The sequence below is a fragment of the Streptomyces sp. NRRL S-1022 genome (assembly GCF_000720135.1).
Taxonomy (GTDB): Bacteria; Actinomycetota; Actinomycetes; order Streptomycetales; family Streptomycetaceae; genus Streptomyces.
Map to the genome: position 1 here is coordinate 1 of NZ_JOIU01000017.1, position 56,857 is coordinate 56,857.

The 56,857-nt window shown below is 73.4% G+C and carries 50 protein-coding genes and 2 pseudogenes; 28 read left to right on the plus strand and 24 right to left on the minus strand.

The features are described 5' to 3' along the window. The 3 genes from IG05_RS0124415 to IG05_RS0124425 form a co-directional block, all read left to right on the plus strand. Positions 1–1,442, plus strand: a 1,442-nt coding sequence (locus tag IG05_RS0124415; RefSeq protein ID WP_030345795.1) for an FAD-binding oxidoreductase, incomplete at its 5' end; no start/stop codon positions are given. A 37-nt stretch (positions 1,443–1,479) separates the two neighbouring features. Continuing rightward, positions 1,480–2,361: a diacylglycerol kinase family protein gene (locus IG05_RS0124420; RefSeq protein WP_030345796.1), complete on the plus strand. Its 882-nt coding sequence runs from the start codon at positions 1,480–1,482 to the stop codon at positions 2,359–2,361. Positions 2,362–2,423: 62 nt separating this feature from the next. Further along, on the plus strand, positions 2,424–2,792 hold the full coding sequence (locus tag IG05_RS0124425; protein WP_030345797.1) for an NUDIX hydrolase: 369 nt from the start codon (positions 2,424–2,426) through the stop codon (positions 2,790–2,792). Positions 2,793–2,832: 40 nt separating this feature from the next. On the opposite strand, the gene IG05_RS0124430 is transcribed toward IG05_RS0124425, so the two are convergent. After that, complete coding sequence (locus IG05_RS0124430; protein WP_030345798.1) at positions 2,833–3,204, minus strand: thioesterase family protein; 372 nt, start codon at positions 3,202–3,204, stop codon at positions 2,833–2,835. Positions 3,205–3,347: 143 nt separating this feature from the next. On the opposite strand from IG05_RS0124430, the gene IG05_RS0124435 reads away from it, so the two are divergent. Beyond that, positions 3,348–5,849, plus strand: coding sequence for an ATP-dependent Clp protease ATP-binding subunit (locus IG05_RS0124435; RefSeq protein ID WP_030345799.1), 2,502 nt, complete (start codon positions 3,348–3,350; stop codon positions 5,847–5,849). A gap of 27 nt (positions 5,850–5,876) precedes the next feature. Here the strand turns inward: IG05_RS0124435 and IG05_RS0124440 are convergent, their stop codons facing one another. Further along, the gene (locus IG05_RS0124440; RefSeq protein ID WP_030345800.1) at positions 5,877–6,338 is read right to left on the minus strand and encodes a GreA/GreB family elongation factor; all 462 of its coding nucleotides are present in this window, start codon (positions 6,336–6,338) and stop codon (positions 5,877–5,879) included. Between the two features lie 310 nt (positions 6,339–6,648). Continuing rightward, a complete protein-coding gene (locus IG05_RS0124445; RefSeq protein ID WP_234335997.1) occupies positions 6,649–7,026 on the minus strand; it encodes an STAS domain-containing protein in 378 nt (125 codons plus the stop codon). A gap of 258 nt (positions 7,027–7,284) precedes the next feature. On the opposite strand from IG05_RS0124445, the gene IG05_RS47960 reads away from it, so the two are divergent. From IG05_RS47960 to IG05_RS0124460, 4 genes and pseudogenes are all read left to right on the plus strand, one after another. Beyond that, entirely contained in the window at positions 7,285–8,574 is a 1,290-nt protein-coding gene (locus tag IG05_RS47960) for an LPXTG cell wall anchor domain-containing protein (protein WP_037814605.1), read from the plus strand. A 162-nt stretch (positions 8,575–8,736) separates the two neighbouring features. After that, positions 8,737–9,075 (plus strand): annotated as a pseudogene (locus tag IG05_RS50025) (urea transporter); the annotation flags it as partial. 139 nt (positions 9,076–9,214) lie between these two features. Next, positions 9,215–9,631, plus strand: a pseudogene (locus tag IG05_RS50030) (urea transporter). 154 nt (positions 9,632–9,785) lie between these two features. Beyond that, positions 9,786–11,501: an LCP family protein gene (locus tag IG05_RS0124460; protein WP_030345804.1), complete on the plus strand. Its 1,716-nt coding sequence runs from the start codon at positions 9,786–9,788 to the stop codon at positions 11,499–11,501. Between the two features lie 23 nt (positions 11,502–11,524). Here the strand turns inward: IG05_RS0124460 and IG05_RS0124465 are convergent, their stop codons facing one another. Beyond that, entirely contained in the window at positions 11,525–12,304 is a 780-nt protein-coding gene (locus tag IG05_RS0124465; protein WP_030345806.1) for a DUF1206 domain-containing protein, read from the minus strand. Positions 12,305–12,544: 240 nt separating this feature from the next. Between IG05_RS0124465 and IG05_RS0124470 the strand changes: the two genes are divergently transcribed. The 3 genes from IG05_RS0124470 (at position 12,545) to IG05_RS0124480 (ending at position 16,229) form a co-directional block, all read left to right on the plus strand. Further along, entirely contained in the window at positions 12,545–13,207 is a 663-nt protein-coding gene (locus IG05_RS0124470) for a ScbR family autoregulator-binding transcription factor (protein ID WP_030345807.1), read from the plus strand. A gap of 96 nt (positions 13,208–13,303) precedes the next feature. Next, positions 13,304–13,828, plus strand: a complete 525-nt coding sequence (locus tag IG05_RS42500; protein ID WP_234335999.1) for a hypothetical protein — start codon at positions 13,304–13,306, stop codon at positions 13,826–13,828. 217 nt (positions 13,829–14,045) lie between these two features. Beyond that, on the plus strand, positions 14,046–16,229 hold the full coding sequence (locus tag IG05_RS0124480; protein ID WP_030345809.1) for an MMPL family transporter: 2,184 nt from the start codon (positions 14,046–14,048) through the stop codon (positions 16,227–16,229). A gap of 85 nt (positions 16,230–16,314) precedes the next feature. On the opposite strand, the gene IG05_RS0124485 is transcribed toward IG05_RS0124480, so the two are convergent. Next, positions 16,315–16,713, minus strand: a complete 399-nt coding sequence (locus tag IG05_RS0124485) for an ACT domain-containing protein (RefSeq protein WP_030345811.1) — start codon at positions 16,711–16,713, stop codon at positions 16,315–16,317. A gap of 169 nt (positions 16,714–16,882) precedes the next feature. On the opposite strand from IG05_RS0124485, the gene IG05_RS0124490 reads away from it, so the two are divergent. Both IG05_RS0124490 and IG05_RS0124495 read left to right on the plus strand, forming a co-directional pair. After that, entirely contained in the window at positions 16,883–17,605 is a 723-nt protein-coding gene (locus tag IG05_RS0124490; protein WP_030345812.1) for an FAD binding domain-containing protein, read from the plus strand. A 377-nt stretch (positions 17,606–17,982) separates the two neighbouring features. Continuing rightward, entirely contained in the window at positions 17,983–18,852 is an 870-nt protein-coding gene (locus tag IG05_RS0124495; RefSeq protein WP_030345813.1) for a 4Fe-4S domain-containing protein, read from the plus strand. 119 nt (positions 18,853–18,971) lie between these two features. Here the strand turns inward: IG05_RS0124495 and IG05_RS0124500 are convergent, their stop codons facing one another. From IG05_RS0124500 to IG05_RS0124525, 6 genes are all read right to left on the minus strand, one after another. Next, positions 18,972–19,781: a carbohydrate ABC transporter permease gene (locus IG05_RS0124500; RefSeq protein WP_030345814.1), complete on the minus strand. Its 810-nt coding sequence runs from the start codon at positions 19,779–19,781 to the stop codon at positions 18,972–18,974. A gap of 11 nt (positions 19,782–19,792) precedes the next feature. Next, a complete protein-coding gene (locus IG05_RS0124505; protein ID WP_030345815.1) occupies positions 19,793–20,710 on the minus strand; it encodes a carbohydrate ABC transporter permease in 918 nt (305 codons plus the stop codon). Next, the gene (locus IG05_RS0124510) at positions 20,682–21,929 is read right to left on the minus strand and encodes a sugar ABC transporter substrate-binding protein (RefSeq protein WP_030345816.1); all 1,248 of its coding nucleotides are present in this window, start codon (positions 21,927–21,929) and stop codon (positions 20,682–20,684) included. The genes IG05_RS0124505 and IG05_RS0124510 overlap by 29 nt, the downstream gene beginning before the upstream one ends. Before the next feature lie 112 nt (positions 21,930–22,041). Next, the gene (locus IG05_RS0124515; protein WP_234336001.1) at positions 22,042–22,767 is read right to left on the minus strand and encodes an alpha/beta fold hydrolase; all 726 of its coding nucleotides are present in this window, start codon (positions 22,765–22,767) and stop codon (positions 22,042–22,044) included. 83 nt (positions 22,768–22,850) lie between these two features. Then, positions 22,851–25,598, minus strand: coding sequence for an ATP-binding protein (locus IG05_RS0124520; protein ID WP_037814609.1), 2,748 nt, complete (start codon positions 25,596–25,598; stop codon positions 22,851–22,853). A gap of 108 nt (positions 25,599–25,706) precedes the next feature. Beyond that, positions 25,707–26,705, minus strand: coding sequence for a helix-turn-helix domain-containing protein (locus IG05_RS0124525; protein ID WP_051790210.1), 999 nt, complete (start codon positions 26,703–26,705; stop codon positions 25,707–25,709). 184 nt (positions 26,706–26,889) lie between these two features. Between IG05_RS0124525 and IG05_RS0124530 the strand changes: the two genes are divergently transcribed. The 3 genes from IG05_RS0124530 to IG05_RS0124540 all read left to right on the plus strand — a co-directional run bounded on the left by IG05_RS0124530 (position 26,890) and on the right by IG05_RS0124540 (position 28,032). Next, positions 26,890–27,147, plus strand: coding sequence for a DUF6400 family protein (locus IG05_RS0124530; protein WP_030345824.1), 258 nt, complete (start codon positions 26,890–26,892; stop codon positions 27,145–27,147). Then, positions 27,134–27,391, plus strand: coding sequence for a hypothetical protein (locus IG05_RS0124535; protein WP_030345826.1), 258 nt, complete (start codon positions 27,134–27,136; stop codon positions 27,389–27,391). Before IG05_RS0124530 ends, IG05_RS0124535 begins: the two co-directional genes overlap by 14 nt. Before the next feature lie 101 nt (positions 27,392–27,492). Continuing rightward, positions 27,493–28,032: a hypothetical protein gene (locus IG05_RS0124540; protein ID WP_158839011.1), complete on the plus strand. Its 540-nt coding sequence runs from the start codon at positions 27,493–27,495 to the stop codon at positions 28,030–28,032. Positions 28,033–28,310: 278 nt separating this feature from the next. Here the strand turns inward: IG05_RS0124540 and IG05_RS0124545 are convergent, their stop codons facing one another. Next, positions 28,311–28,886, minus strand: a complete 576-nt coding sequence (locus IG05_RS0124545; protein ID WP_030345829.1) for a Dps family protein — start codon at positions 28,884–28,886, stop codon at positions 28,311–28,313. 112 nt (positions 28,887–28,998) lie between these two features. Next, complete coding sequence (locus IG05_RS0124550) at positions 28,999–29,442, minus strand: SsgA family sporulation/cell division regulator (protein WP_051790215.1); 444 nt, start codon at positions 29,440–29,442, stop codon at positions 28,999–29,001. Positions 29,443–29,652: 210 nt separating this feature from the next. Between IG05_RS0124550 and IG05_RS0124555 the strand changes: the two genes are divergently transcribed. Both IG05_RS0124555 and IG05_RS0124560 read left to right on the plus strand, forming a co-directional pair. After that, complete coding sequence (locus tag IG05_RS0124555) at positions 29,653–30,666, plus strand: pirin family protein (protein ID WP_030345833.1); 1,014 nt, start codon at positions 29,653–29,655, stop codon at positions 30,664–30,666. Next, positions 30,663–31,001 carry a GNAT family N-acetyltransferase gene (locus IG05_RS0124560; protein ID WP_030345834.1) on the plus strand — a complete coding sequence of 113 codons (339 nt, stop codon included), beginning with the start codon at positions 30,663–30,665 and terminating at the stop codon, positions 30,999–31,001. Before IG05_RS0124555 ends, IG05_RS0124560 begins: the two co-directional genes overlap by 4 nt. Before the next feature lie 108 nt (positions 31,002–31,109). Here the strand turns inward: IG05_RS0124560 and IG05_RS0124565 are convergent, their stop codons facing one another. The 4 genes from IG05_RS0124565 to IG05_RS0124580 all read right to left on the minus strand — a co-directional run bounded on the left by IG05_RS0124565 (position 31,110) and on the right by IG05_RS0124580 (position 35,045). Next, on the minus strand, positions 31,110–31,847 hold the full coding sequence (locus IG05_RS0124565; RefSeq protein WP_030345836.1) for a YoaK family protein: 738 nt from the start codon (positions 31,845–31,847) through the stop codon (positions 31,110–31,112). Next, a complete protein-coding gene (locus tag IG05_RS0124570) occupies positions 31,828–32,370 on the minus strand; it encodes a DoxX family protein (RefSeq protein WP_030345838.1) in 543 nt (180 codons plus the stop codon). Before IG05_RS0124570 ends, IG05_RS0124565 begins: the two co-directional genes overlap by 20 nt. Positions 32,371–32,422: 52 nt before the next feature. After that, on the minus strand, positions 32,423–33,085 hold the full coding sequence (locus IG05_RS0124575; RefSeq protein ID WP_030345839.1) for a hydrolase: 663 nt from the start codon (positions 33,083–33,085) through the stop codon (positions 32,423–32,425). A gap of 91 nt (positions 33,086–33,176) precedes the next feature. Next, a complete protein-coding gene (locus IG05_RS0124580) occupies positions 33,177–35,045 on the minus strand; it encodes an amidohydrolase (RefSeq protein WP_234336019.1) in 1,869 nt (622 codons plus the stop codon). A 424-nt stretch (positions 35,046–35,469) separates the two neighbouring features. Between IG05_RS0124580 and IG05_RS0124585 the strand changes: the two genes are divergently transcribed. The 8 genes from IG05_RS0124585 to IG05_RS0124625 all read left to right on the plus strand — a co-directional run bounded on the left by IG05_RS0124585 (position 35,470) and on the right by IG05_RS0124625 (position 43,393). Further along, the gene (locus IG05_RS0124585) at positions 35,470–36,441 is read left to right on the plus strand and encodes an alpha/beta hydrolase (RefSeq protein WP_030345843.1); all 972 of its coding nucleotides are present in this window, start codon (positions 35,470–35,472) and stop codon (positions 36,439–36,441) included. A gap of 20 nt (positions 36,442–36,461) precedes the next feature. Next, entirely contained in the window at positions 36,462–37,181 is a 720-nt protein-coding gene (locus IG05_RS0124590) for an alpha/beta fold hydrolase (RefSeq protein ID WP_030345844.1), read from the plus strand. Positions 37,182–37,374: 193 nt separating this feature from the next. Beyond that, positions 37,375–37,938 (plus strand): hypothetical protein, encoded by a 564-nt coding sequence (locus IG05_RS42505; protein WP_037814612.1) that lies wholly within the window; start codon positions 37,375–37,377, stop codon positions 37,936–37,938. Positions 37,939–38,047: 109 nt separating this feature from the next. Beyond that, positions 38,048–39,175 (plus strand): PLP-dependent cysteine synthase family protein, encoded by a 1,128-nt coding sequence (locus tag IG05_RS0124605; protein ID WP_030345846.1) that lies wholly within the window; start codon positions 38,048–38,050, stop codon positions 39,173–39,175. After that, positions 39,172–40,413, plus strand: a complete 1,242-nt coding sequence (locus tag IG05_RS0124610) for an MFS transporter (protein ID WP_030345847.1) — start codon at positions 39,172–39,174, stop codon at positions 40,411–40,413. Before IG05_RS0124605 ends, IG05_RS0124610 begins: the two co-directional genes overlap by 4 nt. A 186-nt stretch (positions 40,414–40,599) precedes the next feature. Beyond that, a complete protein-coding gene (locus tag IG05_RS0124615) occupies positions 40,600–41,712 on the plus strand; it encodes a Gfo/Idh/MocA family protein (protein ID WP_030345849.1) in 1,113 nt (370 codons plus the stop codon). Further along, positions 41,709–42,638, plus strand: a complete 930-nt coding sequence (locus IG05_RS0124620) for a PmoA family protein (RefSeq protein ID WP_030345851.1) — start codon at positions 41,709–41,711, stop codon at positions 42,636–42,638. Before IG05_RS0124615 ends, IG05_RS0124620 begins: the two co-directional genes overlap by 4 nt. Further along, positions 42,632–43,393, plus strand: coding sequence for a cupin (locus IG05_RS0124625; protein WP_030345853.1), 762 nt, complete (start codon positions 42,632–42,634; stop codon positions 43,391–43,393). The genes IG05_RS0124620 and IG05_RS0124625 overlap by 7 nt, the downstream gene beginning before the upstream one ends. 3 nt (positions 43,394–43,396) lie before the next feature. On the opposite strand, the gene IG05_RS0124630 is transcribed toward IG05_RS0124625, so the two are convergent. The 3 genes from IG05_RS0124630 to IG05_RS50035 form a co-directional block, all read right to left on the minus strand. Further along, the gene (locus tag IG05_RS0124630; protein WP_030345854.1) at positions 43,397–45,316 is read right to left on the minus strand and encodes a glycoside hydrolase family 5 protein; all 1,920 of its coding nucleotides are present in this window, start codon (positions 45,314–45,316) and stop codon (positions 43,397–43,399) included. A gap of 173 nt (positions 45,317–45,489) precedes the next feature. Beyond that, on the minus strand, positions 45,490–46,641 hold the full coding sequence (locus tag IG05_RS0124635) for a chitinase (RefSeq protein WP_199808374.1): 1,152 nt from the start codon (positions 46,639–46,641) through the stop codon (positions 45,490–45,492). Between the two features lie 65 nt (positions 46,642–46,706). Beyond that, positions 46,707–47,480, minus strand: a complete 774-nt coding sequence (locus tag IG05_RS50035) for a lectin (protein ID WP_267883323.1) — start codon at positions 47,478–47,480, stop codon at positions 46,707–46,709. A gap of 426 nt (positions 47,481–47,906) precedes the next feature. Between IG05_RS50035 and IG05_RS0124645 the strand changes: the two genes are divergently transcribed. After that, positions 47,907–49,133 (plus strand): alginate lyase family protein, encoded by a 1,227-nt coding sequence (locus IG05_RS0124645; RefSeq protein WP_030345858.1) that lies wholly within the window; start codon positions 47,907–47,909, stop codon positions 49,131–49,133. 280 nt (positions 49,134–49,413) lie between these two features. Here IG05_RS0124645 and IG05_RS0124650 read toward each other — a convergent pair whose 3' ends face one another. The 4 genes from IG05_RS0124650 to IG05_RS0124665 form a co-directional block, all read right to left on the minus strand. After that, positions 49,414–50,310, minus strand: a complete 897-nt coding sequence (locus IG05_RS0124650; RefSeq protein WP_030345860.1) for a DUF6424 family protein — start codon at positions 50,308–50,310, stop codon at positions 49,414–49,416. Between the two features lie 137 nt (positions 50,311–50,447). After that, entirely contained in the window at positions 50,448–51,524 is a 1,077-nt protein-coding gene (locus IG05_RS0124655; protein WP_078894426.1) for a hypothetical protein, read from the minus strand. 159 nt (positions 51,525–51,683) lie between these two features. Then, on the minus strand, positions 51,684–53,597 hold the full coding sequence (locus IG05_RS0124660; protein ID WP_030345863.1) for an SMI1/KNR4 family protein: 1,914 nt from the start codon (positions 53,595–53,597) through the stop codon (positions 51,684–51,686). A gap of 194 nt (positions 53,598–53,791) precedes the next feature. Next, positions 53,792–54,271 (minus strand): SRPBCC family protein, encoded by a 480-nt coding sequence (locus IG05_RS0124665; RefSeq protein ID WP_030345865.1) that lies wholly within the window; start codon positions 54,269–54,271, stop codon positions 53,792–53,794. A gap of 247 nt (positions 54,272–54,518) precedes the next feature. Here IG05_RS0124665 and htpG point away from each other — a divergent pair, with 247 nt between their 5' ends. Then, the gene (gene htpG, locus IG05_RS0124670) at positions 54,519–56,423 is read left to right on the plus strand and encodes a molecular chaperone HtpG (RefSeq protein ID WP_030345866.1); all 1,905 of its coding nucleotides are present in this window, start codon (positions 54,519–54,521) and stop codon (positions 56,421–56,423) included. The last annotated feature ends 434 nt before the right edge of the window (positions 56,424–56,857 follow it).

Below are 56,857 nucleotides of genomic sequence, written 5' to 3' on the forward strand. Positions count from 1 at the left end.
CGGCCGCCCCCGCCGCCCTGCGCGCCCTCGCCGGGGCCGTCGGCGACGAGCACGTGCGCACGGACCCGGAGAGCCGGGTCCGGCACACCCGCGGCAAGTCCACCCCCGACCTGCTGCGCCTGCGGGCCGGCGACGTCACCGACGTCCCGCAGGCCGTGGTCCTGCCCGCCGGCCACGACGAGGTCCTCGCCGTCCTGCGCGCCTGCGCCGCACACGGCCTCGCCGTGGTGCCCTTCGGCGGCGGCACCTCGGTGGTGGGCGGACTCGCCCCGCAGCGCAGCGCGTTCGTCGCCCTGGACCTGCGCCGCATGAGCGGTCTGCTCGACCTCGACCCGGTCTCCCGCACCGCCGTCCTCCAGCCCGGCCTGCGCGCTCCCGAGGCCGAAGCCCTGCTCGCCGGACAAGGCTTCACCCTCGGCCACTTCCCGCAGTCCTTCGAATGGGCCACCATCGGCGGCTTCGCGGCGGCCCGCTCCAGCGGCCAGGCGTCCGCGGGGTACGGCCGCTTCGACGAGATGGTGCTCGGCCTGACCCTCGCCACCCCCGAGGGCACTATCGAGACCGGCCGCGCCCCGCGCTCGGCCGCCGGACCCGACCTGCGCCAGCTGATCCTCGGCTCCGAGGGCGCCTTCGGCGTCATCACCTCCGTCACCGTACGGATCCGCCCGCTGCCGGAGGTGCGGGTGTACGAGGGCTGGCGGTTCGGCAGCTTCGAGGAGGGCACCGCCGCCCTGCGCCGGCTCGCCCAGGACGGACCCCGGCCGACCGTGCTGCGCCTGTCCGACGAGACCGAGACGCTCATCGGCCTCGCCCAGCCCGACGCCATCGGCGCCGACCTGGCGCAGGGCGGCGCGGGCTGCCTGGCGATCGCCGGGTACGAGGGGACGGCCGAGGACACCGCGTACCGCCGCGAGCGGGCGGCGGCCGTCCTGACGGACTGCGGCGGCACCCTGGCCGGCACCGAACCCGGCGAACGCTGGGCGCACGGCCGCTACTCCGCGCCGTACCTGCGCGACGCCCTGCTCGACGTCGGCGCCTTCGCCGAGACGCTGGAGACCGCGGCCTTCTGGTCCCGCGTCCCCGAGCTGTACACGGCCGTCCGCACCGCCCTGACCGACACCCTCACCCGGGCCGGCACCCCGCCCCTGGTGATGTGCCACATCTCCCACGTGTACGAGAACGGCGCCTCCCTGTACTTCACCGTCGTCAGCGCCCAGGGCGAGGACCCGGTGGCCCACTGGACGCCGGCCAAGCACGCGGCCAACGAGGCCGTACTCGCGGCCGGCGGCACCATCTCCCACCACCACGGGGTCGGCACCGACCACCGCGACTGGTACGTCCGCGAGGCCGGCCCGCTCGGCGTCTCGGCCCTGCGCGCCGTCAAGCGCCGCCTGGACCCCGAGGGGATGCTCAACCCCGGCGTCCTGCTGCCCACCGACTGACCCACCCGATCCGACCGCCTGCCTCGGAGGCCCACCGATGCGCCAGTTCACCGCCGTCGTCAACCCCGCCGCGGGCGGCTCCACCGGGGCGGCGACCCTGCTCCGGCTGGCCCGGCTGCTCCGCGCGGCCGGTGCCGGCCTGGAGACCGAGTACAGCCGGAGCCTCGCCCACGCCCAGGACATCGCCCGCGCGGCCGGCGAGCGGGGCCGGATCGTCCTGGCCGTGGGCGGCGACGGCATCGCCGGCGGCATCGGCGGCGCGCTCAGCGGCACCGGGACCGTGCTGGGCCTCGTACCCGCCGGACGCGGCAACGACTTCGCCCGCGCGCTCGACCTGCCCGCCGAGCCGGAAGCCCTCGCGGACATCCTGCTGCACGCCGAGCCCCGGCCCGTGGACACCATCGAGGTGGAGTCGGCCGTCCACCCGCGCACGGTGGTCCTGGGCAGCGTGTACGCCGGTGTCGACGCGGAGGCCAACCGGTACGCCAACAACGCCCGGCTGCTGCGCGGCGCCGCCTCCTACTACGCGGGCGGTCTGCGCGCCGTCACCACCTGGCGGCCGGCCGACTACCGGGTCACCGTCGACGGCGAGGAGCACCTCCACCGCGGCTACACCGTCGTCGCGGCCAACTCCCCCTACTACGGCTCCGGCCGGCTCATCGCGCCCGGCGCGCGCGTCGACGACGGGCTGCTGGACATCGTGCTGATCCGCGAGGCCCCACGCAGGCTGTTCTTCACCTTGATGAACGAGCTGAAGACCGGCGCCCACGTCCGCCGCCCCGAAGTACGCGTCCTGCGCGGCCGGGAACTGCGCATCGAGGCCGGCCGGCCCGTGCCCTGCGGCGCGGACGGCGAGGTGGAGGCGGTGCTTCCGGTCACCGTGCGGGTACGGCCCGGGGACCTGCCGGTGCTGTACTGAGGTCCCCGGCGCATCACCCGCCCGCCCCTGGGTAGGCAAGCAGTGCCTGGGAGGGGAGCCTTATGACGCTGGAGCAGGCCGGGAACGTGGTGCGGGCGGTCGTCGTGTACGACGGGCGGGTGCTGCTGGTGCCGGACGGCGACGGCTGGGGACTGCCCGCGGGCACCCCGGAACCGGCCGAGACCGCCCAGGCCACGGCGGCGCGGATCGTGTACGAGGCCACGGGGTACCTGGTCGACGGCACCGAGCCGCTGGAACCGGGGGAGGCTGCGGGGGAGACGGCGGTGGTCTGCCAGCTGCTGAGCGAATCACCGTCGTCCGGCGGCCGTCTGGCACCGGACCAGCTGCGCTGGACACCGATAGAGGAGACCACCGGCACCCCGTTGCCGGCCCCCGTGCGCACCTACCTCCAGGGGCACACACCGGTGTGAACCGAACCGCTGCGAAGGGGGCGTCCGAACAGCCCGTCGCTCAGCGGCCCGCCCCCGGCCCGGGCGGCGGTGTGAGGAACCGCTGCCGGTCGACGACCGCACGCTCGATCTCGCCCGTCGCGACCACCTGCCCCGACCCGTCGACGGCCCGCACCGCGAAGGTCAGGCGCCGGCCCGCAGGGGCGGCCGGGGGCTCGGCGGTCACCTCGATCTCGCCGCCCACCCGCGTGGCCCGCAGGTGCTCGACCCGCACCGCCGTACCCACGCTCGTCTGGCCCGTCCCCAGGAACGGCACCGCGGCCCGCACGGTCGCCGCCTCCAGCCACGCGATCAGCCGGGGCGTCGCGAGCACGGGCACGTCACCGCTGCCCAGCCGCACCGCGGTGTCGTCGTCGGTCACCTCGTACCGCATCCCACCAGGCTAGGGGGTGTCCGCGGCTCCGCGGGAACCGGCGGTCTCGGCTTGCGGTGCCGTCCGCTCGGGGTTTCAGTGAGTACTGACCCCGCGCAGACGCCCGTCCCGGACTGCTGCCCCCTCGCGCGCCAGGAGCCCTCATGACGATGTCGTTCGGTGGATCGTTCGGTTCGTCGGATCCGTTCAGCGAGCTGCTGAATCGATTCTTCGGCATGTCTCCGGCGTCCTCGCCCCCCGCGGTGCAGCGCGTCCCCATCGGACGGCTGCTGACGGAGTCCGCGCAGGAGCTGCTGAACCGCGCCGCGCAGCGGGCCGCCGACGACGGCACGTCCGACCTGGACACCGAGCACCTGCTCTGGGCGGCCACCCAGGTCGCCCCCTCGCGCCGGCTGCTCGCCCAGGTGGGCGTGGACCCCGACACGGTCGCCGCCGAGCTGGCCAAGATCCTGCCGCGCGAGTCCGGCGAGCCCTCCGCGCAACCGGGCCTCACCCCGGCGGCCAAGCGCACGCTCCGCGCCGCCTTCGCCCAGTCGCAGGCGGCCGGCGTCTCCTACATCGGCCCCGAGCACATCCTGAGCGCCCTGCTCGGCGACCGCGACACGGGTGCCGCCCGGATGCTGCGGGCCGAGGGCCTGGACACCGGGCGTCTGGCGGACCTGACCGAACAGGCCGCGGCGCGCGCCGAGGGGGCCCCGGCCGAACGGAAGCAGCCGGCCACGGCCCTGGACGAGTACGGCCGCGACCTGACGGAGGAGGCGAGGGCCGGCAGGCTCGACCCGGTGGTCGGGCGGGCCGAGGAGATCGAGCAGACCGTCGAGATCCTCTCGCGGCGCTCCAAGAACAACCCCGTGCTGATCGGTGAACCGGGCGTCGGCAAGACCGCCATCGTGGAGGGACTCGCCCAGCGCATCGTCGCGGAGGAGGTCCCCGACGCGCTGAAGGACAAGCGGGTCGTCTCCCTGGACCTGTCGGGCATGGTGGCGGGAGCGCAGTACCGGGGACAGTTCGAGGAGCGGCTGAAGAGGGTCATCGAGGACGTCCAGGCGGCCGGCGGCGACATCATCCTGTTCATCGACGAGCTGCACACGGTCGTCGGCGCCGGCGCCACCGGCGAGGGCTCCATGGACGCGGGCAACATGCTCAAGCCCGCCCTCGCGCGCGGGGAACTGCACGTGGTGGGCGCCACGACCATCGACGAGTACCGCAAGTACGTGGAGAAGGACGCCGCCCTGGAGCGCCGGTTCCAGCCGGTGATGGTCCCGGAGCCCACCGTCGAGGAGACGGTGCAGATCCTCGAAGGGCTGCGCGACTCCTACGAGGCGCACCACCAGGTCCGCTTCGGCGACGGGGCGCTGGCGGCCGCCGCCGAACTCACCGACCGCTACATCAGCGACCGTTTCCTGCCCGACAAGGCGATCGACGTGATGGACCAGGCGGGCGCCCGGGTGCGGCTGCGCAGCGCCGGACGCTCCGTCGAGATCGTCAGTCGCGAGGACCGTATCGCCAAGCTGCGGCGGGAACTGGAACAGGCCGTGTCGGCCGAGGACTTCGAGAAGGCCTCGGACCTCAAGCGGCAGATCGCCGAGGCCGAGGGCGAGCTGGCCGGCATCGAGGAGCGCCGCGAGGGCGTCGTCTCCGTCACCGCCTCCGACATCGCCGACGTCGTCTCCCGCCGCACCGGGATCCCGGTCTCCCAGCTCACCGCCAGCGAGAAGGAGAAGCTGTTGCGGCTGGAGGAGGAGATGCACGCGAGGATCGTCGGCCAGGACGAGGCGGTGACCGCGGTGTCCCAGGCCGTGCGCCGCAACCGCGCCGGCATGGGCGACCCGAACCGCCCCGTGGGCTCCTTCCTGTTCCTCGGTCCGACCGGCGTCGGCAAGACCGAACTCGCCAAGACCCTCGCCGCCCTGCTGTTCGGCGAGGAGGACCGCATGATCCGGTTCGACATGAGCGAGTTCCAGGAGAAGCACACCGTCGCCCGGCTGGTCGGCGCCCCTCCCGGATACGTCGGCTACGAGGAGGCGGGCCAGCTCACCGAGAAGGTCCGCCGCCAGCCCTACAGCGTGGTGCTGTTCGACGAGGTGGAGAAGGCCCACCCCGACGTCTTCAACACGCTGCTGCAGATCCTGGACGACGGACGGCTGACGGACGCGCAGGGCCGCACCGTCGACTTCCGGCACTGTGTCGTCATCATGACGTCCAACATCGGCGCGCACCGGATCCTGGACCACAAGGGCGATGTGTCCGAGCTCAAGGGCGCGTTGATGGAGGACCTGCGCGGCCGGTTCCTGCCCGAGTTCCTCAACCGGATCGACGACATCATCATCTTCCACGGCCTGACCGAGGACGACCTGGGGCGGATCCTGGACCACCTGCTGGACCAGAGCAGGCGCAAGGTGCGCGCCCAGGGCATGGGCCTGGAGGTCTCGGACGCGGCCAAGAAGCTGCTGATCGCGCACGGTTACCAGCCGGAGTTCGGCGCCCGCCCGCTGCGCCGCACGATCCAGGCCGAACTCGACAACCGCATCGCCACCATCCTGCTCGCCGGTGAGGCCGGGCCAGGGGACACCATCGTCGCCGACGTCCGGGACGACTCGCTGCACTGCTCGGTACGGCGCAGCGAGTCCGGACAGCCCTCCTGAGGGCCGGCGCGGTCCCGGGCGCCCCGGTCATTCCCCGATCGAGACGACGACGGCCGTCGCCGGCCCGTCCGGGGTGTCGTAGTGCACGGTGTCCCCGGGACGGCGGCCGAGCAGCGCACGCCCGAGCGGGCTGTCGGCGGTGACCAGCGTCTGGTCCAGCGCCTCGGCGGCCTCGCCGATCTGCAGGGTCTCCGTCGCGCCGTCGGAGAAGCGCACACCGACCGTGCTGCCCACGCCGACCACGTCGGTGGGGGCGGGCCCGGCCTCCGCCGCCCGGCGGAGCCGTACGGTGATGTCCTCGATACGGCGGTCCAGGCGCTCCAGCTGGTCGGCGCGCCGCAACTCGTCGGCCTGGTCGGCCTGATCGCCCACCGAAGTGGCGTCCCGGAGCGTGCCGGCGACGAGCCGGCGCTCGGACTGGAGGTCGGCCAGCTCCTGCTCCAGGGCACGGCGGGCCTGGGCGCTGATCGGCTCCGGATCACCGGTCATGGCGTCTGCTCCTCTGCGCGCGGACGGACGGCCGGATGAGGTGGGGGGGAGTCCGGCATTTCGCATCATAGTCACGCGAGCGGTCGTCGCCCGGCTCCGGTGGAGTGGCTGTGAATGCGGCGATATCGTGCTTATGTCCCCGGGCGGAGCCGATCGTGCTCCGCTCACTGCCGTCAGGAGGTGCCCATGTCCTCGAAACGACGCCGGAAGAAGAAGGGGCGGCGCAAGCACGCGGCCAACCACGGGCGACGCCCGCAGTGCTGACACTCACTCCCCTGCGGGGAAAGGGGGGGAGCCCGGGGGCGGCGCGTCAGCCCTCCAGGGCTTCGCCGACGCTGGGGTAGCAGGGGAGCAGGGGGGTCAGGCCGACGATCTCCAGGGTGCGCAGGACCGGTCGCCGTACGCCTGCCAGCCTCAGCCAGCCCGTGGGCGCGTGGGCCTGGTGGCCGGTGATGAGCACGTTGATGCCGCTGGAGTCCATGAACGGCACGCCGCTCAGGTCCGCCACGGTGCGTGCGCCGTCGGGGTCCGCCGGGCTGAGGGCCCGGCGCAGCGCGCCGGAGGTGTGGTGGTCGACCTCGCCGGCCACCGTGACGACGGTGACGCCGTCGACGACCGACCGGGTGACCGACAGCCCGTCCGGTTCTGCCTGTTCGTTCGCGTCTGCCGCGTCTGCCGTCTCTGACACGTGATCCTCGTCCACGCTCGCCCGATCCTTGCCCAGAGCTTCTCTCTCCGGGAGGCTGCCCAGGATCGCACGGAGGATGCCGGTCCGTCTGCCGTCCTCCCGCGACTCACGGTGATTCCCTGCAACCTCTCACGCCTCTCGTGTGTCCAGTACATGACGGCTGTCCGGTACATGACGGCCGGGCCGTACCGGGCCCGGCCGCCGGCCTGTGGCATGCCGACGTGCATACCCCTGTGCATACCGAAGAGGAGATCCACCGTGCGCTCACCCCTGCGTTCCACGGCGGCGGCCGTAGCCGCCGCAGCGATCGGCATCGGCGTCGCCGCCCTGGCCGTCCCCGTGGCGCACGCCGAGGAGCTCGCCCCCGACCTGGTGGTCTCCACCCTTCCGACCGCCTCTCCCGAGCCGGGCGAGAGCTACGACCACGCCGTCACCGTCACCAACAAGGGCACGGCGCCCGCCGCCCACGTCACCTTCCGGATCCGGCTGACCCGGGGCCTGGACTTCCCCGGCACGGCCGAGGGCTGCACGTACTCCACCCTCGCCGACCACGTCCGCCAGGCGCTGTGCGAACTGGACACGGTCGTCCAGCCCGGCGCCTCGATCACCACGCCGGTCCGGTTCAAGGCCCTGCCGCAGGCCCTGATGGAGGCGGTCGAGTACGGCACGGGCCGCACCGGCGAGACGCCGGGGGAGGGCTTCGGCGACAGCTACCGGCGGCTGGCCCTGACCGCGGACAGCACCGCCGACCTGGCGGCGGAGGGAGACCTGGTGGAGGGCGCGCCCGGCAGCCGGGTCACCGTCACCGCGACGCTGCGCAACAACGGCCCCGGCTGGATCCGCGACGAGGAGAGCGACGACCAGCCGGCCCTCATGGTGCGCATCCCGCGGGGAACCGTCGCCGAGGAGGTGCCCGAGGACTGCCGGCCGTTCGGCACCGACGGGCCGACCGGACCCTCGGAGCCGGGCCACGCCCGGTACGTCTGCCTCCCCGCCGACCACACCATCGACGTCGACCAGTCCCTCGACTACAGCTTCGTCCTGGAGATCGGGAAGACGGCACGTGACACCAAGGGCCGGGTGACGGCCGGTTCGGTGTACGGCATCCACCCCGCGTTCGACGAGAACCCCGCGGACGACACCGCCTACCTGGCGGTCGACGTCACTGGCGGCGAGGACCCGGGCACCAGCACCGGCGGCGGAACCACGACCGGCGGCGGCACGGGAGGCGACGGCGATCCGCACGGCCAGTCGACGGGAGGCTCCGGCACGACGGGCACGACGGGCACGACAGGTGCCACCGGTACGACAGGCACCTCGGGCACGACCGGTACGACGGGGACCTCCGGTGGCACCTCCGGGACGACGGGCACCTCAGGGTCGGCGGCCACCGGCTCCACGACCTCCGGTTCCGGTACCGCGACCGGCGGCACCCTCGCGAGCACCGGCAGCGACGGCATGCCGCTCCTGGCCGCCGGCGCCGTGGGCGCGGTGGCCCTCGGCGGCCTCGTGCTGGTGGTTGTACGCCGCCGAAGCACCGGGAAGTGACGGCCTCTCGACAACTCGTACCGCATCACGGAATATGAATACCGCAGAACGGAATGGAGTAGGTCGAGGGAGGGGTGGGGCGTGCGGTGGCCGGACGGTACCCGGTGGCGGGCACGGGGCGCGGGATGCGCGCCGCCCCTGCTGCGCGCCCCGGCGCAGGTGGTGTTCCTGGCCGACGCGCGGGCCGGCGCCGTCTTCTGCCTCGCCCTGTGCGCGGCCGACTGGCGCTACGGCGCCTACGCGCTGGGCGGCGCCGCCCTCGGCGCCGGCGCCGCCCGGCTGCTGCGCGCGGCCCGCGACCGGATCGCCTCGGGGCTGGAGGGCCTCAACTCCTGCCTGTTCGCCCTCTGTTCCGCGGTGTTCCTGGGGGCGGGCCGGCTGTCCACCCTGCTGCTCGCCGCCGTGGGCTGCGTCGCGACCCCGGTCGTGACGGCGGCCGCGGTCCGGCTGCTGCACGTGTGGCGCCTGCCCCCGCTGACGCTGCCGTACTGCCTGCCGGCGAGCGCGGTCACCGTCGCCGCGCCCGTCTTCCGGCGGATCCGGCCGGCCGGCGGCAGCCGGGCCGCCCTGCTCCGCGTCCCCCCCCCCCGGCCCGACGGAGCTGCGCCCCGGCGAGCTGTGGCAGGCGTTCTTCCGCAACGTGTCCGAGGTCTTCTTCCTGGACGAGTGGTACGTCGGTGCTCTGCTGCTCGCCGGTCTGTTCCTGGCGAGCCGGGCGGCGGGCCTGGTGGCCTGCGCCGGCAGTGCGAGCGGCCTCCTGACGGCGTGAGCGCTCGGCGCGCCGGCGGCCCGGATCGCGGACGGCACGATGGGCTACGACGCGGTGCTCGTCGCCCTCGCCCTGTGCGGAGCACTCCACCCGGCCCCTTGGGCCACGCTGCCGTACGCGCTGCTCGGCGCGGTGGCGGTGACCGTGCTGACACCGGCCGTCGCCCATCTGCTCGCCCCGTCCGGCGGTCTCGTCCTCACCTGGCCGTTCGCGCTGACGACGCTCGGTTTCCTGGCCGCCGCCCGTTCCCTTCCCCGGCTCACCCCCGCTCTCGGCGACGGCACGTAGACTCCCGCTTCCCGAGCCGCTCCGGGCGCAGACGCCCGCGCCCGGCTGGGCCGCCTGTGAATCCGGTGTGCATCCGCGCTGTTCGGACCACCTGTTTGCTAGATTGCGCAACTACGCAATCGAGTGCTGGTGCGACCGTTCAGGGGAGTGGGAGATGAGCGACCCGTGGGACGGGCCGGCCGGCCAGGCAACGCGCAGCCGCGGCACACAGGTTCCCCGTCAGCGCGGGGCCGGGCCGGACGGCGCGCACCCGCCGGGCGGCCGGGCCGCCGCCCAGGCCGCCTCGCGTGCGCGCGGCGGCTCACGGAACCGGCGCCGGGCCCGCCCGGCGGGCCGCGGCAAGCGTCTCCTGAAGATGACCGGGATCCTCCTGTCCGTCCTCGTCGTGGTGACCGCGGGCGCGGGCTGGTGGTTCTACCAGCACCTGAACGGCAACATCCACAGCGTCTCGCTGGACGGCAAGGGCGGCACGGAGAAGGCCGACGCCTTCGGCCGCACCCCCATCAACATCCTCGTCATGGGCTCGGACGGCCGTACCAGCGCGACGGACTGCAAACTCGGCGGCGGCTGCGCGAGGACCGGGGTGCAGACCGGCAGCAACGCGGACGTGCAGATGGTGCTGCACATAGCCGCCGACCGCTCCAACGCCACCGTGATGAGCATCCCGCGCGACACCATGACCAAGGTGCCGGCCTGCAAGGACAGTGAGACCGGCCGGTCCACCGCCGGCTACTACGGCCAGATCAACAGCGCGCTCCAGTACGGCCCCGCCTGCCAGGTGGCCACGGTCCACCGGCTCACCGGCATCCCCATCGACCACTTCGTCAAGCTCGACTTCTCCGGCGTCGTGAAGATGTCCGACGCGGTCGGCGGCGTGTCCGTGTGCGTCAGCGACGACGTCTACGACACCTACTCGCACCTGAAGCTCTCCAAGGGCGCCCACACCCTCAAGGGCGTCGCGGCCCTGGAGTTCGTACGGTCCCGGCACGGCTTCGGCGACGGCAGCGACCTCGGCCGTACGATCTCGCAGCACATCTTCCTGAGCGCGATGATCCGCAAGTTCAAGAGCGCGGGCACGCTCACCGACCCGACTGCGGTCTACGCCCTCGCCGACGCCGCCACCAAGGCCCTGACCGTGGACGACGGCCTGGGCAGCGTGAAGAAGCTGATCTCGCTCGCGGACGACGTCAACAAGGTTCCTACCAAGCGGATCACCTTCGCCACCATGCAGACGGCCCCCGACCCCGCCGACAGCGACCGGGTCGTGGTGGGCGCCGGCGCCCAGTCCCTGTTCTCCACGATCGCCGACGACCAGCCCCTGACCACCGGCTCCGGCAAGAAGTCGGCGGCGGCCCCGGTGACCGCGAAGGCCACGGCCACCGCCTCCGCCGTACCCGCCGCGCAGATCACGGTGACCGTGGAGAACGGCACCACGGTCACCGGCCGTGCCTCCGCCGTCGCCGCCGCCCTCACCGGCAAGGGCTTCAGCCCGGCCACCACCACGGCCAACGCCCCGAGCCCCGCGACGAGCACCACCCTCACCTACGGCCCCGGCCGGAAGCCGGAGGCGCAGACCGTGGCCAAGGCGCTCGGCCTGCCCTCCTCGCACCTGGAACAGGGCAGCGGCACGGGCCTGACCCTCGTGATCGGCGGCGACTGGCCCAGCGGCAGCCGCTACCCGGGCGGCGGCGCCGCGCCCGCGCCCGCCGACCCCAAGGCCGCCGTCGGCGGCGCCCACGCCTCCACCGCCGACCAGGCCAAGACCTGCGCCAAGGTCAGCCCCTACAGGACGGTCAGCGTCGACGGCGTCGCCATGACCCCGGCCCAGGCGTACGAGGCGGCGCGGAGCAAGCCCGACTCCGACTCCTGAGCGGCACGGCGGGGGCCGTCGGATCAGACCTTGCGCCAGCGCGCGTTGCACCAGGAGAAGACGCCGAACGCGGCCAGCCCCAGCGCGACCAGGGCGAGCAGCCACGGGCCGGCCGGCAGCTCCTGGAATCCGCGCAGGGTGTCGTCCATGCCCCTGGCCTTGCCCGGCTGGTGCTTGACGGCGGCGACGACGGCGAACACCCCGGCCGCGGCGAAGACGACCCCACGGGCACTGCCACCGGTCACGCCGACGGCCTCCACGACCCTGCGGGTCCTGGCGGACATCTCGTGGATCCGCAGGTGCTTGCGGAATTTCCGCTGCACGGCCCGTACCGCGATCCAGAGCCCCGCGATCACGACTCCGGCACCCGCGATGCCGAGGATCCACTGGCCGCCGGGCCACTCCAGCACCCGGGCGGTGACGTCGTCGGTGTGCCGGTCGGAGGACCCGCTGCCGCTGCCCCGGTCCCCGGCCGCGTAGGCGAGCACCGAGTACGACACGAAACAGTAGAAGACGAAACGGAACAGGTCCGCCACCCGCCGGGAGAGCTTGGACCCGTCGGTGCCCGGCCCGCCGAACACCGCCTCCGACAGCCGCCACAGCGCCATCCCGGCCAGCCCGATGCCGACGGCCCACAGCATCACCGACCCGAACGGCCGTCCGGCCAGCTCACCGAGGGCGCCACCGCGGTCGGCCTGGTGCCCGCCGCCGTCACCGCCGAAGGCGATCTGCACCGCGATGACCGCCACGAGTACGTAGATCAGGCCGCGTGCCGCGAAACCCGCGCGGGCCGCCGCGGCCATGGCCGTGCTGTCCGCTGCCCGGCGCGCCCCGAAACGTCCCTGCAGTGCCCATGAGCGTGCATTCATACACCGCCGATGCCCCCGCACGGCGGTCCGACACCTGCCCGCCGGGGCGCTGCTCGCTCGTATGCCGGGCGCATGTGCCAACTGGACGCCAACCGCCCCGGCGCGCCTTGTCGTTGAGATCCGTGCGGTATGGTACGAGCTGTTTGGTTTAATTTTCAGCTTGGGGGAGGGTCCATGGCTCGGCAGGAGCGAGCTGTCCGGACCCGGCGCGCTGTTCTTGAGGCCGCGGCGGCCGTCTTCGCCGAACGCGGCTACGCGGCTGCCACCATCGCCGAGATCCTCAACCGGGCCGGTGTCACCAAGGGCGCCCTGTACTTCCACTTCGACTCCAAGGCGGCCCTGGCCCGAGGTGTGCTCCAGGAGCAGATGCGGACCGAGTACCACCTCCCGCGGGAACTCAAGCTCCAGGAGTGGGTGGACGCGGGCATGACCCTGGCCAAGCGGCTGCCCCAGGAGCCCATACTCCTCGCCGGGGTCCGGCTCTCGGCCGACCTCCAGGGCCACGACGTCCTCGGCAGCGCCTGGCCGGCCTGGGCCCGGCTGACCTCGTGCGTCCTGACGGAGGCCAAGCAGCGCGGCGAGGTGCTCCCGCACGTCGTGCCCGAGGAGACCGCCCAGGTCTTCCTCGGCGCCTGGATCGGCGTGCAGTTCGTCTCGCAGGCCGTGGCGGGCTGGGCCGACCTCGACGAGCGCATGTCCGCGCTGTACGGCCACCTGCTCCCGGCGATCGCCGCCCCGGCCGTCCTCGTCCGCCTGGACACCGCTCCGGACCGGGGCGCCCGTGTGATCGCCGAGGTCCACGAGAAGTCGGCGGCCCTCGCCGGCGTCCCCGGCTGACCCGCTCCTTCCGCCCGGCCGTCTCCCCACCCGGCGCGACGGGCGCACCCGTCGGCCCGGACCAAACCGCTGAGCCGGTTTGTCACCGTCGCCCGTATGATCACGTCCCACCGGAAGGGGACCCCGGCTCGATCGCCGAGGCCGGGCGCCGGGCCGCCGCCGTGGGACCGGCCGCGCGGACCCGCCGGCTGCGGCTGCGCGCCGAGCAACCCCCGCTGCCCCGGTGTGTTCGCGGTGGCGTTCTTCGCCCAGCCCCTCCACTGGAGGGACCGGGAGCGGGTGGCGCGGACCGTCCTCGGCACGCTGGAACCCGGCGGCGCGCTGGTGCACCTGGCCGACCGGAAGACCGGGGCCCGCACCATCGCGGGCCCGCCCTGCCCGGCCGTGCCCTACGCGGGCATCGTCGGCCTGGTCACGCGGTACCCCGGCCCCGTCCCCCGGGCCGGACGGGACCTGTCGCCGAACGGCACACCGGGCGGCGAGGCGGCGGTGTTCGGCCCGCACCGCGAGTCCTTCGAGGCGGACCCGCGCCGCCTGCTCGCCGGTACGTCCCCGCCGGGCCGGTTCGCCGAACGGCCGCCGGGCACCGCGGTGTTCGTCCGGTGCCGGCGTCTTCCGTGAGCCGGTCTGGCCTCGGCTTTGTCCGGAAAGTTGGCCGGTTTGCCTGTCTGGCGCCGGCCACGCGCGTCTGGTGCCGGAACGCGTGTTCACGGTCATTAGGATGTGAGGCCAAGACAACCATGCGACCGGCCCGTTGGATCCGGGCCGGTCGGGGTCGCCGATGCCAGGGACCGCTCCCCGGGCTGCGGTGATCTTCCTGCCCAGGAGGACCCTCCGCATGTTCCGACGAATAGGCAACGCCGTCGTCCGTCATCCCATTTGGACGATAGTGGCGTGGCTGATCGCTGCGGTGGCGATCGTCGCCACCGCCCCGAGCCTGCCCTCCAACAGTGACGAGAGCAGTTTCCTGCCCAAGAGTTACGAGTCCATCAAAGCGGCGGACCTGCAGCAGAGGGCGTTCCCCAGCGCCTTCACCCCGTCCGCGATCGCGCTCTACCAGCGCACCGACGGCGGCAAGCTGACCGCCGCCGACCAGAAGGACGTCGCCCGGATCACCACCGAACTGGGCGGCAAGCACATCGACCAGGTGCAGAAGGTCGTCCCCGGCCAGCCGTCCAAGGACGGCAGGTATGCCCTGACCCTGGTGCAGATGGACAGCAAGAACGCCGGTCAGCCCAAACAGGCCGACGCGGCGAAGGAGTTGCGTGACGAGGTCAAGAAACTGGCCAAGGGCACGCATCTCGACGTCAAGCTCGGCGGCTCCGCCGCGCAGGCGCTCGACCAGCAGGACTCGTCCAAGCGCGGCGAGGCGTTGATCGGTATCGGTACCTTCGTCATCATCCTGGTGACGCTGCTGATCATCTTCCGGGCGCCGCTCCTCGCGATCCTGCCCCTGGTGCTGATCGGACTGGTGTCCGCCGTCGCCAACGGGCTGATCGCCTACGCCACCAAGCTGTTCGACCTGGAGGCCAACAGCTCGATCTCCTCCATCCTGATCGTGGTGCTCTTCGGCGTGGGCACCGACTACTTCCTGTTCCTGATATTCCGTTACCGAGAGCGTCTGCGCGCCGGTGACGAACCCAAGCAAGCCATGATCAACGCGGTGGCCCGGGTCGGCGAGGCCATCGCCTCGGCGGCGGGCGCGGTCATCATCGCGTTCCTCGCCCTCGTGCTGTCCACGCTGGGCTTCCTGAAGCAGATGGGCCCGGCGCTCGCCATCGCGGTCGGCGCCACCCTGGTCGCGGGTCTCACCCTGATCCCCGCCGTGGTCTCGCTCATCGGACCGAAGGTCTTCTGGCCCTCGAAGTCCTGGCAGAAGGAACCGCAGAACGCCCGCTTCGCCGCCCTCGGCCGGGGCGTCCAGCGCCGCCCGGCACTGACCGCCGTCGCGTCCGGACTGGTCCTGCTCGCCCTGTCGACCGGCATCCTCGGCTACAAGGCCACCTTCGACCTGGCGTCCGGCTCCATGCCCAAGACCAAGGAGTCGATGGTCGTCCAGGACGAGATGCAGAAGGCGTACTCGGCGGGCGCCGCGGCACCCACCGACGTCTACCTGTCCAGCACCGACGGCAAGCCGCTGGACCGGACCGCCTTCGACGCGTACGCGCAGAAGCTCGGCACCGTGGACGGTGTGGCGAACGCCCGCATGACGCAGGTGAACAGGGCCGGCACCACCGCGGACTTCACCGTCACACTCAAGTACGAGGCGTCGACGGACAAGGCGATCGACGCCGTGGGCCGGGTCCGTGACGTCGCGCACTCCGCGGCGCCCGGCGGCACCGAGGCCCTGGTCGGCGGCATGTCCTCGATCTACAAGGACATCGACGCGGCGGTCAACCACGACTACCGGACGGTCTTCCCCGTCGCAGCCTTGCTCATCATGGTCATCCTGGGCCTGCTGCTGCGCAGTGTGGTCGCCCCCTGGTACCTCATCGCCTCCGTGGGCCTCGGCTTCGGCGCCACCCTCGGTGCCACCGTGTGGATCTTCCAGGAGGGGCAGGGCCACTCGGGGCTGATGTTCATGCTGCCGGTGATCATGTATCTCTTCGTGGTCGCGATCGGCACCGACTACAACATCCTCATGATCGCCCGGCTGCGGGAGGAGGCCCGCGAGGGCCGGGAGCCGCGCGAGGCGGCCGGCATGGCGGTCCGGCACGCCGGGCCGACCGTCGCCGCGGCGGGCTTCATCCTGGCGGCCACCTTCGCCACGATGATGCTGGCGGGCAACTCGCTGCTCTCGGAGATGGGCTTCGCGGTCTCCTTCGGCATCGCGGTGGCCGCGTTCGTCATGGCGATGTTCTTCACGCCGAGCCTGACGGCCCTGATCGGCCACGCGGCCTGGTGGCCGGGCCACGGGGACCGGGCGGAGGTGCCGGCCGCCGGCACCGGAGGTTCCGGACCCGTCAGGGGTGACGAGGAGCGGGACAGCACCGCCCACGATCCCGCCGGGCGCCGCGGCTAGCGGCACGTGGTGTGACCGACGAGTCCTGCCGGGCCCCGCGGCCCGGCAGGACTTTTTCCTGCCCGCCACCGCGGGCCCGTACGGCTCAGCGCCCGGCGTCCGCCAGCCGGCGCAGCACCTGGACCGCCTGCTCGGCCTGCTCGTACGGCACGAAGAGGTGGTCGTGGTGGAAACCCGCGACGACGTTGCAGCTCAGGCCCGCGTCGGCGAGAGCCCGGGCGACCGCGGCGGTCAGACCGACCGCGTCCAGCGCGGAGTGGACGCGCAGGGTGATCCACCCGGCCACATAGTCGTACGCCATCCCGGCCGCGTCCGCGTCCGCCTGCGGCACCACGAGGGTCAGGCCCTCCTGCTCGGCGACCGTGACGACCGGAGAGACCCCGGAGGGCACACCGCCCTCGGCCGTGGTGAAGACATAACGGCCCGGGTTCAGCTCCGGCCGCATGTCGCTCAGCAGTGTGCGCAGATCCGTCTCACCGGTCATGGCACTCACCCTAAGGGCGGTCGGACCGGCCGGCCGCTCACCCGCCCGCTCGCGCATGCTCGTGTGAGCCCTGTATGCGCCCCCGGCGCTGCGGCAAGACTGCGCTGTCGGCGGGCGGCGGCCGCCACCGTCCGCCCGTCGTCCGAGCCGAGAAAGGCAGGTGGCCCGCGTGCAGTTGCGTCTGCCCACGTCCGTGCCGGAAGCCCGGGAGTGCCTGGCCGAGGGGGCCGTACCGATCGGCGGGGCGACGCTCGTGTGGGCGACCTGGCAGCGGGACGGGTTCCCCCAAGCGGCGTTCTCCCTGCGGGAGTTGCCGGAGGCCAACGTCCTGGGTCCGGGGACCGTGGGCGGGGCCGTGCTCCTGCACCGGATCGACGCCACCGTGCCGGACGTCCTGCGGCTGGCCGCCGGCACCATCGGCACCGGCGCGGTGCGGCGGACCGCGACCGTCGGCGGCAACATCGTCGGCAGCACGCTGCGCTGCCTGCTGCCCGCCGCGCTCGTCCTGGACGCCCGGGCGACCGTCCTGGAACCCGACGGCGTCCGCGAGGCGGACCTGGCCGAGGTGGTCGCCAAGCGTCCCGTCCTGCTCAGCCTGCGCTGGCGCCCGCCGACAGCCTCCGCGTACCGCAAGCTGCCCGGCGAGGCGGGCGGGGCACCGCCCCTCGTCGTGGCCTCCGCCCTGCACGCCGGGCACGGGACGCCCGACCGCCTGCGCGTCGCCGTACGGGACGGCTACGACGTCCTCAGCGGCACCACCGTGTGCGAGCCCGGCGCCGAAGCGACCCTCGGCGCGCTGCGCGGCACCGCCCTCGGTGAACTGCCCGCCGCCGCGTGGGACTTCGTCCGGCCCCAGGTCATAGGCCTGCTGGAGAACCGCGGTACGGACTGACGCCACGTCCGGCCCGCCGGTCGTTTGCGGTCCAGGCGAAGACGCCGGCCGGTCGGCACCGTCCTGCCCGAGCCTGACCCGGTACGCGACCCGCGTACCGGGAAGCGGCTGCGCAGGCAGACGGCGGCGGACGGGTTCGACGCGGTCCGCGAGGTGCGATGCGACGGGCGGGGCGGCTTCGGGGTACGGCCCTGACCCCCGCCCGGGAGAGGGTGTCTCCCGCATTCGGCTGCTTCGCGCCCCACCGGGAACCCCCTGGTGAGAGCGGCCCGGCGCCGGAAACACAAGGTCCGTGGGGCCTACCGGTGCGACGGGGGACGGGGTACCCCTGGAAGGGAGGCCTCCGCCGAGGCCGCATCCCTGGAAGGAGTCCGGCCGTGGACGGATGGTACGTGGACGACCGCTGCACGAACTGCGACGTGGCCCGGCAGTTCGCACCCGGGCTGATCGGCGAGGCCGACGGGAAATCCGTCATCCTGCGCCCGCCCGCCGACGATGCGGAGAACCGGCGCTTACACGCGGCCGTCTTCGCCTGCCCCACCCGCTCGATCCGGCCCCTGACCGGCCGGGCGGACCAGTCGCTGGACCCGTTCCCGATGCCCCTGGACGACGGCGTACTGATCTGCGGGCACAACTCGCCCCACACCGCGGGCGCCAACTCCTACCTGCTCCCGCGGCCCTCCGGCACCAGCATGATGATCGACACGCCCCGCTGGAGCCGCGCCCTGGCCGAGCGCTACACGGCCTCGGGCCCCGTCACCGACGTGCTGCTCACCCACCGCGACCACGCCGCACACGGCCGTCGCTACGCCGACCACTTCGGCGCCCGGCTCTGGATCCACGAGGACGACCTCGACGCCGCCCCGGACGCCGACCAGGTGATCCGCGGCCTCGAACCGCTGGAGATCGCCGAGGGCGTCACCGTCCACCCTCTCCCCGGACACACCCGGGGCAGCGTCCTCTACCTCGCCGACGACCGGTACTGCTTCAGCGGCGACAGCTTCTTCTGGTCGCGTACGACCGCGGATCTCGAAGTCGCCGAGAGCGTGACCTGGTACTCCATCGAGGAACTGGCCGCGTCCCTGGCCAGGACGGCAGGGCGGCTGCGGTTCGAGTGGGTGCTGCCGGGCCACGGGGACCGGCGCCGCCTGCCGGCCGACGAGATGTCCCGGCGGCTGCACGCCCTGGCGGACCGCACCCGTCTGCTGCGGCCCCGTCCGGTCGACTTCACCGGGCTCCGCTGGTGAGCGCCGGCCGGGCCGTTCGCTGACGGGCAGCACCCGGCGCGCTGCCGGGATCACCGCCCCGGCGTCCGCTTTCCGCCGTTCGGACCAGCTCCGAGCGCTGTGCTGACGCCCGGGCCTCCTCACTTGACGGCGCCGCCGGTCACCCCGGCGGCGAGCCGGCGCTGTGCGACGACGAGCAGCGCGGACGCGGGGAGGGACGCCAGGACCGCGGTGGCCATGACGGCGTTCCACCGAGGGGTGTGGGCGCCGAGGTACTCGTAGATGCCGACGGTGACCGGCCGTACCGTGTCCGTGGTGTTCAGGGTCAGCGCGAAGAGGAAGTCGCCCCAGGCGAACAGGAAGCTGAACACGCCCGCGGTGACCAGTGCGTTGCGGGTCAGCGGCAGCACCACGGACCACAGGATGCGCAGCCGCCCGGCGCCGTCCACGCGGGCGGCCTCGACGATCTCCCGTGGGACGGCCCGCATGGACGCCCGCAGGACGAGGATCGCGAAGGGCACCCCGGCGGTGGAGTCGGCGAGGACCAGCCCGGCGTACGAGTTGAGCAGCCCGAGGCCGGTGTAGGCGCCGTACAGCGCGTCGGCCACGACGATGCCCGGCACCATCTGGGTCACCAGGACGCCGAACAGGACGGGAGTGGTGCCGCGGAGCGGGAACCGGGCCAGCGCGTAGGCCGCCGGGGTGGCGAGGGCGAGGCTCAGCACCACACTGCCGAGGGACACGACGAGGCTGGTGAGGAGGTTGCGGCCCTGATCGTGCAGGGCGGTGGTGTAGCCGCTGAGGTCCGGGTGGAGGGGGAACCAGCCCGTCCCCGGGAGGGCGCCCGCCGGTTGCAGGGAGGCGTTCACCATCCAGTACACCGGGAACAGCATCACCGCCAGCAGGGCGACACCGGCGAGCGTGGACAGCCGGCCACGGGCGGGCTTCATGGCACCGTCCTTCACGCGTACCGGGCGCGACGGCTCGCGCGCAGGTGGACGAGGGCGAAGACGAGCGACACGAGGACGAGGACGTTGCCCAGGGCGGCACCGCGTCCGAAGTCGAGCTGCTGGAAGGAGAGCGCGTAGGACCGGGTGGCGAGCGTCTGCGTGGCGTCGGCCGGGCCCCCGCCCGTCACCACGAGGACGATGTCGAGGACCTTGAGCGTGTAGACCGCGCCCAGCACCAGCACGACACCGGCGACGGGCCGCAGCAGCGGCCAGGTGACGTGGCGGAACGAGGCCAGCGGTCCGGCGCCGTCCAGCTTCGCCGCCTCGTACAGGTGCTCCGGGATGTCCTGGAGGCCGCCGTACAGCAGCGCGGTGTTGAAGGGGACGCCCACCCAGATGTTGACCAGGATCACGGAGACCAGTGCCTGGGAGGTGCCGGTCAGCCAGGGGATGCCGGAGGGCACCAGGTGGAGGCCGCGCAGCACCCGGTTGACGATGCCGGAGTCGGTGTCGAGCATCCACCGCCAGGTCGTCCCGGAGACGACCAGCGGCAGCAGCCAGGGCAGCAGCAGGAGCGAGCGCAGGAGGCCGCCCAGCGGAAACCTGCGCTGGAAGAACAGGGCGATGGCCAGCCCGAGCACGAACTGCCCGACGAGCGAACCGGCCGTGAACAGGACCGTGGTCAGCAGCGCTTCCCGGAACATGTCCGACGACAGGACCTCCGCGTAGTTGCGCAGCCCCACGAACGGTGCGGCTCCGGTGTAGAACGTCGTGGCCGTGTAGTGCCGGAAGCTCATCAGGACGTTCTCGGCGAGCGGGTAGCCGAGGAACAGCAGCAGGTAGGCCAGGGCGGGCAGGAGGAACAGCCACTGCGTGATCCGCTCCCGCAGCCGTGCCCGGTCAGGAACCGGTCGCGGTCCGCTGCGCATGCCTGAGTGCTTCCCGCGGTGTCTGCTCACCCGTCAGCGCGGCCTGCACCGCGGTGTAGATCCCGGTCGCCGCCCGGGGCCACTCGACGCCGAGCCGGCTGGTGCGGGACCGGGCCCGCTGCACGCTCTTGACGAACGCGGCCGTCGACGGGACCTCGCGGGCGTACCGGGACGCCACCGCGGTACGGGACGGCACCGTGTGGTACTGCTCGGCCAGGGCCAGCATGTTCTCCGGGTCGTTCAGGCAGGCCAGCACCTTGGCGGCCGCCCGCTGCCGGGCCGCGGAGGAGTTCTGCGGCACGGTCCACACCTCACCGCCGAGCGGGGTGACGAGGGTCTGCCCGGGCACGCGGACCGGGAGCGGGGCCACGCCCCAGTGCAGGCCGGCCTTGTCCAGCTCGGAGATCCGCCAGGGACCGTTGACCATCATGGCCGCCTTGCCGGCCACGAACTGGTCGTGGAGGTCGGCCTGCGTCCAGTTCAGCACCGACCGCGACATGGAGCCGCTCTCGACCAGATCGACCCAGAGCTGGAGGGCCTGCGCGGCCTGCGGGCTGTCCAGCCGTGTCTCGTCGCCGCCGTTGGACCACAGGAAGGGCAGGAACTGCCAGGTGCCCTCGAAGGTGGCGTTCGCGTCCACCGCCATGCCGTAGCGCCCCGGCCGGGTCAGCGCGGCCGCGGCCTTCTCCAGCTGGTCCCACGTCCTCGGTACGGCGACACCGGCCTCCGCGAGCATGTCCTTGTTGTAGAACAGGGCGGTCGTGCCGGCCGTGGGCGCCAGCCCGTACACCTTCCCCCGGTACGTGCCCGCCGACAGGATGCCCTCGGCGTAGCCGCCGGAGTCGACGCCGTAGCGGTCCAGCGGCGTCAGTGCGCCGGTCCGCGCGATCTGCTGCAGGTCCGGGTTGTCGAGCATCAGCAGGTCGGGCAGGGTCCGCGAGGACACCTGCCGCAGCACCTGCGGGACGAGCGAGGCACCGGGCACGCTCCGGTGCTCGACGGTGACGCCGGCGGCCCTGCCGCAGGCGGTGAGCCGCTCGCCCCACTGGGCGTGCTCGGTGGTGTCGGTGTAGTAGTCGAGCGCGGTGATGGAGGTGACCCTGCCCCCGGCGGACGCGGAGCCGGTACCGCCCCCGCACCCGGCGGCGGCCAGGACCAGGGCGAGGGTGCCGAACAGAGCGGTGAACCGCCGTCTCGACGGTATGGCCGCTGAGCTCATGTGGTGCCTTCCGCGCAAGATCCGGTGCCGCAGTGGAAGTGCGGGCGAGAGGGTCCATACCGGCATGTTCCGGTCCGGGCAGGGATGCTACCGCACCTGGCCGATCACCTGATCAGATGACCGCTCCGGCGGCCTCCCCGATCATCGCCGCCACGGCCTCCGGCCGGGACAGGACCACGGCGTGCGAACCGTCCAGCAGGCGTGCGGTGGCCGCCATGCGCTGCGCCATGAAGCGCTGGGCCGTGGGGTTGAGCATCCGGTCGGCGGCGGCGACGGCGTACCAGGACGGTCTCGACGCCCACGCTGGCGGGCCCGAACCCGCGGTCAGCGCGCGCTGCGCGAGGGGGCGCTGCCGCACGGACAGCACACGGCCGGCACGGGGGGACAGGTCGGCGGCGTACAGCTCGGAGAAGCTCTCCCCGCGGAGGTACAGCTCGCCGTCCGTGCCCGCGGACGACCGCCCGGGGAGGGCGGCGGTGAACGCCGCGTCCGCCCCCGGCATGGGCGGGAAGCGGTCCGTGACGTCCAGCAGGCTTTCGCCGGCGTCCAGACCGAACGCCGCGACGTACGCCAGGGCCACGACGTTGTCGGCGTCTGCGGCCGTGATGACCGCGCCCCCGTAACCGTGGCCGACCAGCACCACCGGGGTGCCGAGCTGCCGCACCACGCTGCCGACGTAGGCGGCGTCGTGCGCCAGGCCGCGCAGCGGGTTCGCCGGGGCGCGCACCGCCAGCCCGGCCGCGTGCAGCAGCCGGATCACCCCCGTCCACGACGAGGCGTCGGTGAACGCCCCGTGGACGAGCACGACGGTCGGCGGTACGGGGATGGGTCCGGGCACGTCGGTGACCTCCGGCTGGGTGGGGTGCCCAGCCAAGCCCATCCCGCCCCGCCCGGCATCGCGTGAACGTACCAGGTGCCCGCTCAGTCCTCGGGCAGGGCCATGACCAGATGGGCCAGCTGCACCCGGGAGTTGACCGCCAGTTTGCGGAAGGCGGAGGTCAGATGCGTGTTCACGGTGTGCGGGGACACGACGAGCAGCTCCGCGGCCGTACGGTTGCTGTGGCCCTCGGCGACCAGCCGCGCCACCTTCTTCTCCGACGCCGTGAGCGCCCCCCAGCCCTGCACGGGACGCTGCCCGCCCGCCGCCCTGCGCCCCCCGGCGCCCGCACCCCGCAGCTCGCGCTGCAGGTGCGCCGCCACCGCGTGCGCGCCCGACTCGGCGAACGCGGCCCGGGCCTCGGTCAGGGCGGTCACCGCCTCGGGCCCGCGCCCCGCCGCCAGCAGCGCCCGCCCCAGATCGGCCCCGGCCGCGGCCCGGACCAGCGGACGCGGGCCGGCCCGGAGCAGGGCGACCGAGCGTTCCAGCAGGGCCGGGTCGTCGAGCACCAGCCCGCGGGCCCGCGCCGCGATCCCCGTGGCCGTGGGCACCGACGGATTGCGCCCGGCGTGGGCCTCCGCCTGCGCGGCCAGGTCCTCGGCGAGCTCCCGGTCCGCGCCGCGCAGAGCGATCCGGATCGCGGAGCCCACCCAGGTGCGCAGCAGCCGCCAGCGCAGGAAGGGACCCGCCTCCTGCACCCGGTGGATCCGGTCGACGGCGAGCCGGACGTCCCCGTCTGCCTCGGCGTGGACCGCCTCCAGGAAGCGCACCGCGGCCGTGTTCCCCGGGTTCCGCTTGGCCGCCAGCCTCTCGCGCGCCTGGTCCAGGTGCTCCCGCGCCGCCTCCCGGTCACCGCGCAGCAGGGCGATACGGGAGCGGATCACCCGGCCGTTCACCTGCTGGACGTGCGCCCGCACGTCGTCCTCCAGGCGCTCCATCGTCACGAAGTCGGCCTCGGCGTCGTCGAGCCTGCCCAGCTCCAGATGCTGCTGCCCCTGCGCCCACAGCAGCATCGCCTCGCGGATCCCGCCGGCCTCGTCGGCCGCCTTCGCCAGCAGTCGCCCGGCGGTCTCGAAGTCGTCCATGTGCTGGCAGGCGACGATCTCCTCGGGGAAGTAGGCGGGGTCGACGGCGCGGAGCGCGGAGAAACGCTCCCGGGCGCGGGCGTTCTCGCCCGCGTTCAGCGCGATCTCCCCGAGCGCGAACAGCGCCTGCACATGGGCCTCCCGGTCACCGGTCGCCACCGCCGCACCCAGCGCCTCCTCACCGGCCGCCCGCGCCGGCACCAGGTCGTGCGCCCGGGACATGGCCAGCGCCCGCAGCGCGGCCAGCCGCGCGCCCACCTCCGGCGCGGCACCACCGACCGTGAGGGCCGCCTCGGTCCGGCGGCGCAGCTCGTCGGCGAGATCCAGGTTCCACAGCGCGCCGCCGAGAGCGGCGTGCAGCCGGCCGAGGACGTCCACGGGCGGCCGGCAGGCCAGCAGCCGGTCACCGGTCGACAGCGCCTCCCGGTTGCGGCCGGCCCGGGTCAGGCAGACGATCGCCTGCTCGCCCACGGCGAACCACGACGGCCGCGCGGCCGGCACCAGGTCCAGGGCGCGGGTCACGAGGTCGGCCGCGAGCTGCGGGGTCACCGGGAGCACGTCGTCGGCGGCCCGCCGCAGCAGCGCCACCGCCTCCTCGTCCCCGGGCCGGGCACCCCGCAGGACGTGGGACACCACGTCGATCGGCTGGTGGCCCGCGGCGACGAGCCGGCCCGCGGCCTCCCGGTGCAGCGCCTTGCGGGCCGACGGCGGGACATCCACGTACACCGCCTGGCGCAGCAGGTCGTGCCGGAAGACCAGCTGGTCGCCGTCGTCCTCCAGCAGGCCCGCGCGCACCGCCTCCTCCAGCGCCGGGATCAGCTCGACCGGCGGCCGGCCGCAGAGCGCGGCGGCGTCCCGGAAGGCGAAACCGCGCCCCAGCACCGCTCCCCTCTGGAGGAAACGCAGCGTGTCCGGGTGCAGCGAGCCGAGCCTGTCGCGCACGCCCACCACCAGCCCCGGGGGCACCGGTTCGGCCGAGCCGTCGGCGGTCCGCAGTCCGGCGAGCATCTCGACCGCGAGGAACGGGTTGCCGCCGGCCCCTTCGAGCAGGTCGCGCACCCGGTCGTCGACGGCGCCCCCCAGGACGTCGTCGGCCAGCCGGCCGATGGCCGCGCCGGACAGCGGGCCCAACGCGACTGTGTGCACGGGGATTTCGCCCCGCACGGCCGTGGCGACCTCCGCCGCGGGCCCGTCGGCGCCCCGCCGCTCGGTCAGCAGCCACAGCACCGGCGAGGTGCGCAGCCGCCGCGGCAGCTGCTGGAGGGCGAACCGGCTGAGCGGGTCGGCCCACTGCACGTCGTCCAGGGCGAGCAGGACCGGGGTGCCGGCGGCCCGTTCCTCGATCACCTCGGCCAGGCGCTCCACCAGCCGGATCCGCTGATCGTGCCGGCGTGCGAGATCGACCAGCGCACCGCCGGACAGCAGCGGCCGGTCGCCGTGCAGGACGCAGGTCGCCAGCGAGGACAGCGGCACGAGGTGGTGCAGCTCGTCGGCCTTGCCGAGACCGACGGAGAACCCCGCCGCCGCTGCCCCGGTGACGACTTCGGTGAGCAGCGTGGTCTTGCCGATGCCGGGTTCCCCGCGGATCAGGACCAGCGCACCGCTCCCGGTACGCGCCACCGAACCGGTCAGGGCCCGCAGCTCCGCCAGCTCGGCCTCCCGGCCGCGCAGACCGCTGCGGGACAGCGGCCCGCCTGACCCCGCCACTTGGGCCCTCCCTCTCCGCATGCGCCGGCCACGCCCGCGCCCCGGGGGCCCACTATGGCAAGAACAGCAGCTCAGCGCCTACGCGAGAGGTGTGGTGAGTGACCCAGCTCATGCCGCGGTGCGGCGGGCGGAGCCGCGCCACTCGGCGGGCGTGACGCCGTAGGCCGCCCGGAACACCCGGCTGAAGTGGGAGGCGCTGGTGAAACCCCAGCGGTGCGCCACCGCGGCGATGGTCAGGTGCGCCGCCTCCCGGCGGCCCAGGTCGCGCCGGCACCGTTCCAGCCGGCGCTGCTGGATCCACCGGCTGACGGTGATGTCCTCCAGCGCGAACAGTTTGTGCAGATAGCGCACCGAGATGTGGTGGGCCCGGGCGATGGAGTCCGGTGTCAGGTCCGGGTGCGCGAGGTGCCGGTCGATGTACGCCCGGATCCGCACCAGCGACAGCCGGGCCGCGTCCGCGCTGTCCCCGCCGTCCCTGCCGAGCCGCTCCTCGGCCAGCGTCTGCACCAGGTCCACGACATTGCGGGCGATCAGCTCGCCCGTCCGCTCCGGGTACGTGCCCGCCGTGTCCACGAGCCGGGACAGCAGCGGTGTCAGCAGCCCGCCGAGCGCCGAGTCGGTGCCGAGCGGGGACGCCGTGATCCGCTGCAGGTCCGACTCGCTCAGGCCCAGCACCCGGCGCGGCAGCACCAGGGACTTCGTCCGGAAGCGCTCGGGGAGCGTCAGCCGGACCGGCCGGGCCATGTCGTAGACGAACAGCTGCCCAGGCTGGACGAAGGACTCCCGGCCGTCCTGCTCGATCCGGGCCACCCCCGTGCTCAGCAGTTTCACGACCACGTAGTCGTCGTTGTCGCTGCCCGCGATGAGCCGCCGGGTACGCCGGGCCAGCAGCGGATCGCCGTCCACGACGACGGCCTGCACCGGGCCCAGCGACGACGCGCGGATCGCGCCGCACTCGACCTCGTCGGACACGCCCATGTCCACGGCGCCGAACGTCAGGGCCAGCGCCTCGCGCCAGTACGCCCGGCGCCGGTGGGCGGGGACCGTTTCGACGGTGTAGACGCTGCCCGGGGCCCCGGGGTCCGGTCTCGTTGCCTGCGGGGTCATGATCTCTGTCCTTCCGCACATGCGCTTTCCGGACAGACCCTGCCAGCGTGGCGTGGCCGCCACATCGCGTGAATCCGTGAGATCAGGGGTACGGCCAGGGGTGCGGGGAGACGGGTGCCGTGCACGGTGTGAGGTGCCCCACGGACCCTTGGCGTGGCCGAAAACCGTGCCTAAGTTCGGTCATATGTCCGACCAAGATGCCGCACTTCCCCCCGAGCCCGTCGACTTCGCCGTGGACCTCACCGGCCACGAGATGACCCGGCGGACCCACGTCATGGCCGCACTCGGCGCCGACTGGGACCCCGTCGAGGCGCTGCGCGGTGAGGAGGAGGCGTACGACCTGTTGTACTCGGGCCTCGACGAGGAACAGCAGCGGCTGTACGACACCCTCGTCGAAGCGGGGGTCCTGCCGCGGCGGGGGAGCGGCCGTGCTGCCGCTTGATCCGCAGGCGGACATCGGGCGCCGCGCCTGGGTGACCTGTCCCAATTGCGCGGACCATCTCCAGTGCGACACCTGCCGGCAGGGCCGCAGATGCCCGGACCACTGGCGCTACCTGCTCTCGAACACCGGCAGTCTCCTGCACCTGCAGTGCCCCTCGTGCACCCACATCTGGGACCACGAGACGGGCTTCGGGGCCACCCGCACCCGCTGGACCCGCACGATCAGCGGCGGGCAGCCGGAGTGACACCCCCGGGCCGCCCGGCGCGGTGCGTCGTGCGCGTGGGCCGGGGCGGGCGTGCCGGTGCGGTGATGGCGTCCGCGCGGGGCCGCGGCCACCGTTGACGGGTGCTTCTCGTTCCGGGCGGGCTGTGGCAGCGGGGGCCGGTGGGCCGGGGCGTGGGCGCCGGCCTCGCCGCCGGGGTCTTCTCCGGCGCCTTCGTCCTCGTCGAGTCGTGGGCCCGGGCGGGCGCCGTGGCCGCCCTCGTGGTGCTCGGTCTGGTCCAGGGGATCCGCGTGCCGCGCCGCATGAACGGGCTCCGGCCCGAGGCCGGGAAGCCGAGCCGGGCCGACCGGGCGGCGGTGGTACGCGCCACCCGGCGGGGCGAGCTCCCCGCCGATCCCGGGCTGATCCCCTCGGTCCTCGCGTACGCCGGCGCCCTGTGGCGGGCCGCGGAGGAGGACCGGCTGCGCCGCCGGGCCGTCCTGGCCGTCACCCTGCTCGCGCTCGCCCTCGCCGGGTACGACACCCTGGCCGGGACCACCGGCGAGACGATCTCCTCGTGGCTGGTGGCAGCGCTCTGCCTGGCCGACCTGGTGTGGTGGCCCCGCAGCCGGTCCCGTCTGCTGGACCGCGCCGGCCGCGCGGCGGCCTCGGCCCGCCCGTGACCCGGCCGCCCCGGTGCGAGGGGCCGGCCCAGGCACTCCGGTGCGGTCGTGTCCCCCTGAGATCGGGCGGGCGGGGCGTGGACGTACCCCGGTGCGGGCGGGGGAGTGGGGGCGCACGCCTCCGGCGGTGGCGGGGGCGAGGGGGCGCACGTGTGGTGGTGGGGCCGCACGTGCCCCGATGGTGGTGGGCAGCGGGGTGCGGACGTAACCGTGGTGGTGGCGGGCAGGCGGGGCGCGGACGCAGCGGTCGGGACCGCTTGGCCACGCCCCCGCCCGGCTCAGGAGCGGACGAGCGGGGTGTCCACCAGGTGTTCGGCCAGGAACCAGGCCTGCAGCTCGCCGGTGCGGACGATCTGCGAGACCAGCAGGTCGTTGGTGCCGTCGTCACCCAGCTCGGCGACCCGCGCGGCCGCGTCGTGGGCCTCGGTCAGGATGGTCTCGTGCGCCTCCAGCAGCCGCGAGAGCATCGCCGGGACCTCCTCGACACCGTCCGGCGGACGCGGGATCGAGGTGATCTCGGCGACGTGCCGGGAGTCGCCCACCGCGACACCGCCCAGGGTCTGGACGCGCTCGGCCAGCGTGTCCACGAGCTCCAGCTGCTCCCCGGCGTGCTTGTCCAGGAGCAGGTGCAGCTGGTAGAAGGTCGCGCCCCGCATGTTCCAGTGGTGCTTCTTGTACAGCCCGTAGAGGACCTGGGTGTCGGCCAGCACCTTGTTCAGACGCTGGCTGGAGTACATGCGCGCCTCGTAGGACAGGGCGAGCGGGAACTGCTTGACGGAGCCGAACTCCTGGATGACCTCACCCTTCTGGTGCAGCCACGGCTGGCTGCTCGGGGAGTTGGTGCCGGTGGTCATGGGGTGCCTCCTGCGGACGGCGTGCTGTGTACGCGCTCGACGCTAGGGGCGGAAACGCGGGGCGGGTTGCCCAGGAGCGCACGTAGGGGCGCCCGTCAGCGCACCCGGCGGATCACTCGCTGCCGGCCGTCAACCGCTCGACGACGCGGTCCAGGTCGATGTGGCGGTGCTCGGTGCCCGGCGGCACCAGTGCGTCCGCGCGCCGCAGGAAGGCGGTGACGGCGGCGCCGGCGACCTCCAGGACCGCCGCCCCGGTACGGGACCTGAGCAGGATGCGGATCGCGTCGGAACGGGGCCGGGGCCGGGGGAACACCACGACGTCCCCCGATCCGCTGGGCCGGCGCAGGCCCCGGGCGAGGAGCGACCGGGCGAAGACCCAGTCGACGGAGGGGGCGGCGGGCGCGCCGAGGGCCAGGCACACGGCGTAGGGGTCGGCCGCCGAGTACCGCAGCTCGGCGGGGAGCGGCACGGGCGGATCGTCCGCCACGGTGACGTGGACGTTCGTCCTGCATACGATCGGATCTTCGTCCGCGGCCCCGCCGGGCTCCTGTGACATGGCCGTTCCCCTGTCTGCGACGGTTCGGTTCGGTTGTTCGGTCCGTACCGGGCGGCCCGAGGTGCTGCGACCGTACGGCGGGTCCGGGGGAGCGGCTTGCCGGGGAGCGCACGGGTTGTAGTCCGACGACGAATCGGCATGGCGCCCGGACCCGTCCGGCCCCATGATGGTTGAATATAGAACAACTAGCGGGTCGAGAGGTGATCCACGATGAGCAATGCCGAGACGGAGCCCGTCGAAGTGCGCTGCGGTGCGGCGGTGGCGCGGGAGCCGGCGGCCGGGCCGCCCCGGGTCGACGTGCTGACCCCGCGGGACGTGCCCCTCGGCGGCCCCCGGGCGATGACCGTGCGGCGCACGCTGCCGCAGCGCGCCCGGACGCTGATCGGCGCCTGGTGCTTCGCCGACCACTACGGCCCCGACGACGTCGCCGCGACCGGCGGCATGGACGTCGCCCCGCACCCGCACACCGGGCTGCAGACCGTGAGCTGGCTCTTCAGCGGGGAGATCGAGCACCGCGACAGCCTGGGCAGCCACGCCCTCGTACGGCCCGGCGAACTGAACCTCATGACCGGCGGGTACGGCATCAGCCACTCCGAGGTCTCCACCCCGCGGACCACCGTCCTGCACGGCGTCCAGCTGTGGGTGGCCCTGCCGGAGGAACACCGGGCCGCACCGCGGGACTTCCAGCACCACGTGCCCGAGCCGGTGCGGACCGACGGCGCCGAGATCAGGGTCTTCCTCGGCTCCCTCGCCGGGGCCGTCTCCCCGGTGCCGGCCTTCACCCCCCTGCTCGGCGCCGAGATCGTCCTCGAGCCGCACGCGGTCCTCACGCTCGCCGTGGACCCCGGCTTCGAGCACGGGCTCCTGGTCGACCGGGGCGCCGTCCGCCTCGCGGACGCCCACCTGAAACCCGCCGAGCTGGGCTACGTCCACCCCGGCCCCGGCACACTGACCCTGGTCAACGAATCGGACGACACCGCACGGGCGGTCCTCCTCGGCGGTACGCCCTTCGACGAAGAGATCGTCATGTGGTGGAATTTCATCGGCCGCAGCCACGAAGACATCGCCAGGGCCCGCGAGGACTGGCAGAACTCCTCCGACCGCTTCGGCGCCGTCGAAGGGTACCCGGGAGACCGTCTCCCCGCCCCCGTCCTGCCGAATGCGACCCTCACCCCGCGCGGGAATCCGCCGCGTCACCGACGCCGCCAGAAAGGCACCCGATGAGCCAGCCTTCCCCCGTTTCCGTCGTCGAGCGCGTGGACGCCCGGAATCGCTACGAGATACTCGTCGACGGCGAGCGCGCCGGACTGACCGCCTACCGCGACCGCGGCGAGCAGCGCGTCTTCTACCACACGGAGGTCGACGACGCCTTCGCCGGCCAGGGCCTCGCCTCCCGGCTGGTCCAGGAGGCGCTCACGGACGTGCGCGACTCCGGCAAGCGGATCGTGCCCGTCTGCCCGTACGTGGCCAAGTTCCTCAAGCGGCACGAGGAGTTCGCCGACCTGGTCGACGCCGTGACGCCCGACGTCCTGGAGTGGCTGGACGCCGAACTGGGCTGACCCGCCACACCCCGCCCTCGAGCCGTGGACGCGGTGAGGGTGACGGCCGCCGGCCGTCACCCTCACCGCGTGTCACGTGCTCACGGGCTCCGTCACCGTGCCCGTCGCTCAGGACGGCGGCCGGGTCCAGGGCGCGTCGCCGGCGGACAGCCGGTGGGCCGCCACGGAGGTGAGCGCCAGGAGCAGCAGGCACAGGCCCAGCGTGAGCACCAGATGGCCGTGCAGGACCAGTCCGGCACCGCCGAGGGCGCCGAGCAGCATGGCCAGCACGGACAGGATCCGGCGCCCGGGCCGCGGCGCCGCTCCGCCCGCCGGGGCGGAGTCCGCGGCCAGACCGGTGAGGGTCAGCGTCAGCACGGTCGTGGTGAGGTCCGGGACCCCGAGGCGCCGGGCGACGGCGTTCTGCAGGCCCATGGCGAGCCCGAGGCACACGATCAGCGTGTACTCGGCGGCGGTGGTGACCCGGCCGCCGGTGACCGCCGTGAAGACGACGGTGACGGCGACCAGGACCGTCTGGACGGCGGTGGCCGTCCTCAGCAGGCGGCCGCGGTGCCCGCCGAACCGGCTCCCCAGCCCGCCGCCGGCCAGCGCGCCCAGGAGGAACGCCGCCAGCGCGACGACCGAGGCGAGCGCGGACAGCGTCCCGGCGCCGCCCAGCGCGAAGCCGAGGAACACCACGTTGCCGGTCATGTTGGCGACGAAGACGTGCCCCAGCGCCAGGTAGCTCACCGCGTCGACCAGACCGGTGACCACCGTCAGCGTCAGCATCAGGGGTGGCAACGGCCCGTGCCGGTCCCCCCGCGGCGGCGCCAGCGTACGGACGGCGTCAGTCAACAGGCTGCGCATGGCTCTTCCCCTCCGGTGCCGTGGTTCCCTGCGGTGCCGTCGGCGCCCGGTGCAGCACCAGGCGGGTCAGCAGCCCGCTGACCGGACCGGTCACGATCGCGGCGAGGGCAACCCACACCGGCCACGGGGCCAGGTCCAGCGCGTGGTCGAGGGACCACCGGCCGGGCCCGGTGAGGGCCAGCGCCGCGGAGACGACGACGAGGACCAGCGGGTACTCGTAGCCGTCGTTCTGGACCCAGAGTCCCTGGGGCCGCTTGACGGTGCCGGCGACCGTCATCACGCCCATGGCGGCCATCGCCGCCAGAGGCGTGAGCAGACCGGCGGTCAGGAACAGGCCGGACCCGATCTGGCCGGCGCCCGCGGCGACCGCGGTCAGCCGGCCCCCGCGGAACCCGTCGTGCCGGAACTCCTCGGTTCCGCCTGCCAAGCCGTGGCCCCCGAGCCGGAAGCTCACCTTCTGCACTCCGTGGCCGGCGACGAGGAGTCCCGCCACCACCCGGAGGACCAGCAGTCCCGCGTCCATCTCTCCCTGCCTGTTCCTGCCTCGGTCCTTGATCGCCGTGCTGGGTGCGGGGTCAGCCGGCCGCGTGGCCGCCGATGAACGCCTGGGCGTACACCAGGCCGAGGCCGTAGGTGCCGCCGTGCTCCTTGACGACGTCCGTCACCGGCACGTACGTCTCGCCGCGGGCCCAGTCGCGCTGGAGTTCCAGCAGCACCTGCACCCAGGTCACCGGCACGGCGCCGCCCTGGATCATGCGCTGGACGGCGTGCTCGTGGGCCTGCGGGCTGACACCTCCGGACGCGTCGGTGACGACGTAGACCTCGTAGCCCTGGGCGATGGCGGAGAGCACCGGCAGGACGACGCAGACCTCGGTCCACAGACCGGCGATCACGAGCTTCTCGCGGCCGGTCGCCTTGACGGCCTCGACGAACGCCGGGTCCTCCCAGGCGTTCATCGTGGTGCGGTCGATGATCTTCTGCTCCGGGAACACGTCCGCCAGCTGCGGCAGGATCGGACCGGAGAACGACTCGGCGGCCACGGTGCTCAGCACGACCGGCACGCCGAACACCTTGGCGGCCTTGGCCAGACCCACCGTGGAGTTGATGATCGCGGTCCGGTCGCCGCTGCCGGTGCCGAAGAACATCTGCGGCTGGTGGTCCACGAACAGCACCGCACAGTTGTCGGGGGTCAGCAGGTCGGGGCTGGGGGACGCGGTGACCTGGGCGATGTCGGCCATGAGGGTGCCTTTCGATCGGTAGGAGCACGGACGGGTGTCCGCGCCGGACAACAACCGTCCGCTGGACGGGGTTCGTGGGTGTCCGCCCCGCTCAGAGGACGAAGCAGGGGTCGAACGGGGCGTCGGCGGCGCCGGGCGCCGGACCGCGCCGGGCGCGCCACGCGCGGTGCAGCTCCGACTCCGCGACGGCCTCGCCGAGGGCCTCGGCCTGGCGCACCCCGGCCGGCCGGGACGCCTGGTAGCCGCCGAAGTGCGCCACCGGGCTCCAGACGGGGGAGACGGGCGGCAGTTCCTCGTCGAGCCCCTCGTACTCCCCGGCGGCGTAGACGATCCGGCCGCCGGTGACCGTGAGCAGCGACTCGATGTGCGCGATGTCCGGCTCGGGCACCGTGAAGTAGTCCTCGGACAGCACCGCGAGGTCCGCGTAACAGCCCGGCCGCAGCACGCCCTTGACCTGTTCCTCACCGGTCAGCTCGGCGCCGGCGACGGTGAACATGCGCAGGGCGGTCTGCCGGTCGACGCGGTTGCCGCGCGGGCGGAGCACGGCGTCACCGACGGTACGCCCGCTCACCAGCCAGTGCAGGGCGACCCAGGGGTTGTAGGTGGAGACCCGGGTGGCGTCCGTGCCGGCGGCCACGGTCAGTCCGCGGTCCAGCATGGCCCGGATCGGAGGGGCGTCCGCGGCTCTGCCCGGGCCGTAGCGGCGCAGGAACGCTTCGCCCTGGAAGGAGAGCCGGTTCTGCACGGACAGGGCACCGCCGAGCGCGGCGACACGGTCGAGGCTCTCCGCGGACACGGTCTCCGCGTGGTCGAACAGCCACCGGTTCCCCGCCGGGAAGAGCCCCTCGGCGGCGAGCTTCTCGAAGACCGCGAGGTCCCGGCGGATGGTCTCGTCGTACGTGGCGTGCAGCCGGAATCCCCAGCCGTGCTCCATGAGCAGGCGTACGGCCTTCTCGAACTCGTCCTCGTAGGGGCCGAGTTCGGGGCGCGGCTGGTTGAAGTTCTCGAAGTCCGCCGCCGCCCAGGTGAGGTTCTCGCCGGCGCCGTTCAGGCGCAGCCACGCGTCCCCGTCCTCAGGGCGGGCCGTCTCCGTCCAGCGGGTGAGGTCGGCGAGCTCCTGGCCCGCGGTCTGCGGGAAGAGGTGGTAGGCGATGCGCAGCGACAACTGCCCGGCCCTCGCCAGCTCGACGACGGTGGCGTAGTTCTCGGGGAAGTTCTGGAACCCGCCGGCGGCGTCGATCGCCGAGGTGAGTCCGAACCGGTTGAGTTCGCGCAGGAAGTACCGGGTCGAGAGCGCCTTCTCCGCCCCCTCGAGTACCGGCGCCCTGGCCAGTGTCGAGTACAGGATGAGGGCGCTGGGCGCGGCCAGCAGCATGCCCGTGGGCTCCCCGTCCCGGCCGCGGACGATCTGGCCGCCCCGGGGATCGGGCGTGTCCCTGCCGATGCCGGCGGCCCGCAGCGCCGCCCGGTTCAGGACGGCCGCCTGGTACAGGTGCAGGACGAACACCGGGGTGTCCGGGGCGGCGGCGTTCAGCTCGGCCACGGTCGGCAGCCGCCGTTCGGCGAACTGCTCCGCCGACCAGCCTCCCACCACCCGCACCCACTGGCCCTTGGGTGTCCGCGCGGCCTGCTCCCGCAGCATCGCCAGACCCTGGCGCAGCGTCGGAACGCCGTCCCAGCGCAGCTCCAGAACGTAGTTGAGGCCGCCCCGGATCACGTGCAGATGGGCGTCGTTGAGTCCCGGGATCAGGCGTCGGCCGAGTGCGTCCACCACCTTCGTGCCGGGCCCGACGTGCGGGGCCACGTCCCTGTCGTCGCCGACGACCGTGATGACACCGCCGCGGACGGCGAGCGCCTCGGCGTGCGGGCGGACCGGGTCGCCCGTGTGGATTCGCGCGTTGCGGACGACGAGTTCCGCGGCATCGTCGACGGCCTGGGGAACCAGCCCGCCGACCGGCATGGCAGACACGTGTGCAGGACCTCCTTCGGGATGGGCTTCCGGATGGGTTTCTCGGGATGAACCTCTGTGCCGTGCGCCGCGCTCGGCCCGGCGCACGGGGGCGCCGAGGAGGCACGGGAACGCGAACGCGGCGGGGAACTGCGGCGAGGCGCGAGAGCCGGCCGTCGACCGCCGTGTCCTCACGCTAGGTCCGCGGGACGTCGCGGTGTGTCCCGTCCGTGCACCGGCCCGTTCCTCACAGCGCATGGGCCCCTGCCCGCCGGGCCGCCGTGCGCTGTGAGGACGTCAGGCGTGCGCTGGTGGGCAACCACCGGCCCGGCGGTGGTCCTACGGTGGCGGTCAGCGGCGCCGGAGTGCCCAGCACAACGATCCGGGTCGTGGCCGGACCGACCGGCGCCCCCTACGCAATGTCCAGGAGATACCCATGTCCGATGCCCTGTCGCCGGTGGAGCCGGTGCTGGAACCCGCGGCGGCCGAGTTCGCGGCGGCGACCGCGAACCCGCCCTACCTGTTCGACCTGTCCCCGGCCGAGGGCCGCAAGGCGGTCGACGAGGTCCAGTCCGGCGAGACCGACAAGCCGGCCGTCGACGAGGAATGGATCACCGTCCCCGGCGGCCCCACCGGCAGCGTCCGCACCCGCATCGTCAAGCCCGCCGGCACCACCGGCACCCTCCCCGTCATCCTCTACATCCACGGCGCCGGCTGGGTCTTCGGCAACGCCCACACCCACGACCGCCTCGTCCGCGAACTCGCCACCGGCGCCCGGGCCGCGGTCGTCTTCCCCGAGTACGACCTCTCCCCCGAGGCCCGCTACCCCGTCGCCATCGAGCAGAACTTCGCCGTCGCCAGGTGGGTGGTGGAACAGGGCGCCGAGAAGGGCCTGGACGGCTCCCGGCTCGCCGTGGCCGGCGACTCGGTCGGCGGCAACATGACCGCCGCCCTGACGCTGATGGCCAAGGAACGCGGCGGCGTCCCGCTGCGCCAGCAGGTGCTGTTCTACCCCGTCACCGACGCGGGCTTCGACACACCGTCCTACCACCAGTTCGCCACCGGCTACTTCCTGCGCCGCGACGGCATGCAGTGGTTCTGGGACCAGTACACCACCGACCCCGCCGAACGCGAGCAGATCACCGCCTCCCCGCTGCGCGCCACCACCGAGCAGCTCACCGGCCTGCCCCCGGCACTCGTCGTCACCGGCGAGGCCGACGTCCTGCGCGACGAGGGCGAGGCCTACGCCAACAAGCTCCGTGCCGCCGGTGTCCCGGTCACCGCGGTCCGCTTCCAGGGCATCATCCACGACTTCGTGATGCTCAACGCCCTGCGCGGCACCCACGCCGCCCAGGCCGCCATCGACCTCGCGGTCCGCACCCTGCACACCGCCCTGCACACCGCCTGACACCGAGGAGAAACACTGACATGTCCATCCCCACTCCCACCGTCGTCCTCGTCCACGGCGCCTTCGCGGACGCGGCCAGCTGGTCCGGGGTCATCGAGGAACTGCAGGGCGACGGCATTCCCGTGATCGCTCCGCCGAACCCGCTGCGCGGCCTGGCGTCCGACGCCGCGTACGTCGCCTCCGTCGCCGCCCAGATCGACGGCCCGGTCATCCTGGTCGGGCACTCGTACGGCGGTGCGCTCATCACCGTGGCCGGCACCACGGAGAACGTCGTCGGCCTGGTCTACGTCGCCGCGTACGCCCTCGACGAGGGCGAGAGCCTCGGCGAACTCCAGGGCCGCTACCCGCTGTCGCCGCTGGTGAGCAACCTCAAGCAGTGGACGTACCCCGTGGCCGGCGGCGACCCCGCCGTCGAGGTCACCATCGCCGAGGACGCCTTCCCGTCGGTCTTCGCCGCAGACGTGCCCGCGGAGGTCACCAAGGTCCTCGCGGCGGCCCAGCGCCCGCTCGCAGCCGCCGCCTTCGACGAGACGGCCTCCGCCGCCGCGTGGCAGACCAAGCCGTCCTGGGCCCTGGTCGCGGCCGCGGACAACGCGATCAACCCGGAGGTGGAGCGCTTCGGCGCGAAGCGGGCCGGGGCGACGATCGTGGAGGTCGAGGGCGCCTCCCACGCCGTGGCCGTCTCCCAGCCGAAGGCCGTCGCCGACCTGATCCGCGAAGCGGTCCGCGCGACGAGCTGACCGCACCCCCACGACCGACCGCGCGGACGCCTCCCCCGTTCAGCGTCCGCGCGGTCTTCTCCATGCCGGCAGGTGTCCGCCCGGCCGGAGGGCAGCACCACCGGATGGCCGCCGGCGTGGTGGAGTCGCCCGAGTGGCGCAGTCACCCCGGTGACGATATGACACCCCGTCATGACGTGGTTACTGTGTGCTTGTGATCAGGTCGTGGGGCAACGGGTACGTGAGCGCGGGGCGTTCCCGTGGCGCCGCCCTGCTGATCGGGCTGGCCCTGGTCATCGCCGCGCATCTCACCGGCGCGGTGCACGCCTGCGCCTTCGCCGATCCCGAGCCGGGCGCCGTCGTGGCGTACGACCTACGGCCCGTCGCGGAGCGTGCCGAGGGCACCGGCCTGGGCGAGGGCACCGGCCTGAGTGCGCTGCCTTCTCCTCACCGGCCGGCGGTGGACGGAGCCGGCGCAACGGCCCCGGCCCAACCGGCACTTCACCACGGGCATGCGGCGGGGAGAGCCGAGGGGGCGGGTTCGACCGGCCCGGCGCCCCGCCACCGGCACGCGGTCGACGGGCACAGTGATCACTCGGCGGACCGGCCGCGTGCCGGGCTCGACGACAGCGGGCTCGGTGGCGAGGCGCATCCGCCCCTCCACCCCGCCGGATCGCGCGGGCGCTCCCCGGACACCTCCGGGCGCAGACCGCGCGGTGTGTCCCTTCCCTGTGTGAACGGCTCGGCGTTCGTGCTCGGCTGCGTGCTGCGGCAGTAGGCCCGCCCCGCGCGCCCCGGGCCGTCCGCGGTCCGGGGCGCGCTCGCGCGCCCTGCCCACTCGCACAGCGCCCGCCGTACCGCCGCCGGGCGCGGAGGAGTCGTACCCCATGCACACCTCGCTGCCCGCACACCTGCCCGAACCCTCCGGGGCGCGCACGTCCCGGCTGCTGACCGCCCGGCGCCCCTCCCACCTCGTCGGCGACACCCCGGTGCTGTGGGTGGACACGCCGTTCGCCCCGCCGGGCCGCGGCTTCCACGCCAAGCTGGAAGGCGCCAACCCCGGCGGCCTCAAGGACCGGCCCGCCCTGCACATGGTCCGCGAGGCCCGCCGGCGCGGCGACCTCGTGCCGGGCGCACCGATCGTCGAGTCCTCCAGCGGCACCCTCGGACTGGGCCTCGCCCTGGCCGGGCTGACCTACGGCCACCCGGTGACCGTCGTGACCGACCCGGGCATGGAACCGGCCGTGGCCCGCCTGCTCACCGCACGGGGCGCACGGGTGCTCCAGGTCACCGCGCCGCACCCGGCGGGCGGCTGGCAGGAGGCGCGCCGCGCGCGGGTCGCCGAACTGCTGGCGCGGACGCCGGGAGCGTACTGCCCGGACCAGTACCGCAACCCCGACAACGTCGCCGCCTACCGTCCCCTCGCGGCCGAGCTGATCGGCCAACTCGGCCGGGTCGACGTGCTGGTGGCGGCGGTCGGTACGGGCGGACACTCCGCCGGTGTCTCCGCCGTGCTGCGGGCGGCCTTCCCCCGGCTGACGCTCATCGGTGTGGACTCGGTCGGCTCGGCGATCTTCGGCCAGCCGGCGGGGCCGCGGCTGATGCGCGGCCTGGGCTCCAGCGTCCACCCGGACAACGTCGACTACGCGGCCTTCGCCGAGGTCCACTGGGTGGCCCCGGCCGAGGCGGTCTGGGCCTGCCGCCAACTCGCCCGCCGGCACTACGTCTCCGGTGGCTGGAGCGTGGGAGCGGTGGCGCTGGTGGCCGGGTGGGCGGCGCGGGCGTACCCCGCCGGCACCAGGATCGCCGCGATCTTCCCCGACGGCCCGCACCGCTACCTGACGACGGTCTACGACGACGCCTGGTGCCGTGAGCACGGCCTCCTGGGGCGGACGCCACCGCCGGGGCCGGACCACATCGCCGATCCGGACGCCCGCGCGGTGACCCGGTGGACACGGTGCGCACGGGTCCGCGATCCGCTCGCGCGCGACCGTGCGAAGGCGGGTGCCCGGTGAAGCGGCTGTGGGCCCGGACGGGCGCCTTCGACCGGCCGTCCCGGCTGCTGATGGTCAATCAGTTCGCGATCAACCTGGGCTTCTACATGCTCATGCCCTACCTGGCCGACCACCTCGCCCACGGCCTCGGCCTGGCCGCCTGGGCGGTCGGCCTGGTGCTGGGCGTGCGCAACTTCTCCCAGCAGGGCATGTTCCTGTTCGGCGGCACCCTCGCCGACCGCTACGGCTGCAAACCGATGATCCTCACCGGGTGCGCCCTGCGCGCGGTCGCCTTCGGGCTGCTGGCGGTGGCCGACTCGCTGCCCGCGCTGGTGGCGGCGTCGGCGCTGACCGGTCTGGCGGGCGCGCTGTTCAATCCGGCGGTACGGGCCTACCTCGCGGCGGACGCGGGGGAGGAGCGGCGGGTGGCGGCCTTCGCCGCGTTCAACGTCTTCTACCAGGCGGGCGTCCTGGCCGGCCCGCTCGCCGGACTCGCCCTGCTCACCTGGGACTTCGGCGCGGTCTGTACGGTCGCGGCGCTCGTCTTCGGCGCCCTGGCCGTCCTGCAGGCCCGCGCCCTGCCCGCCCGGCCCCCCGCCGGCCGCAGCGGCGAACCCGCCTGGCGGGCGGTCGCCACCGACTGGCGCACCGTCGCCGCCAACCGTCCCTTCCTCCTCTTCGCGGCGGCCATGAGCGGTTCCTACGTGCTGGCGTTCCAGGTGTATCTCGCCCTGCCGCTGCACGCCCGGGCCCTGTTCGGCCAGCGCACCGGCGCGGTCACCGGCACGGTCTTCGCCGCGTCGGCGCTGGCCGCGCTCGCGGGCCAGCTGAAGCTGACCGCGTGGGCGCAGCGCACCCTGACCGGGCCGCAGGCCGTCGCCTGCGGGCTGGCGGTCATGGGCGCGGCCTTCCTGCCCCTGCTGCCCCGGTCGCGGGGCGCCCTCGCCGGGGCGGTCGCCCTGACGCTGTGCGCGGTCCTGCTGGCCTGCGGCGGGGCGCTGCTCTACCCCTTCGAGATGGACACCGTCGTACGGCTCTCCGGGGACCGGCTCGTCGCCACGTACTACGGCGCCTACAGCACCGCCTCCGGTATCGCGGTCTCGCTGGGCAACCTGGCCGTGGGGGCGCTGTTCGACACCGGGGTGGGCTGGCTGCCGTGGGCCGCGCTGACCGCGACCGGGTTCGGCTGCGCCGCTCTGGTGGTACGGCTGCACCGGGCCGGCCACCTGGTGGCGCGGCCGGCGCCGGTGGCCGGGTGAGGGCCGCCGGGGAGCCTGCGCAGGCGCGTCCGACGGCGGTGGACCGGTCCGTTGCAGACCCCCGCACCAGTCGATTCCGGCGCGGAGGGGTTGTCCTGACAGCACCTCGCCCCTAGGGTCGTCCGGTACGGGAGCAAGCGCTTTCTACGACTGCCGACGACCCGACCTGCCTCCGAGGAGCGCCGCATGTCCCTGCCCGCACCCCGCCGGGTCGCCGTGATCGGCACCGGTGCCATCGTCACCGGAAGCCATCTGCCCGCGCTCGGCGCCCATGCCGAGCGGGTCGAACTGGTCGCCGCCGTCGACGTGGACGAGGTCCGGCTGGACGCCTTCCGGCAGCTCGCGGGTGCGGGGGTCGCCGGGTTCACCTCGACGGACGCCATGCTGGACGCCGTACACCCGGACCTGGTGCTGATCGGCACCCCGCCGGCGCTGCACCGGGAGCAGACCGTGGCCGCGCTCAAGGCGGGCGCCTGGGTGCTGTGCGAGAAGCCGCTGTGCCTGTCACCGGCCGAACTCGACGACATCACCGCCGCCGAGGAGGCCTCCGGCGCCTACGCCTCGGTGATCTTCCAACACCGCTACGGCTCCGGCGCCGTACACGCCCGCGACCTGATCGCACGCGGCGAGCTGGGCGCCCCGCTGGTGGCGCACTGCCAGACCACCTGGCACCGGGACGGCGCCTACTACTCCCTGCCGTGGCGCGGCCGGTGGGCCACGGAGGGCGGCGGGCCCACGATGGGGCACGGCATCCACCAGTACGACCTGCTGCTGCACCTGCTCGGCGCGTGGGAGGAGATACGGGCCATGGCGGCCCGGCTGGTCCACGACATCGAGAGCGAGGACGTCTCCACCGCCCTCATCCGCTTCCGCAACGGCGCGCTCGCCACCGTCGTCAACAGCGTGCTCTCCCCGGCCGAGGTGAGCCGCATCCGCATCGACTGCGCCGACGCCACGGTGGAGCTGACCCACCTGTACGGACACGGCAACGACGACTGGGTCTACACCCCGGCCCCGCACGTCCGCCCGGAGCGTGCCGCCGCCTGGCGCGCCCCCGCCGAGGACGTCCCCAGCTCGCACACCGCGCAGCTCGGCGCCCTCCTCGACGCCTACGACCGTGGCGTACGGCCCCCCGGCAGCGGCCCGGACGCCCGCGCCGCCCTGGAGTTCGCCGCCGCGCTGTACAAGGCGGCGTTCACCGGACAGCCGGTGCGTGCCGGCGAGATCGGTCCCGGCGACCCCTACTACACGGCCATGCACGGCGGACACCCCGACTGGGCCCCGAAGGAGCGCGCGTGAGCCTCCGCGTCAGCCACGTCCACGGCGAGCACCTCGCGGTCGAGGCGCCGAACGGCACCGAGATCCTCCGCTACGTCTACCGCCCCGACCCGGACCCCTTCGAGTCCCGCAAGCCCTACGCCCACCCCGTGCGCACCCTGGCCGGCCGCACGGTGACCGGGTACCGGCCGAACGACCACCGCTGGCACAAGGGCCTGCAGATGACGGCCAGCCATCTGTCCGGGCAGAACTTCTGGGGCGGCAACTCCTATGTGCGCGGCCGGGGTTACCTGGCCCTGCCCGACCGGGTCGGCTCCATGCGCCACGACGGCTTCGGTGCCGTCACCGTCGAGGACCGACGGTTCGGGTTCACCGAGGAGTTGACCTGGGTCGAGAACGGCGGGCGGGAATGGGCCCGCGAAGTGCGCGGGATCGCCGTGCACTCGGTGGACGAGGAGGCCGGCTCCTGGGCGCTGGACTGGTCGATCCGGCTCACCAACATCCTTGCCAAGCCGCTGGTGTTCGGCTCCCCGACCACCGCGGGCCGGGAACTGGCCGGGTACACCGGACTGCAGTGGCGCGGGCCGCGCGACTTCACCGGCGGCCGGGTCCTCACTCCCGGCGCGGAGGACGCCGGTGCGGGGAAGCTCATGGGCAGCCAAGGGCCGTGGCTGGCCTTCACCGCCGAGCACGACGAGGTCGACGGGCACTCCACCCTCGTCTTCGCGCACGCGCCGGAGAACCTGGACGAGACGTCCGCGATCCACGAGTCCCACTGGTTCGTGCGTTCCGCACCCGTTCCCACCGTCGCCTTCTCCTGGGCCTTCTTCGAGGAGTTCACGCTGGAGCCGGGGGAGTCCTTCGACTACCGCTACCGGGTGGTGATCGCCGACGGGGCCTGGGACCGCGACCGGATCGCCGCCCACCTGGAAGCCCTGCCGTGGTGACCGAACCCGCGGGCGCCCCGCCGCACCCGCTGCCCGGGGCCGTCGGCCTGTCCCACCTGAGCGCATACGACTGGGAGGCCGCCGACGGCGTCCGCGGCGGCAGCCCGCACCTGCACCTGGTGTGCACGGAGGCGTACGTCGTCACGGGCGGCCGGGGCGCGGTGCAGACGCTCGGCCCCGACGGCTACCGGGACATCCCGCTGCGGCCCGGCTCGGTCGCCTGGTTCACACCCGGGACCGTGCACCGCATGGTGCAGGGCGGCGGCCTGCGCGTCACCGTGCTGATGCAGAACAGCGGGCTGCCCGAGGCCGGGGACGCCGTCTTCACCTTCCCGGCCGAGGTGATCGCCGACCCGGAGCGGTACGCGGCGGCGGCCGCCCTCCCGCCGGGCACCGGCGCGCGGACCGAGGCGGCGGCCCGGCGCCGCAGGGACCTCGCCGTCGAGGGCTACCTCGTCCTGCGCGAGGCCCTGGCCGCCGGGGACGACCGCCCCTACCGGGACTTCCAGCGTGCCGCCGCCCGCCTGGTCCGCGCCGAGGTGCCCGCCTGGCGTGAACTGTGGCGCGCGGGCGCCCTCGCCACCGCCGAGCGCACCGGTGCCCAGCTCGACGCGCTGGAGGCGGGGGCCCCGGCCTATCTCGGTGCGGCGACCGCGTACGAGACCACGCCCACCCGGCGCGGTGGCTTCGGGATGTGCGGGCGCCGCGACGAGTACGCCGTGCCGGGCACGACCCTGCCGTACCACGCCGGCTGAGACTCAGCGCCGAGCGGCCCGGCACAGCAGGGCCGCCGGGCCGGGAGCGCTGCCCACGCGGGTGGTGAAGGCGATGCCGGCGGCGTACTCGTCCGCCGCGCACTGGCCCTTGTAGGCGCCGTACGCGAAGTCCCCGCCGGAGGCGTCGGCGGGACGGTCGTCGGACCGGTCGAACCACAGCGTGCGGCCGGTGTCCGACAGCCCGGAGCGCGCCGGGACGCACAGCGCGGCCGACACCCGCGCGCCGCGCATGCTGTAGCCGATGAGGAACTGCCCGGCGGGACACTGGTACTTGGTGTACCCGGACGCCCAGTCGCCGCCCGCCGGGACGTACCGCTCGTCGGTGACGACCGTCTGGCGGGCGTCGGCGGCCCGCGCATCACCCGGGCCGGCGTCGGTGCACAGCCCGCGCCCACCGGTGTGGCTCAGCCCGGCCAGTCGCGTACCGTCCGGGCAGGCGGCCTTGTACGCCCCCCGGTCCCAGTCTCCCGTGGCGCGCACCCGCAGTGACGCCACCGCGTCGCCGTGATCGGTGCTGAGCATGCGCCAGAGCGGGTCGGACGCCACGGGCCCCGTCCGGCCCGGCGTGCTCGTCAGGTGCCGCCAGGCGGTGGCGCGCCAGTCGCCCGGGTCGAGGACGCCCGAGCGGTGCCCCGCGTCGTCGTAGCGCAGCAGCGCCCAGTCGTCGTGGCCCTCGAAGCCGACCAGCGGCCAGAACGCGAAGTCGGCGTCGTGGTCGGCGAAGTAGTCGGTGACGTTGCCGAACCAGGCGCGGGCCGCCGGGTTCGTCTCGTTCGATCCGATGCCGAACTCGCTCACCCACACGGGAGCGGTGTAGTGCCGGCCGCCCTCCTCCACGAAGAACGCCTCGTCGTCCAGCGCCGCGGCCAGTTCTGCCCGGGACAGGTCCTGGTAGCGGGCGTCGTGGGTCTCGCCGATGCCGGTGGCTCCGCTGTGGTGCGGGCCGGTGTAGCCGTAGAAGTGGGCCGAGTAGACCAGTTTGCGGGAGTCCACGAGGGTGTGCGACAGGGTGCGGGCGGGGGCGAGCACCGGACGGCCGTGCGGGAGCCCGTCGACGGGCACGCCGGTCCAGTTGATGCCCTCGATCACGATGAGGAGGCGCGGGTCGGCCTCGGTGAGGATGCGGTCGGCGGCCAGCTGGGCCGCGCGGTACCAGTCGTGGTCGTCGCCCAGGCCCCAGTCGGGGTCGTCGAGGACGTCACGCCGGACCTCGTTGTACAGGTCGGCGCCGACCACGCGCGGCACGGAGGCGTAGCGGCGCGCCATGAACACCCAGTCGTCCGCCCACCGGGCGGTGGACTGAGCGCTGTTCCACCGTTCGTTGCCGTCGATGCCGCAGCACCAACGGAAGGTGTTCGTATGGTTGTTGAGGATCACGGCGAAGCCGCTGCGGCTCAGCGCGTCCACCACGGTGTCGTAGATCTCCAGCGGTGTCCGGCCGCGCAGGGCGGGGTTGGCCGCCACGGCGCCGTCGGGCACGGGCGTCGTGCTGTGGATCATCTCGTTGGAGAACGGCAGCCGGACGGTGTTGATCCCCAGCTCGTGGAAGTCGGCCAGCAGCCGGGGCAGCGGTGTGCGGTCCAGGCCGAGCGGTATGCCGTGGGAGTCCTGGCCGGCGTGGTGGCCGGCCGGGTCGGCAGGACTGCCGCTGCCGGTCCACGAGCCCTGCGCGCCGTCCCAGTTGGCGCCCTTGAGCCGGAAGCGGTCGCCATGGGCGTCCACGACGTACCGGCCCCGGGTCGACAAGGGTGCCGCCCACGTCGGCTCCTCCGTCGCGCCGGCGGCGGCACGGGCGGGGGCGACGGCCGGTGGTGCGGCGGCGGCCACGGTGGCCGGGGCGGCCGTGAGCAGGAGTCCCGCGGCGGTGGCGGCGAGCCGCAGGAGGGCTGGTGGCATCGGCATGAGGGCGGCCTCGGTGGTCGGAGGTGGGGGAGCCGGGCGGGCCGGGCGACGGCGCCGCCCGGCCGGGCGGGGTGTCCACCACCGTGCACCGTGCAGGAAACGGCCGAGGAGGTCCATACCTGCGACGGAGGTCCTTCGGGCGTACCGGGGTTCCGGGGCGGGCGCCAGGGGCGTCAGCAGTACAGGTTGGCGCCCGGTGAGACCCCGAGGATCTGGGTGAACCGCTGGTAGGCGTCGACGCGGCTCTGCACCTGCGCCGGGTTCTTGCCGTCGCACTCCAGGGAACCGTTGATGGAGCGGATGGTCTGGCCGAAGCCGGCGCCGCCCACCATGGCGTTGTGCGGGGTCATGGTGCCGGGTCCGCTCTGGGTGTTCCAGTACCACAGGCCGGTCTTCCAGGCCACGGCGGAGTCGTTCTGCACCAGCCACGGGTTGCCGAGCAGGTCGATGCCGAGGGCGTCGCCGGCGGCCTTGTAGTTGAAGTTCCAGGACAGCTGGAGGGGACCGCGCCCGTAGTACGCCGCCTGCCCCGCCGGGCAGCCGTACGACTGGCTCCAGTCGCAGTAGTGCGGGTAGTTGGCCGTGTTCTGCTCCACGACGTACACCAGGCCGCCGGTCTCGTGGCTGACGTTGGCGAGGAAGGCGGCGGCCTCCTGCTTCTTCACGGTGTCGCTGCCGGTGTTCGCGAACCCGGGGTAGGCGCGGAGGGCGGCGGTCAGACCGCTGTAGGTGTAGAACGAGTTCCGGTTCGGGAACATCTGGTTGAACTGGGCCTCGGAGACGACGAACCCGGACGGCGTGGTGTCACCGCCACCGCTCGCCGGCGCGTTCCACTTCTGGTTGGCGCCGCCGGAGCAGCTCCAGATCTGCAGCCGTGTGCCGTTGGCCGAGTTGTTGTCCCGTACGTCCAGGCACTTGTTCGCGGCCGGGTTGACGATGTCGCGCGCGGCGCTGACCACCCACTGCTGGTTGGCCCCGCCGGAGCAGTCCCACAGCTGTACGGCGGCTCCGTCGGCGGTACCGCGGTCGACGACGTCCAGGCACTTGCCGAGTGCCCGCAAGGTGCCGTCGCCCGGATTGGACCACCGCTGGGCCGCGGTGCCGTTGCAGTCGTAGAGCTGTACGGCCGTGCCGTTGGCGCTGTTCGCGCCCGCGACGTCGACGCACTTGCCGGCCAGGCCGCTGATCTGCCCGTCGGCGGCCTGCGCCGGGGTGACGGCGAACAGCACGGCGAGGGACGCGGAGATGACGGCGGCCAGGAGGCGTCCGGGGTGCAGGCGGCGCCTGCGGCGCAGCGGTGTCCGTCCGGCTTCGGGGTGACGCATGAAGGGTTCGCTCCAGTTCATGGGGCCGGTTGCGGTCCGGGAGAGGTACGGGCGGTCCGCGGAGGTCAGTTGAGGACGGTCTGCGTGACGACGATGTGCCCGGCGTCCGGGTTCAGGCTGCCGCCGAGCCGGCTGAAGGCGCCGTCGGTCAGGTCGAGGCACTTGGGCTCCTGCGGGGTCTGCACGAACGTGCCCCGGTCGTTGACGCGGACCACCAGTGACCGGCCGTTGGCGACGTTGGTCACCTGGACCCGGGTGCCGAAGGGCAGTTGGGGCTGACGGCTGAGCGAGGTCGCCGCCGTGTCGGCGTTGTTGTCGAACAGCTCACCGCTCGCCGTCAGCGCGCCGGGCGGCTGGGGGCCGTAGTGGGTGGCCCAGCACTGCTCGCCGGCCTGCGCGGCCGGGGCGTTCCACTTCTGGTTGGCGCCGCCGGTGCAGGTCCAGATCTGTATCCGGGTGCCGTTGGCGGCGGTGTTGCCGGTGACGTCCAGGCACTTGTCCGCCTGGGGGTTGACGATGTCGTGGGCGGCGGTCACGGTCCACTTCTGGTTGGCGCCGCCGGTACAGGACCACAGCTGCGCCTTGGCGCCGTCGCCGGTCGCGTTGCCGGTGACGTCGAGGCACTTGCCGAGGGCGCGGAGCGTGCCGTCGCTGCCGGCGGTCCACTGCTGGGCGTTGGTGCCGTTGCAGTCGTAGAGCTGGACGGGCGTGCCGTCGGCGGAGTTCGCCCCGGCGACGTCGAGGCACTTGCCGGCGAGCCCGGTGACGGAGCCGGTGGCGGCCTGGGCGGGCAGGGCGGCCAGCGTCCCGGCCGATACGGCGACGGCGGCGGCGAACACGGTACGGAACAGGACCGAGCGAGTGGGGGGTTGTGCGGCCACGGGAGGAGATCACAGCCTTTCGCGGTCGATGAAGAACGGGGAAGGCCTCACCGAGCCGAGTGCTGCGTGCGGAGGCCCACCCGGCAACCGGGAAGGTAAGTGGTCTGAACCAGTACCGTCAAGAGCCGAACAGGGCAGTTTGAAAAGGGAGTTGAGTGAGCCCGAGGAATGAATTCAGGCCAGGGTGCCGGCGCGGGGACACGTCTCCGGGCGTTCACTTGTTGACGCCGGCGGGAGAGGGGTGCCGCTCCGGCGCGTGGGCCGCCCCCTGTGAACGGCGCGCGTCCCGTGCCCCCTTGACGGCCCAGTGGTCCGTACCTATGGTCTCCGTTCAGCCCGCACGTTCAAGAAGCCGCCCATCGTTCACATATGAGGACGGACTATATGCAGGACACACCCGCTCCGCGCCGCCGTGCGTCCCGGCGTTCCCGGCGTTCCGCCCTCGCCCTGACGGCGGCGGCCACCCTGCTCACCACCGGCCTGCTCTCCTGGCCCGGCACCGGGCGCGCTCAGGCCGCTCCCGCGACCTTCGTGCACCCCGGCGTCACCGTCTCCCGCGCCCAACTCGACTTCACCCGCGAAAAGGTGCTCGCCGGCGCCCAGCCGTGGAAGAGCGCGTACGACCAGATGATGGCGAGCAAGTACGCGAGCCTCGGCCGCACCCCCCAGCCCCGCGCCGTCGTGGAGTGCGGTTCCTACTCCAACCCCGACTACGGCTGCACGGACGAACGCCAGGACGCCATCGCGGCCTACACCGACGCGCTGGCCTGGTACATCACCCGCGACGAGCGCTACGCCAAGAAGGCGATCGAGCTGATGGACGCCTGGTCCGCCGTGCTCACGGACCACACCAACAGCAACGCTCCGCTGCAGACGGGCTGGGCGGGTTCCTCCTGGCCGAAGGCCGCCGAGATCATCAAGTACACCTACCCCGGCACCTGGGCCAACTCGGGCCGTTTCGCGTCCATGCTGCGCAACGTCTACCTGCCCAAAATCATCAACGGCTCGAACTCCAACGGCAACTGGGAGCTGTCGATGATGGAGGCGGCCGTCGGTATCTCCGTCTTCCTGGAGGACAAGACGTCGTACGACACGGCCATGGCGAAGTTCCGCACCCGCACGGCCGCGTACGTGTACCTCGCCTCCGACGGGGACCTGCCGAAGACGGTACCGAGCCAGAACCTGAACACCCGCGACAAGATCGTGTCCTACTGGCAGGGCCAGTCCACCTTCGTCACCGGTCTCACCCAGGAGACCTGCCGCGACTTCACCCACACCGGCTACGGCATCTCCGCCATCTCGCACGTCGCCGAGACCAGCCGGATCCAGGGGCAGGACCTGTACGGCACCGACGTGGGTGAGCGGCTGCGGCAGGCGCTCGGCTTCCAGGCCAAGTACGAACTGGGCGCCGCCGTCCCCAGCTGGCTGTGCGGCGGGTCGGTCAAGCGGGGGCTGGGCCCGGTCACCGAGGTCGGCTACAACGCCCTGCACAACCGTCTGGGCGTCGCCATGACCAACACCCAGACCCTGACCGAACAGAACCGCCCGGCAGGCAGCAACAACCTCTTCGTGGCCTGGGAGACCCTCACCCACGGCGACAACCCGAACTGACCCACGGCCGCCACCGGCGCCCGGGCGCCGCTCCACGCGGGCCCCGGGCGCACCGGCCGGTTCTCCTGCAGCTCGGCCGTGTCGCGGACGGCCGAGCGCGGCTTCACCGAAGGCCGGCCCGGCGCGGAGAGCCGCACCGGCCTGGCGGCGGTGAGCGGGTTGAACTCGGCCCGGTAGACGTCACCCGGACACTCGGCCTTCATCCTCACGGGGCCGGCAAGGACGAACGGACGGCCGCGCGGGTGAAGGCCCCCGGCCCGGCGCCGCGCTGGAGAAGACGTCAACGGGTGCGGGAATTCCGCCCGTTGCCGTGTGACCGGTGCGGCGCAAGCGGCCCGGAGGCGCTGCGCCGGCCTGGGCCGATCTGCCCGGCGAACGCCTGGAGGGCGGCCGAGCTGTTCGGCGGCAGGATCGCCATCAGCCCCTGGTCCTGCGCCTCGGCCAGCGTGTGCGCGGCCTGGCTGCCCTCCGGGGCGTGCACCAGCCGCACATGCCCGTCGCCGGAGCCCCGCCGGCCCACCGGCGTCACGGCGCCGTGTGTGCCGTCCGGCAGGGTCACCCACAGCTGGAAGTCGTCGTACCGGAAGAAGTCGGCCCCCTTCACCGGCCACGGGTAATGGTGCTCCCCGGGCACCTTCGGCAGGATCCCCTGGTGGTTCCCGCGGCTCAGCGGCACACAGGAGTTGAAGAGGCAGTCCGTCCACGCCTCGACTCCGTCGGCGTCCGTGACCGGGGTGCGCAGCAGCTGCTCGGCCTCCTCGTAGCCCAGCCGGGCCAGGGCGGGCAGCGTCTCGGGGAAGGCCGCCACGAGTTCGGCCGCGTCCTGGCGGAGCCGGTCGATCCGGGGCGGGTCGGCGCAGAACTGCATGCTCCACTCGATGCCCACGCGGGCCCGGTACATCCGCCAGCCGCCCGCCGTCCTCACCCACAGGCTGCCGCCGTGGTGCATCTCCCAGCCCTCGGGCGCCACCGGCCGGGGCCCGTAGGGCAGGTCCGCGTCGTCGATCTCGTCGAGGATCCGGTGCGCCGTGCGCTTCGCGGCCTGGAAGAAGGGCGACTCGAAACGCTTCGGATGCTCCACCAGCCGGATCTTCCAGGGATGGTCCTCCGACTGGGCGCCGCCCGGCTTGACCGTGTCGGGCATCACGTTCCTGGTAACGGTACCGGCGCGGGTCATGGTGCCCTCCTCGTGCCGCCCGCGGCCCGGGTGCGGCCCGCGGTGCCGAGCGCCCCCCCGGGAATGGTCCCCTGTGACTATCGTGCGCCCGGGAGCGGGAGTCTGCGAGCGCAGGAGCCCGCCCCGGACCCTGGCGGTCAGGAGAAGTGGCGGACGAAGACGTCCGACTTGCCGTTGGTGTCGCCGGGCACGAGGTCGTCGGCCGTGGACTGGAAGACCACGTCGCGCCCACCGGCGCCGACCGCGCCGGCCCCCGCCGTGGCGGGCCGGTCCGAGACGGTCTCGTCGGTGTCCGTCCACAGGTCGAGCAGCGTGAGCGACGGTCCGGTCGTGTCCTGCGGGGCGTACAGCAGGTAGCGGCCGGTGGGGTCGATGGCCAATCCCCGCGCGTTCGGCACCAGTCGGGCGGTGCCCGAGCGCACGTCGTGGACGTAGGTGTCGGAGCCCGACAGGTAGACGACCTTGCTGCCGTCGTCGCTGAGCTGGACGAGTGACGCCTTCGCGGACGGGCCCTCGATCGGGCCGGAGGCGGTGCCGACGGTCCGGTCCCACACGAAGACGTCCTCCGTCTTGCCGTCCTGGTAGGCCACATAGCGGCCGTCGCCGCTGATGGACGGCCTGGACGGGTAGGTGTGGCCGAAGGCGGCGACGGTCTGGTCGGCGCCGGTGCTGCGGTTCTGGACCTCGATGCGCTGGCCGAACGACGGTTGCCTCGGGGAGAACACGACGTGGGCGACATAGCCGCCGTCCCCGCTCAGTGACGGCTGGTTGCAGCTGTAGGCCGAGCAGTTGAGGGAAGCCGTCGCCCCCGTGCTCACCTGGTACTGGCGGATTCGCACGTCGTTCACCCACTGCACCGGATAGGCGACGTACGCCCCGTCACCGCTGATCACCGGAGCCTGGAGCGGGCGCAGCTGCCCCGTCTGCCGGGTCTGCCCCGTCCGCTGGTCGCGGACGTACACCCGGTCGCCTCCCGTGGTGCCGTCGGGCGTGAGGTTCGTCGCCGACGACGAGAAGACGACGCGGCTGCCGTCGGGCGTGATCGAGGCCCCGGCGGAGTTGTCGTCGGCCTGCGTGCCGTCGGCCGCGACACTGATCCTCTCGACACCGGCTCCGCCGCCGTCCGCGACGCTCGCGGCCTGGGCGACGGCGGCTCCGGGCAGCACCGCCGTGACCGTGCAGACCGCGGCCGCCGCGCCGAGAGCGGTCCGCACACCTCTGGTGGTGCTCCCGTTCGCGATTCCCCGCATGTTCCCCCCAGGCAGGACACGTCCGCCGGCTCGCCACTGGCGGCCCGCAAGCATGCAACCGCGGCGACGCATCGCGGTCAAGGCGTCACACGGTGCGTCGAGAGTGCGCCAACCTGCCACTTCCTACGGCCTGCTGCGGACGAAACGCAGCGCCCAGTAACCCTCGCCCGGGCCCGGCGGCCGGTTCCAGGGTCTGGTCCGGAACGTGTGCAAACGCCCGCGGGTGAGGGCGAACCGCGGCAACCGGACGCCGTACTCGGCGGCGAGCGCCTCCAGGGCGCGGCGTTCCCCCAGCCGCTCGGCGGGCGGGTCGTCCGGCCGGAAGAGCCGCTCCGGATCCAGTGCGGCCGGCAAGGAGCCCCGTACGGCCGCCGTTCCCCGCACCGTGAACGCGTACCGTTCCTCCCCGTGCTCCGCCACGGACAGGTGGAAGACACCGGGGCGGTGCCCGTCGGACGGCTCGCTCCACACCGTCACCGCACGGGTGCCATCCGAAGCCGCGACGCCGGGGGAGTCGAACCACTTCTCGGCGAAACCACCGCCGGGCCGCGCCTCCAGCGCGAAACTCCAGCCGGCGCCCGCCCGGCCGACGCAGGCAAGCGCCCGGTCCTCCCACCCGGGCGCGTCGGCGCCGCCGCGCAGCCGCATGCGTGACTCCCACAAGGTCACCGGCTCGTCCAGCACGGTGGTCTCGTCCGCGCCGAGCCGGCCGGGCAGCTCGGCCGGCTCCACCGCCGCCACGAGGACGAAACGGTACGACGACGACAGCACGTGCCCGGGGTCCACCTCGGTCAGCCACGCCAGCCCGGGCGGATCCACGTCGGCCGCCGGAGCCGGTGCCACGCCCCGCCGGCCCGCGCGGGGCGTGGCCAGCAGCTCCCGGCCCCGCTCCGGGGTGACCAGCGGGCCCAGGAGCGGGTCGGCGCACAGTCCGACCGGCGCGATGTGGTCCGGGCCCACGGGCCGCCACTCGGGCAGCGCGGCGCGCAGCGTCCGCCACGCCTCGTCCGTGTCACCCCACCGCGCCTGCTCCCGCGCCTGCGCCACGGCACGCCCGAAGGCGCCTCCGGGGGCGTAGCGGTAAGTGCCTTCGCGGACGTCCCGCAGGATCTCCCGCGCCGTCTCGGCCGCCGCGGGGGAGGCGTCGCCCAGGTGGTAGCTCCACGCGTAGTCGTCCCGGTGCGCGCTCACATGCTCGGCCGCCAGCACGGGCAGGACCTCCGGTGCGTAGAGCGGATCGGTCGTGAGCCCGTGGAACGACACCGTGTACGTCTGCCCCAGCATCCGGCGGATCTGGTCGCGCAGCCCCGCCGCCCGCGGCCTGCCGTACTCCAGTGCCTCGGCCAGTGCCGTCCCGGCCTCCTCGTACCGTCCCCGCAGCGCCTCCAGCCGGGCCTCCTCCACGGAGGCGTCCAGCGCCCGCGTCGTGGCGTTGACGAACTCCTGCCCGGTGCGATGCGACCGGTCCATCTGGAGGCTGTGGAACTCCCGGTACATGTCCTCCATGAACGCCCGGAAGGAGCCGTACCGCTCCGGCGGGCTCGCCCGCCACGACGCGTAGGAATAGACGGGCCACTCCCCGTCGGCGTCCACGTCACCGGGGTCCATCAGGATGTGCACGGCGTCCGACTCCACGTCCAGTTCCAGGGCCCGCTGCCACATCCCGGCCGGCAACTCCTCCTCCGGCGCGGCATCGTCGTCCGGGTCCCCGGGGAAGTGCTCGGACAGCCCCGCCGCGTCCTGGTGCCGGCGGACCTGGTCGGTGCCGGCGAGCAGCCACACGAAGCCGCCCGCGTGCCGCCAGCCGTCGCTCACCGACAAGAACGCCCGGTACGAGGGAGGGAGCCGGTGCCCGAGCCGCTCCTCCAGTGCGCGGATCCGCTCCTCGGAGGCGGGCGGGAACCCCAGCCACCGCGTACGCAGGACCTCCTCGTCACCCGCGAGCCGCTCGTCGTCCGGCGCGTCGGGATCCTGCGCGTCCGCCCACTCGTGGCTCCAGCGCGTCAGGAACGCCCGCCAGTAGTCGCTGTCCGTCATGCCACCGATCGTGCCAGCCGCCACTGACAACGCCCCTCCGGCAGCCGGAACTTGGGCCGCCGGGGGCGGGCACCGACCCGGCGGCCCCCCGGCCGGCACCGGCATGTCATGTGGCCGGACATGAGACACGGCCCGGGCTGGTGTGCCCGGGCCATGTGCCTCCCACCTACGTCTCGTGCGAGACCTGTGTGGGGTCAGAGCGCCCCGGGGCCGGCGTCCTCGGGCCGGACCCGGCCGCGCCAGGCACCGGACTCCCCACCGCGCTCCTCGATGAACTGCTTGAACCGCTTCATGTCACCCTTGACGCGCCGGTCGATCGTGCCGATCAGGTCCGCGGCCTTCTCCACGGCCCCGCTGGGCTCGATGTCCATCACCAGCTCGACCTTGGTGTGGCCGTCGTCCAGACGCTCGAAGCGGACCGAGCCCTTCTGGCTGGTGTCGCCGCTCGTGGTGCGCCAGGTGATGCGCTCGTCGGGCAGCTGGTCGACGATCTCGGTGTCGAACTCCCGCCGCACCCCGCCGATCTTCGTGGTCCAGTGATTGTGCCGGTCGTCCAGCTGCCTGACCTCTTCGACGCCTTCCATGAAGTTCGGGAACTCCTCGAACTGCGTCCACTGGTTGTAGGCGGTGTGGAGCGGAACCTCGACCTCTACCGCTTCCCGGACCGTGCTCATCTCTGTACCTCCGTTGTCACTCCTTGGCTGGACCTGGCGAGTACCCGGAGAAGCGGAGGTCATGAGCACCGAAACCGGAAACCGGGAACGTGAGGGAGCGCATACGCAGCGCATACGCGGCGCAGCGGCCCGTTCGCCGCCCCGGTTCGATCCAGCCACTGCGCCCCATTCGGGCCACCGCGCTGACGTGGTGTTTTACAGTGGCTGCACCAGTTCCAGCGACAGGACCGGAGAGGTATCCGCGAACATGCCGACTGAGACCTTCGAGTTTCAGGTGGAGGCTCGTCAGCTCCTCCAGCTGATGATCCACTCGGTCTACTCGAACAAGGACGTCTTCCTGCGGGAGCTCGTCTCCAACGCCTCGGACGCGCTGGACAAGCTGCGTCTGGAGAAGCTGTGGGACGACTCGCTCGACGCCGACGTGTCCGACCTGCACATCGAGATCGACATCGACAAGGACGCCCGTACGCTCACCGTGCGGGACAACGGCATCGGGATGTCGTACGACGAGGTCGGGCAGCTGATCGGCACCATCGCCAACTCGGGCACCGCGAAGTTCCTGCACGAGCTGCGGGAGGCCAAGGACAAGGCCGGTGAGGAGGGGCTCATCGGCCAGTTCGGCGTCGGCTTCTACTCCGGCTTCATGGTGGCCGACGAGATGACCCTGCTGACCCGGCGCGCCGGCGAGGGCCAGGGCACCCGCTGGTCGTCGCGCGGCGAGGGCACGTACACCCTGGAGACGGTCGACGACGCGCCGCAGGGCACCTCGGTCACCCTCCACCTCAAGCCGGCCGACCCGGAGAACCAGCTCCACGACTACACCTCGCCGTGGAAGATCAAGGAGATCGTCAAGCGGTACTCGGACTTCATCACCTGGCCCATCCGGATGGTGCCCGAGGGCGCGGCCGACGGGAGCGACGAGGCGCCCGGGCCCGAGACCCTCAACTCGATGAAGGCGCTGTGGGCGCGGCCCCGCGACGAGGTGTCCGACGACGAGTACCACGAGCTGTACAAGCACATCGCCCACGACTGGCGCGACCCGCTGGAGACGATCCGGCTCCAGGCGGAGGGCACCTTCGAGTACCAGGCCCTGCTGTTCCTTCCCGAGCACGCCCCGCACGACCTGTTCACGCGGGACTTCAAGCGCGGCGTGCAGCTCTACGTCAAGCGCGTCTTCATCATGGACGACTGCGAGGCGCTGCTGCCGCCGTACCTCCGCTTCGTCAAGGGCGTCGTCGACGCGGCGGACCTCTCGCTCAACGTGTCCCGGGAGATCCTCCAGCAGGACCGCCACATCGAGATGATGCGGCGCCGGCTGACGAAGAAGGTCCTGTCCACGGTCAAGGAGATGATGACCAAGGACCGGGAGCGGTACGACACGTTCTGGCGGGAGTTCGGCACGGTCCTGAAGGAGGGACTGGTCACCGACACGGAGAACCGGGACGCCATCCTCGCCGTCGCGTCGTTCGCCAGCACGCACGACGAGACCGGACCGACCACGCTCAAGAGCTACGTGGAGCGGATGAAGGACGGTCAGGAGGACATCTACTACCTGACCGGCGAGTCCCGGCAGAGCATCGAGAACTCCCCGCACATGGAGGCGTTCCGGGAGCGGGGCATCGAGGTGCTGCTGCTCACCGACCCGGTGGACGAGGTGTGGGCGGACGCCGTCGGCGAGTACGAGGGCAAGAAGCTGCGGTCCGTCGCCAAGGGGCAGATCGACCTCGACGCCGAGGACGAGGACACCTCCGACGCGGAGCGGGAGAAGCAGAGCGAGGACTACGCTGGCCTGCTCGGCTGGATGAAGGAGCAGCTGGACGAGGAGATCAAGGAGGTGCGCCTGTCCTCCCGCCTCACCGTCTCCCCGGCGTGTGTCGTCTCCGACGCGCACGACCTGACCCCGGCCCTGGAGAACATGTACCGCGCGATGGGCCAGGAGGTGCCCCGCGCCAAGCGGATCCTGGAGCTCAACCCGGACCACCAGCTGGTGAAGGGCCTCAACCAGGCGTACAAGGAGCGCGAGGACCGCTCCGAGCTGGCCGAGACCGCCGAACTCCTGCACGGACTGGCGGTGCTCGCCGAGGGCGGCCAGCCGAAGGAACCGGCCCGCTTCGTCAAGCTGATGGCGGACCGCCTGGAACGCGCGCTGTAACACCGCTCCGCCCTGCGCCGGCGGCCTGCCCGGGGCGTCCGCCCCAGCCGGACGGGCAGGCCGCCGGCGGATCCGCAACAAGGGGCGTCGACCGGCGGGCAGCACGTCGCTGCCCGCCGCACCGGCCCGGTCCGCACCGCCGTCCACGACCCCGGCCCGGTATTCGCGCCGCCTGAGCGGGCGCACCGGCACCTACCGCAGCGACGTGGCCGGTGCGCTCGCCGGACTGTCCGAGCGTCACCTCGTCGCGCGCGCCGGACCCCGGGGACCAGCGCCGCAGCAGAGGGGCCTCGACCGTGAACCCGGCGTCCCGCGGCCGGGGTGGTCGCGCCGGGCCGGGCCGACCATCGTGGGAGAGAGGCCGATGCCGAACGCGTCCCCGCCCGGTCCGTTCAGGTGGGCGGTGGCGTGCCCGGGTCCGCGGCCGACGTCCG

What these genes read in the sequence shown, in the direction of transcription:
- IG05_RS0124545 (WP_030345829.1), bottom strand. Translation starts at nt 28,886, where the DNA reads ATGACCACCGGCACCAACTCCCCGAGCAGCCAGCCGTGGCTGCACCAG.
- IG05_RS0124470 (WP_030345807.1), top strand. Translation starts at nt 12,545, where the DNA reads ATGGCTCGGCAGGAGCGAGCTGTCCGGACCCGGCGCGCTGTTCTTGAG.
- IG05_RS0124565 (WP_030345836.1), bottom strand. Translation starts at nt 31,847, where the DNA reads ATGCGCAGCCTGTTGACTGACGCCGTCCGTACGCTGGCGCCGCCGCGG.
- IG05_RS0124660 (WP_030345863.1), bottom strand. Translation starts at nt 53,597, where the DNA reads ATGACGGACAGCGACTACTGGCGGGCGTTCCTGACGCGCTGGAGCCAC.
- IG05_RS0124560 (WP_030345834.1), top strand. Translation starts at nt 30,663, where the DNA reads ATGAGCCAGCCTTCCCCCGTTTCCGTCGTCGAGCGCGTGGACGCCCGG.
- IG05_RS0124485 (WP_030345811.1), bottom strand. Translation starts at nt 16,713, where the DNA reads ATGACCGGTGAGACGGATCTGCGCACACTGCTGAGCGACATGCGGCCG.
- IG05_RS0124570 (WP_030345838.1), bottom strand. Translation starts at nt 32,370, where the DNA reads ATGGACGCGGGACTGCTGGTCCTCCGGGTGGTGGCGGGACTCCTCGTC.
- IG05_RS0124590 (WP_030345844.1), top strand. Translation starts at nt 36,462, where the DNA reads ATGTCCATCCCCACTCCCACCGTCGTCCTCGTCCACGGCGCCTTCGCG.
- IG05_RS0124440 (WP_030345800.1), bottom strand. Translation starts at nt 6,338, where the DNA reads ATGACCGGTGATCCGGAGCCGATCAGCGCCCAGGCCCGCCGTGCCCTG.
- htpG (WP_030345866.1), top strand. Translation starts at nt 54,519, where the DNA reads ATGCCGACTGAGACCTTCGAGTTTCAGGTGGAGGCTCGTCAGCTCCTC.
- IG05_RS0124635 (WP_199808374.1), bottom strand. Translation starts at nt 46,641, where the DNA reads ATGCGTCACCCCGAAGCCGGACGGACACCGCTGCGCCGCAGGCGCCGC.
- IG05_RS0124505 (WP_030345815.1), bottom strand. Translation starts at nt 20,710, where the DNA reads ATGCGCAGCGGACCGCGACCGGTTCCTGACCGGGCACGGCTGCGGGAG.
- IG05_RS0124650 (WP_030345860.1), bottom strand. Translation starts at nt 50,310, where the DNA reads ATGACCCGCGCCGGTACCGTTACCAGGAACGTGATGCCCGACACGGTC.
- IG05_RS0124630 (WP_030345854.1), bottom strand. Translation starts at nt 45,316, where the DNA reads ATGCCGATGCCACCAGCCCTCCTGCGGCTCGCCGCCACCGCCGCGGGA.
- IG05_RS0124585 (WP_030345843.1), top strand. Translation starts at nt 35,470, where the DNA reads ATGTCCGATGCCCTGTCGCCGGTGGAGCCGGTGCTGGAACCCGCGGCG.
- IG05_RS0124510 (WP_030345816.1), bottom strand. Translation starts at nt 21,929, where the DNA reads ATGAGCTCAGCGGCCATACCGTCGAGACGGCGGTTCACCGCTCTGTTC.
- IG05_RS0124430 (WP_030345798.1), bottom strand. Translation starts at nt 3,204, where the DNA reads ATGCGGTACGAGGTGACCGACGACGACACCGCGGTGCGGCTGGGCAGC.
- IG05_RS0124645 (WP_030345858.1), top strand. Translation starts at nt 47,907, where the DNA reads ATGCAGGACACACCCGCTCCGCGCCGCCGTGCGTCCCGGCGTTCCCGG.
- IG05_RS42500 (WP_234335999.1), top strand. Translation starts at nt 13,304, where the DNA reads ATGATCACGTCCCACCGGAAGGGGACCCCGGCTCGATCGCCGAGGCCG.
- IG05_RS0124605 (WP_030345846.1), top strand. Translation starts at nt 38,048, where the DNA reads ATGCACACCTCGCTGCCCGCACACCTGCCCGAACCCTCCGGGGCGCGC.
- IG05_RS0124500 (WP_030345814.1), bottom strand. Translation starts at nt 19,781, where the DNA reads ATGAAGCCCGCCCGTGGCCGGCTGTCCACGCTCGCCGGTGTCGCCCTG.
- IG05_RS0124425 (WP_030345797.1), top strand. Translation starts at nt 2,424, where the DNA reads ATGACGCTGGAGCAGGCCGGGAACGTGGTGCGGGCGGTCGTCGTGTAC.
- IG05_RS0124435 (WP_030345799.1), top strand. Translation starts at nt 3,348, where the DNA reads ATGACGATGTCGTTCGGTGGATCGTTCGGTTCGTCGGATCCGTTCAGC.
- IG05_RS0124465 (WP_030345806.1), bottom strand. Translation starts at nt 12,304, where the DNA reads ATGGCCGCGGCGGCCCGCGCGGGTTTCGCGGCACGCGGCCTGATCTAC.
- IG05_RS0124665 (WP_030345865.1), bottom strand. Translation starts at nt 54,271, where the DNA reads ATGAGCACGGTCCGGGAAGCGGTAGAGGTCGAGGTTCCGCTCCACACC.
- IG05_RS0124580 (WP_234336019.1), bottom strand. Translation starts at nt 35,045, where the DNA reads ATGCCGGTCGGCGGGCTGGTTCCCCAGGCCGTCGACGATGCCGCGGAA.
- IG05_RS0124555 (WP_030345833.1), top strand. Translation starts at nt 29,653, where the DNA reads ATGAGCAATGCCGAGACGGAGCCCGTCGAAGTGCGCTGCGGTGCGGCG.
- IG05_RS0124525 (WP_051790210.1), bottom strand. Translation starts at nt 26,705, where the DNA reads ATGACCCCGCAGGCAACGAGACCGGACCCCGGGGCCCCGGGCAGCGTC.
- IG05_RS0124550 (WP_051790215.1), bottom strand. Translation starts at nt 29,442, where the DNA reads ATGTCACAGGAGCCCGGCGGGGCCGCGGACGAAGATCCGATCGTATGC.
- IG05_RS0124460 (WP_030345804.1), top strand. Translation starts at nt 9,786, where the DNA reads ATGAGCGACCCGTGGGACGGGCCGGCCGGCCAGGCAACGCGCAGCCGC.
- IG05_RS0124615 (WP_030345849.1), top strand. Translation starts at nt 40,600, where the DNA reads ATGTCCCTGCCCGCACCCCGCCGGGTCGCCGTGATCGGCACCGGTGCC.
- IG05_RS0124575 (WP_030345839.1), bottom strand. Translation starts at nt 33,085, where the DNA reads ATGGCCGACATCGCCCAGGTCACCGCGTCCCCCAGCCCCGACCTGCTG.
- IG05_RS0124530 (WP_030345824.1), top strand. Translation starts at nt 26,890, where the DNA reads ATGTCCGACCAAGATGCCGCACTTCCCCCCGAGCCCGTCGACTTCGCC.
- IG05_RS0124420 (WP_030345796.1), top strand. Translation starts at nt 1,480, where the DNA reads ATGCGCCAGTTCACCGCCGTCGTCAACCCCGCCGCGGGCGGCTCCACC.
- IG05_RS0124480 (WP_030345809.1), top strand. Translation starts at nt 14,046, where the DNA reads ATGTTCCGACGAATAGGCAACGCCGTCGTCCGTCATCCCATTTGGACG.